This is a genomic window from Streptomyces iakyrus, from assembly GCF_000717055.1.
GTDB classification, from domain to species: Bacteria; Actinomycetota; Actinomycetes; order Streptomycetales; family Streptomycetaceae; genus Streptomyces; species Streptomyces iakyrus.
Genome location: NZ_JNXI01000008.1, coordinates 172,219 through 228,048, shown reverse-complemented (window position 1 = coordinate 228,048; position 55,830 = coordinate 172,219). Strand labels below are relative to the sequence as shown.

Genomic DNA, 55,830 nt, shown 5'->3' with positions numbered 1-55,830 from the left:
CGGATCAGACCGCCGGGGCCGGGTACGTCGGGTACTCCACGCCGGACACGTGCTGCACGACACGGATGACCTGGCACGAGTAGCCGAACTCGTTGTCGTACCACAGGTAGAGGATCGCGTTGTCGCCGTCGACCTTGGTCGCGCCGGCGTCGACGATCGAGGCGTGGCGCGAGCCGATGAAGTCGCTGGAGACCGCGTCGGGAGCCGTGGTGAAGTCGATCTGGCGCTTGAGCGGCGAGGTCAGGGAGACGTCGCGGAGGTGGTCGAGGACCTCCTCGCGGGTGGTCTCCCGGCCCAGCCGCAGGCTGAGGATCGCGATCGAGACGTCCGGCACCGGGACGCGGATCGAGCTGCCGGTGATGGGCGCCTTGAGGTCGGGCAACGCCTTCGCGACGGCGGAGGCGGCACCGGTCTCGGTGATGACCATGTTGAGCGGCGCGGACCGGCCGCGACGGTCGGCCTTGTGGTAGTTGTCCAGCAGGTTCTGGTCGTTGGTGAACGAGTGAACCGTCTCGACGTGGCCGCGCAGGACCCCGTACTCGTCGTCCATCGCCTTCAGCGGCGGCACGATCGCGTTCGTGGTGCAGGACGCGCAGGACAGGATCTGCTCGTCCGGCTTGATCGTGTCGTGGTTGACGCCGTGCACGATGTTCGGAACGTCGCCCTTGCCGGGCGCGGTCAGCACGACCTTGTCGACACCGGGGCGCAGGTGCCCGGACAGGCCCTCGCGGTCGCGCCACTTGCCGGTGTTGTCGATGAGGATGGCGTCCTTGATGCCGTACGCCGTGTAGTCGACCTCGGACGGGTCGTTGGCGTAGATCACCTTGATGGTGTTGCCGTTGGCGACGATCGTGCTGTTCGCCTCGTCGACGGTGATCGTGCCCTGGAACTGGCCGTGGATCGAGTCGCGGCGCAGCAGCGAGGCACGCTTGACGATGTCCTGCTCGCCACCGCCGCGCACGACGATGGCCCGCAGCCGCAGACCGTTGCCCGAGCCGGACTTCTCGATGAGCAGCCGGGCGACGAGCCGGCCGATGCGGCCGAAGCCGTAGAGGACAACGTCCCGGCCCTCACGGCGCTCGATCTTGTCGGCGCCCGTGGCACCGGCGACGGCCTCGGCGGTGAACTCCGCGATCGACAGGCCCCGGTCGTCGGCCTGGTAGGCCTCGGCGAGCAGGCCGATGTCGATCTGCGACGGGCCGAGGTCGAGCGTGGTGAGGGTCTGCAAGAACGGCAGGGTGTCGGTCACCGACAGCTCCACGCCGGCGATCTGCCGGGCGAAACGGTGGGTCTTGAGGATGCTGACCACCGACTTGTTCACCAGGGAGCGGCTGTGCAGCAGGACCGTCACGTCCCGCTCCCGGTGCAGCTTCCCGATGATCGGGATCATCGACTCCGCGATCTCCTCGCGGTTCTTCCAGTTGGTGAACGAGTCGTCGTTGAGAGTCACGAGTCCATCTTTCGAGCTAGGCGGCGCTCATATGTTAAACCGTCGATTTCCGGATCATGAACGGGGGCCTCAGATGCGTTCGGCGGCCGCTGCGCGCGCCCCTCGGAGCAGGTCCTGAGATGATCGAAAGCGGGTCTTCCGTATGAAAAGCGAGCTTTCCATGCGAAAGGGGTGCACATGGACTACGATTCCGTGGCCGACGAGCTGTACGCCCTGCGCCCGGAGGAGTTCACCGCCGCCCGCGCCTCCGCCGTGGCCTCCGCCCGCACCGCCGGCGACCGGGAACTCGCCGGACGGATCGGGGCGTTGCGCAAGCCCAGCCTCGCCGCCTGGGTCAGCAACCTGCTGGTCCGCAGCAGCCCCGGGGAGGTCGAGCCCCTGCTGCGCCTGGGGGAGGGGCTGCGGCAGGCCCACCAGGACCTGGACGGCGCGCAGCTGCGTGAGCTGAGCCGCCGGCAGCACGCGCTCATCAGGGCCCTGTCCCTACAGGCCCGGCAGCTCGCGAAAGAGGCCGGCCATGCGATCGGCGAGGGCGTGCAGCGCGAGGTCGAGAACACCTTGCACGCCGTCCTGGCCGACCCCGAGGCCGCGCGGGCCTGGGCGGGCGGCCGCCTGACCAAGCCGCTGGACGCGGCCGTCGGCTTCCCCGTCGTGGCCGAGGGTGCCCGGCCGCAGCGCCCCGCACCTGCCCCCTCCCGCCCGGACAAGAAGACGAGTGAGCAGCAGCGGCGCCGGCTGGACCGGGCCCGTGAGGAGGCCGAAGCCGCCGAGCGGGAGCTGCGGGAGCTGCGGGACGAGGCCGCGGCGGCAGGTGAGGCGGCGGAGGAGGCGAAGCGGCAGGTGGAGGCCCTCCAGCGGCACGTGGAGGAGCTCACCGGCGAGCTGGAGCGGGTCAGGAGCGAACACCAGCAGGCCCGCTTCGCCGAACGGACGGCCCGGGAACGGGCGCGCACGGCCGACCGCCGGGTCCGTGAGGCCGGCCGCACGGCCGCGACGGCCGCTGCTCAGCTCGAACGCCTCACCTAGTCGGACGCCTGATCGACAAACCGGCACGGCGGTGCGCGCCGCCTGACGCCTGCCGGGGCGCGATCATGTCACTGTGACTCAACTCACACCCCTCAAGTAAGCCGTCCCACACGGCTCCACGCGCACGACACCAAAATTGAACCGTTCGTTTTCTTGAACCAGTCGTGTTTGTGTGGCTAGGTTGTCCGCATGACCGCATCCGGGAACCCGACCACCGCCGAGGAGCTGCGCGGTGCCGGCCTGAGGGTGACGGCCGCCCGCGTCGCGCTGCTCGAAGCCGTACGGGACGGTGATCACCTCGGCGCCGAGGCCATCGCCTCCGAGGTGCGCGGCCGCGTGGGCCACATCTCGGTCCAAGCCGTCTACGAGGGGCTGCACGCCCTCACCGCGGCGGGACTGATACGTCGCCTCGACCCACCCGGCAGCCCGGCCCTCTACGAGGGGCGGGTCGGCGACAACCACCACCACCTCGTGTGCCGGTCGTGCGGAGCCGTCGCCGACGTCGACTGCGCGGTCGGCCACGCCCCCTGTCTGACCGCGTCCGACGACCGCGGCTTCGCCGTCGACGAGGCCGAGGTCATCTACTGGGGCCTGTGCCCCGCCTGCTCCACCGCTCGCAGTTCCTGAGCACGTGATCCACCCGAGCACTGTGATCCCCCCGAGCACCGTGATCCACCCCGTCCGGAAGGATTTCCATGACTGAGAACCACGACGCGATCGTCACCGACTCCAAGTCGGAGGAGACGGGAGGCGGTTGCCCCGTGGCGCACGGCCGCGCCCTGCACCCCACCCAGGGAGGCGGCAACCGCCAGTGGTGGCCCGAGCGGCTCAACCTGAAGATCCTCGCCAAGAACCCCGAGGTGGCCAACCCCCTCGGTGAGGACTTCGACTACGCCGAGGCGTTCCAGGCCCTCGACCTGGCCGCCGTCAAACGCGACATCGCCGAGGTGCTCACCAGCTCGCAGGACTGGTGGCCCGCCGACTTCGGCAACTACGGCCCCCTGATGGTCCGTATGGCCTGGCACAGCGCGGGCACCTACCGCATCAGCGACGGCCGCGGCGGCGCCGGCGCCGGCCAGCAGCGGTTCGCCCCGCTCAACAGCTGGCCGGACAACGGCAACCTCGACAAGGCCCGCCGCCTGCTGTGGCCCGTGAAGAAGAAGTACGGCCAGTCCATCTCCTGGGCCGACCTCATGATCCTCACCGGCAACGTCGCGCTGGAGCAGATGGGCTTCGAGACCTTCGGCTTCGCCGGCGGCCGCGAGGACGTCTGGGAGCCCGAGGAGGACGTGTACTGGGGCCCCGAGACCACCTGGCTCGACGACAAGCGCTACTCGGGCGACCGCGAGCTGGAGAACCCGCTCGGCGCCGTCCAGATGGGCCTCATCTACGTCAACCCCGAGGGCCCGAACGGCAACCCGGACCCGCTCGCCGCGGCCCGCGACATCCGTGAGACGTTCCGCCGCATGGCGATGAACGACGAGGAGACCGTCGCTCTGATCGCCGGCGGTCACACCTTCGGCAAGACCCACGGCGCCGGCCCCGCCGACAACGTCGGCGCCGACCCCGAGGCCGCCTCTATGGAGGAGCAGGGCCTGGGCTGGCGCAGCACCTACGGCACCGGCAAGGGCGGCGACGCCATCACCTCCGGCCTGGAGGTCACCTGGACGAGCACGCCCACCCAGTGGAGCAACGGCTTCTTCAAGAACCTCTTCGAGTTCGAGTACGAGCTGGAGCAGAGCCCGGCCGGCGCCAACCAGTGGGTCGCCAAGGACGCTCCGGAGATCGTCCCGGACGCGCACGACTCCTCCAAGAAGCACCGTCCGAAGATGCTCACCACGGACCTGGCGCTGCGCTTCGACCCGATCTACGAGCCCATCTCCCGCCGGTTCTACGAGAACCCGCAGGACTTCGCGGACGCCTTCGCCCGCGCCTGGTTCAAGCTGACCCACCGTGACATGGGCCCGAAGTCCCTGTACCTCGGCCCGGAGGTCCCGCAGGAGACCCTGATCTGGCAGGACCCGCTGCCGGAGGCCGAGGGCGAGACCATCGACGCCGGTGACGTCGAGACTCTGAAGACCAAGCTCCTGGAGTCGGGCCTGTCCGTCTCACAGCTGGTGTCCACGGCGTGGGCCTCGGCGTCCACCTTCCGCGGCAGCGACAAGCGCGGCGGTGCCAACGGCGCCCGTATCCGCCTGGAGCCGCAGCGCGGCTGGGAGGTCAACGAGCCCGACGAGCTGGCCCAGGTCCTGCGGGTCCTGGAGGGCATCCAGCAGGAGTTCAACTCCGGCGCCAAGAAGGTCTCCCTGGCCGACCTGATCGTCCTCGGCGGCACCGCCGCCGTCGAGAAGGCCGCCAAGGAAGCCGGTTTCCAGGTGCAGGTCCCCTTCGCCGCGGGCCGTGTGGACGCCACGGAGGAGCACACCGACGCCGAGTCGTTCGAGGCGCTGGAGCCGACCGCCGACGGGTTCCGCAACTACCACGGCAAGGGCAACCGCCTGCCGGCCGAGTTCCTGCTGCTGGACCGGGCGAACCTGCTCACCCTGAGTGCCCCCGAGATGACCGTCCTGGTCGGCGGCCTGCGGGTGCTGGGCGCCAACTACCAGCAGTCCCAGCTCGGCGCCTTCACCAAGACGCCCGGCTCGCTGACCAACGACTTCTTCGTCAACCTGCTCGACCTGGGCATCGAGTGGAAGTCGACGACCGAGGACCAGACCACGTTCGAGGGCCGCGACGCCGCCACCGGCGAGGTCAAGTGGGCCGGCTCCCGCGCCGACCTGGTCTTCGGCTCGAACTCCGAGCTGCGCGCCCTGGCCGAGGTCTACGCGAGCGACGACGCGAAGGAGAAGTTCGTCAACGACTTCGTCGCGGCGTGGGTCAAGGTCATGAACCTGGACCGGTTCGACCTGGTCTGATCACCTCCGCAGGACAGGACGCCCCGGGCCCTCGGCCCGGGGCGTCCCGCGTTGTCCCGGCGGCGTTGCCTGAGGGATCGTCAAAAACCGTTCAAGGTAAGAACATCACTTACCCAACTCTCACCATGAAAGGGCAAGGAACGCGACCGCGCCCGGAGCCGGGCATACGTTCGGGCCGTGAACACAGATTCCGCTGCCCACAGAGGCGCCGGCCGTGCACCGCACCCCTTTGCCGCCGCACGCCCCACCACCGGCGGTACCGTCCGCCGCACCCTGCTGCGCACCGCCCTGACCGGGGCCGCGGCGCTCGGCACGGGCCTCGGCGCCGCCCGGCCGGCCACCGCCGTCACCCCCACCCGGGACACCGGCCCGAGGCCCGGCACACCCGCCGAAGCCCTGCGGGAACTGGCCGCAGGCAACCGCCGCTGGCGCGCCTTCCGGGAACGCCACCCGCACGAGGACCCCGCCCTGCGCCGGACGCTGGCCACCGGCCAGCACCCCTTCGCGGTCGTCCTCGGCTGCATCGACTCGCGCGTGCCCCCGGAGCTCGTCTTCGACCAGGGCCTCGGCGACCTGATGACCGTGCGCACCGCCGGTGAGGTGCTCGACGAGGCCGTCCTCGGCAGCGTCGCCTACGGCGTCCTGGAACTCGCCATCCCCCTGGTCGTCGTCCTCGGGCACCAGTCGTGCGGAGCGGTCCGGGCCGCCGTCGAGGCGGAGGAGTCCGGGACGAAACTCCCCGCCCACATGCAGTACCTCGTCGACCAGATAGGCCCGGCCATCGACCACGGCAAGGAAGGGGACGCCCAGATCGATGCGACCGTGAGCGCCAACGTCCGGCTCGTCCGCTCCCGGCTGGCCGCCGAACCCGAACTGGCCGCCAGGATCGGCACCGGCAAGCTGGCGATCGTCGGTGCTCGCTACGAACTCACCACCCAGGCGGTCCACCGCCTGGCCTGACCACCCGCCCGGTCCGCTGCACGAGGCAGCGGACCGGGCCGCTCCCTCACGCCCGCAGCGGGTTGTACCGCGCCGCCGCCATCACGTACCAGGCCGTCGCCCCCGTGTGCCGGTACGGGTAGTAACCGAAGCCGAATCCGGTGTCCAGCGGGCTGCTCGCGGACACCACCCCGCAGCGCTCGGGCAGCGCCTTCCCGCCGACGGTCTGACCGCCGCCCAGCAGCTCCTGGGCCTGCTCGGTGGACGCGAGCAGCCGCCGGGCGCGCCCCTCGTCACCCCGCGCCCCCCTCTCGCGCAGGGCGAGCGCGAGGTGGGCCGTCCCCTCGAACCACACGCCGTTGCGGTCGGGTCTGGGCTGACCGGCCGCGATCGGCGCGTCCTCGTTCGCGAGGAGACTCGCCGAACTGAAGGTGACACCCTCGTAGGACTGCCCCGCGGGCACCGTGCTGTTGACGCGCCCGGAGTGGTCCGTGACGGCCAGCTCGGCCGCGGCCCAGTCCACCGAACGGGAGTAGCGGCGCGAGCCGAGCGCCAGGTGCGTCCAGGTCTGGGTGTCCTCGGGGACCGGGGACCTGTTGACCGTGACCCCGTCGTTGGTGCCGGTGTAGAAGAAGCCGCCGGACGGCTCCCACATCCGCCGCACGAACGCCTCGGCCCGCCCCCGCCGTTCCAGCCACACCCGGTCGCCGGTGAGCCGGGCGAGCCGCCCGAACAGGCAGACCAGGTCGGTGTTGTGCTCGGTCGAGGTGAACGGCAGCTTCTGATTCGCCCCGTCGACCCCGAACTTGAAGCCGCCGAGGGGCTCGTCGGTCCGGCCGTTCCGCTCGATCCACTCGCCGATCCGCACGGCACCGTCCAGGAAGCGGCGCGCCCCGGTACGCCGGGCGAGGGCGCTCAGCGCGATGCCCGCCCAGGCCATGTCGCCCACGGCGGTGCCGGTGAAGCCGAACTGCGTCCCGACGTTGACGGTGCCGTCCGCCCGCACGAAGCCGTCGGGCTGGGGAGAGCCGTCGTAGAAGGTGTACGGCCCGACGTTGTAGGCCTGCCGGAGCCTGCCGTCGTCGTACGCCGGGTCGTGGCCCTGGGCGTGGAGCAGTGCGTCGCCCAGCGCCTTGGCCCTGGTGAGGGCGGCCGAGGTCCGGGCCGCGAGGTGGGCGAGGATCGCGAGGGCGTTGTCATAGGTGAACGCGGTGCTGAACAGGCCGGCCTGATCGGTGTAGCTCTGGGCCAGACGCATGGCGCCGTGGTCGGGGTAGGCGTCCATGGCGGCGGCGAGGAAGGCCAGTCCCCGGGCCGGGGCCGATGCGGGGCGGGCACCGGCGGCACCGGCCGCGACGGCCTGTCCCGAACCGGCTGCGGTGAGCCCCGCGGCGCTGATGCCGAGTCCGGCACCGATGAGCGAACGCCGGCTGAGCGCCGGGCCTTGTCTGCCAGTCATGGATCTCCTTTGAGAGCGCTCTCAAACCGTGGCGCGCTCATTGTGCTGGCGCTCGGCTACCGGGTCAACGCTCCGTCCGGGAGGGAGGGTTGTGAAGGAAGACGATCACAAGGGGGGGATCACTCGCAGACGATCTCGTCACGGGGCGTGTAGTGCGTGCGGTACGGCTCCCGCTTCACTTCCCGCCCGTCGTTGTAGAAGACCCGTTCCACGGTGACGTCGAACCCTTCGAGCGGGGTCTGCGGGACGCACTCCTTGTCGTCGCTCACCTTCTTCTCCGGCTTCTTCACCTCGGTGCGCGGGCCCGTGACGGACTTGATCTCGTCGTACTTGCGGCTGCCGAGGAAGGAGACGGTGACGGAAGTGTCCGTGGACTCGGCCTGGATGTAGACGGCGTTGCCGGAGTCGTTGGCGAACCGCAGGTCCAGGCTGCCCCAGGCGACCGTCGCCTCCCGGCCCTCCGGGTAGCGCTCGATGTAGAACGAGTGCGCTCCGTGCTCCACGGGCTTGAGCCCGGCGAAGAACAGCGCGTTGTACACGGTCGTCGCCACGGACGAGACACCGCCGCCGGACGCCTTCGTGAACTTGTCGTCCAGGATGATGATGCCGTCCATGAAGCCGTTGGCCTCGGTGCGTTCACCGACGGTCCGGTTGAAGCTCCAGGTCTCGTCCGGCATGACGAGGGAGCCGTTGATGAGGTCCACCGCCCGGCCTATGTTCTTCGTGCGGTACTCGGCCGGTTCGAAATGGACGGTGAAGGAGGACATCTTCTCCGTCAGCCCCAGTCCGGCGGCGTTCTCGCGGGTCACCTCCGGCCGGGTCTCGCGGACCTCCACCTCGCCGCTGCGGGCGGCGCCCGACCCGGTGAGCAGCGGCAGCACGGCCTTGCCCAGTGCCTTGTCGGTGACCGACCGGCCCACCGTGGCATCCTCGGCGATCACGGCCCTGTCACCCTCCGGCTTCAGCTTCGCGTTCTTTGCGGTCGTGGTGATGCCGTCCAGGGGAGCCGCCACGGACGGCTCGGCGCGCAGCCCCTTCACGTCCAGCTTCGGTCTCAGCTCGCCGTTGCCGTCCGGCCGCATGGTCAGATGCTCGCCCAGCACGTCCTGACCGACCGTGAACCGCCGGCCGGCTGCGGTGAGTGTGACGGGGCCCGACATCGCCGGCTCCGCGAAGCTGCGTACCGCCCGCTCCACCTCTTCGGCGGTGACCTCCGGGCGGGTCTCGCGGGTGGGCAGGGGAGTGGCCGTACCGGTGTCACCGCGCAGGAAGGAGTCGCGCAGGGGCCGGACCGCGGCGTTCACGTCCAGCGCGTATCCCGTCCGCGGCCTGACCGCCTTCACCCGGCCGTCGTCGAACGCGACGCCGCCGTCCCTGACCTTCTGGTCGAGGCCCTTCGCGAGCTCTCCGAGGGCCGTCCGGGCCTGGTCCTCGTCGAGGTCGACAACCGGTTCGATGTCGCCGCCGGAGCGGAAGAACCCGCCGAACACGCTGACCGGATCGGCACCGGTGCGCGCCGCCCGGTCGACGGTCTCCTCGACGTCGTACGACAGACCCGCGCGCTCCGGATCAACCCGGCCCGTGCGGTCCCCGACCTTGACGGGCAGCTCCCGGGCGCCGGCCGCGCCCAGCTCTCGTTCCAGCTTCCGCACCGCCTCCGCGCGGCTCAGCCCCCCGATGTCCACCCCGCGCACGGTCGTGCCGGAGTCGATCTGGCCGCCCGTGAGGAGCAGCCCGGCGAGGTACAGACCACCGACCCCCACGGCCAGCGCGCCGCCGGCCAGGGCGACGGGCGGGAGGGAAGTGATGCGCGGGACAAGGCTGGTACGGGGGCGCATGGGTCTCCAGAAGATCGGTACGAGGGTGCACCCGATGACGCGACGATGCGCGGGCAAACACATCAAGCTATCCACACATCGGGGGCGAACCGGTATGGCCCAGACCACTTATGTCCGAGATCATTCCGGAATCGGCCGGACCGGCCCCGCCGCCGGGAACGGGCACAGAGTGGTAACGACGAACAACGGTCGGGTCGTTGACACGGTCTAGGCCACCATGAAGATCTCTTTCCTGATTCACAACGCCTACGGAATCGGAGGCACGATCACCACCACGTTCAACCTGGCCGGGGCCCTGGCCGAACGGCACGACGTGGAGATCGTCTCCGCGTTACGCCACCGGGAAGACCCCAACCTCGTCCCCGATCCGCGGGTGCGGCTGCGGGCGCTGGTGGACCTGCGCAAGGAGGCGGACCACCCGCTGCACCAGAGACCGGCCAAGGTGTTCCCGGCCGCCGAGTACCGCCACCACCAGTACAGCGAGCTGACCGACCAGCGCATCGGCGAGTGCCTTGCGGCGCTCGACGCCGACGTCGTCATCGGCACCCGCCCGGGCCTCAACGTGCACATCGCCCGCCAGGCCCCGCAGCACGTCCTGCGCGTCGGTCAGGAGCACCTTACGCTCGACAACCACTCGCCGCGGCTGCGTACCGCCCTGCGCCGCGCCTACCGCCGCCTCGATGTGATCACGACCGTCACGGAAGCGGATGCCGCCGCCTACCGGCGCAAGATGTGGCTGCCCGGCGTCCATGTGGAGGCCCTGCCGAACAGCGTCCCCGACTCCGCCCTGCCTCCCGCCGACAGCACCGCCAAGGTGGTGATCGCCGCGGGCCGCCTGGTCCCGGTCAAGCGCTACGACCTCCTCATCGAGGCGTTCGCCCGGGTCGCCGCCGTGCACCCGGACTGGCAGCTGCGCATCTACGGCAAGGGCGAGGAGCAGCCCAGGCTGCGGGAGCTCATCGAGCGGCTCGGACTGTGGAACAACGTGTTCCTGATGGGCGCCGCCACCCCCATGGAGGCCGAGTGGGCCAAGGGCTCGATCGGCGCGGCAGCGTCCAACTTCGAGCCGTTCGGCATGACCATTGTCGAGGCGATGCGCTGCGGACTGCCCGTCGTCAGCACCGACTGCCCCTACGGCCCCGGCGAGATCATCGCGGACGGCACCGACGGCAGGCTGGTGCCGGTCGGGGACCGTGACGCGCTCGCCGCGGCCCTGCTGGACCTCGTCGGCGACGACGAGCGCCGCCGCCGCATGAGCCGGGCCGCCCTGGACAACGCACGCCGCTTCGCCCCCGGCCCCGTCGTCGCCCAGGCCGAACGCCTCCTGGAGGCCGCCGCCGCGGCCCGGAGCACCGGCCGGACGACCACCCCGCAGCACCACCGCACCCAGAGCGCCCTGACCGGCCGCGGCCACGCCGCCCGCGACGCCGCCCACGCCGCCGCCTCCGGCGTACTGCGCTCGATACGGAAGGGACGCCGATGAGCACCCCGCAGACCACCACGGCGAGCCCGCAGCACGGCTCCCCCCTGCGCGCCGACTGCGTGATCGACAGCGACGGTCGGATCACCTTCACTCTGCCGCCGGTTCCCGGCGCGCACCCCCGGCTGCTCCTGCGGCTGCGGCCCAAGAAGGGGCGCTCGGAGACGACCCGTCACCTCCTCGACCTCGAGTCCGCCCGCTCCGACGGCCACCGGCACGCCGTGCTGGAAGCGCAGCCCGTTCTCGACGAGGGCCGCTGGGACGTGTACCTGCTGCCGGAACCGGATGCCGAGCGCCGGCGGCTGCGCCCGGGCCTGCGGGATCTGCGCAGCCTCGTCGACGGCCACCTGCGCGACCGCCCCGCGCCGGTGGCGGTCAGGATCCCGTACGCCACGAAGGACGGCTTCCTCGCCCTCAGGGCATGGCGGCGCACCGCCCACGCGGAGGCCGGCGCCATCGACGTCACGGACCGGGCCCTGACGGTCACGGCCCGTCTGCACGGCGCCGAGCTCCACCCGGACGCCACCGTGCGTCTGCGCCTGCGCGGCACCGACACCGTCCGGACCCTGCGCCCCCGGACCGACGACGGCGCCAGGGGCTTCTCCTTCACCGTCGCTCCCGGCGACCTGGCGGACGGCGGTGGGGGAGCGGCCCGCGTCTGGGACGCCTTCGTCCGCCCCACGGACGGAGCACCGCCGATCAGGGTCGGCCGGCTGCTCGACGACGTGGCCGACCGCAAGCACGTGTACGTGTACCCGGCGGTCGAGACGGACGGTTCCGCTCTCCGCCCTTACTACACCGTCGACAACGACCTCGCGATAGAGGTGACGTAAGGCCGATTCGCCGAAATGCCCGAAATGAAAATCCCTGGAGTTTCGGATGGTCGTTTCGGTGATGCGCCGCGACAGCGATGTGTGGATTTTGTGCAAAGCGGCGGCAAAAGGGGTCGAGGGCTTGTTCTCAACAGCCGCAAATCGGGAGGGGACTTGCGGCTATAACCAAACTCAAGTACCTAGATGAATCATGAACCTGTTCAACCGCGTTGTGCCGTCCCGCCGGCAGGCACAGCTCCCCCCACAGCGCCCCGTCGGCGCACCGGCATCCTCCACTGCCGTGCTGCCGGACCCCAACCTGGCCGATCTGTCCGGTGAATGGGTCGTCGACCCCGCGCACAGCAGGATCGGCTTCTCCGTCCGGCACGCCATGGTGACCACCGTGCGCGGTTGTTTCCTGGAGTACGAAAGCCGGCTCTACTTCGACGCGTACGACCCCACACGGTCACGGGCCGACATCACTCTGTTCACCGCCAGTGTGGATACCGGGGTGGAACAACGCGACGCGCACTTGGTCGGCCGTGACTTCCTCGACGCCGCGACCTATCCGCGGATGCGCTTCACCAGCACGGGGGTGCAGCAGACGGGAGCCGACCTGTTCAGCATGTCGGGAGAACTGACCATCAAGGGGGTCTCCCGGCCCGTCGTACTCGACATGACGTATATCGGGAATGTCACCGACCCCTTCGGCTACGACCGGGTCGGTTTCGACGGCACCACCACCATCAACCGCTCGGACTGGGGGCTGACCTACAACAGCAGGCTGGCCGAGGGCGGCGCGATGGTGAGCGAGAAGGTGCGCCTGCAGCTCGACATCGCCGCCATCCGCACGCCACCCGCGGGCGGCTGACCGCGCCGGGGCGCTTCACGACGGGGTGTCGGCCCCGGCCACGACCCGGAACGTGGCCGGGCCGAGCGTGAGCACCCCGTCGCTCAGGGGGCTGCACCGCACGCCGCCCCGGCCGCGCAGGGCACGCTGCGCCCCGGGGCCGATGGTCACGTCCATCCACGCGCACGGCCGGGCAGGGCGCTTCACGGCGAACACCACCGGCCCGGTGCCGCAGTCGAGCGAGATCGTGGCTCCGACGTACGCGTCGATGTCGACGCCCCTGAGCAGGATGTTCCGGCGCGTGTGCCGCAGATCGGCGTCGGCCGGGAGGTTTTCCGCCGCCATGATCGTCACCGCCGCGTTGCGGTGGGCGGGCCGGGCGTAGTAGCGGTCGCCGACCAGTCCCAGCTCGCTGCGCACCTCCACCCGGGTGACCCGCTCGTCGGACGGGCCGGGGGACACCCCGTCGGACGGCCGTCCGGACATCCGGTGCGCCGACGACACCAGGAGCTGCACAACCTCCACCTCGGTCATGACGCCCACCCTACGTTTCGGTGACCCACCGCCGAGGGGCCCGGAGCCTCAGCCCGTCACTCCCGCCGCCCGGGCCCGCGGTCCTCCAGCGGAGCCCGGCCGTCCGCCGCCTCGCCCGCGGTCAGGTGCTCCAGGACCTCGACCAGTTCCTGACAGGCGCGCTCCACGGAGCGCCGTGTGTAGATCTGCTCGGTGATCACTGCGGACAGGAGCAGGGCGGTGAGTGCCATCGCGCCGTTGAAGGCCTGGAGCTTCATCATCACCTCGATCCGGCTGAGCCGTTCGAACGGCCCCACCCGGTCGGTCGCGGCCACCGTGGTCATGACCGAGGCGAACAGGGCGCACAGCAGGCTGCCGGCCAGCTGGAACCGCAGAGCCGCCCAGATCAGCAGGGGATAGACGAGGAACAGCAGACTGACGGAACTGTGCGCGGCCAGGGGCACGAGGCAGCAGGCGATGACCGCGAGTCCCAAGGCCTCCTTCCAGCGCGACAGGGGCAGCGGCAGGCGGACGCGGGACAGCAGGAGCAGGACCGGCGTGACGATGAGGACGCCCATGGCGTCACCGACCCACCAGGCCAGCCAGACCGCCCAGAAGCCGGACTGTTCGATCCTGTCCGTGACGAGCAGGGTGCCGGCGCCGGTGGTCGCGCCGATCAGCATCGCGGTGAACGCGCCGAGGAAGACCAGGGCCAGGCCGTCCCGCAACCGGGCGAGATCGGTGCGGAAACCGGCCCGTCGCAGCAGCAGGTATCCGGCGACGGGGGCGGCCGTGTTGCCCGCCAGGACGCAGAGGGCCGACGGCGACACGGAGGTGAGGGAGAGGATGACGAAGAAGGCACCCAGGGCGATACCGGGCCAGCAGCGCAGCCCGAGGAGGAGCAGGCAGGCCACCGAGACGCCGGTGGGCGGCCAGATGGGGGTGACGACCGCGCCTTCGACGACGAGTTCCCGCAACAGCCCCAGCTGCGCCGACGCGTAGTAGCAGGCGGCGACGGCCAGCGTCTGCAGAGTGACGACGACCGGCGTACGCAGATCCTTGCTACCCACCACAGCAGCCATCAGACACCGGGGCCGCCGCCTCAGCGAGGTGGGAGCCGGTGTCGTGCGGCCCTATGGCTGAGCGTCCGGCCCGTCGAGGCCGACCACCAGGACGGCGGCGTCGTCGTCGTGCCCCACACGCTCGGCCCCCTTGATCACGGCGGCCGCGAGCGCGTCCACGTCCATGCCCGCCACCGCCGCGATGCCCGCGAGCCGCGTCACCTGGTCCAGGCCCTCCTCCAGCCGCATCGACGGGCCCTCCACGACACCGTCCGTGAGCAGGACGAACACACCGCCCGTGGTGAGCTCGTACCGCGTCACCGGGTACGGCATCCCCGCCTGCACCCCGAGGGGTGGTCCGCCCTCGTCCTCGGTGACGCCGGACTTCCCGTCCGCCGTGGCCCAGATACAGGGCAGATGGCCGGCCCGCGCGCTCTCCAGCACGCCGGCACACGGGTCGAGCCGCATGAACGTGCAGGTGGCGAACAGGTCGGAGCCCAGGGACAGCAGCAGATCGTTGGTCCTGGCCAGCACTTCGCCCGGTTCACTGGTGACGGAGGCCAGCGCCCGCAGCCCGGCCCGCACCTGGCCCATGAAGGCCGCGGCCTCGATGTTGTGGCCCTGGACGTCACCGATGGCCAGGCCGATCCGGCCGTCGCCCAGGGTGAACGCGTCGTACCAGTCGCCGCCCACGTTCAGGCCCTGGCACGCGGGTGTGTAGCGCACGGCCAGATGCAGCCGGCGGGCGACGGGCAGGTCCCTCGGCAGCATCCCGCGCTGCAACGCGATCGCCAGCTCGACCCGGGACCGCTGCATCTCGGCCTGCGCACGGGCCTGAGCCGTCAGGGCCCCGAGCCTGGTCAGCAGCTCGTCGCCGTCGTCCGTCGTGCCGGTGCGGGACATTGATCACTCCGGCGAGGATGGCCACGGTAGGTGATGACTCGAAAGGCAAATCACCCGATTTACGTCCATAGGATGATAGGCAGGCGAACGCTGCCGCGACGACTCCACGCTCTTCGGAAGCCCTTACGGAGCCCCCCGATCCGCTTCGGGATCCGTCCGCCGCCCCACCGCCGCCAGCACGAACGTCACGCTGATGAGGGAGCGCCCAGGCCCCGAACTTCTCCACCCCCAGCGGCTCCCAGCCGTGCCGCTGATACGGACAGCGCCATGCGCCGACCAGGGTTGCCAGATTCTCCGCCACCCACAGGAAGAACCCGATCAGCCCGAACGCCAACGCCAGCGGCATCCGCCGGCGCACTCCCCGCACGGTGAAACAGACCGACGTCCCCAGCGTGACGGCCACGAGCAGTCCAGCCGGCACCCAGCGCGCGTCGGGCAGCCAGTGGCGGCTGAAGGAGTTTGACGTACATGGCCGCGGCGACCACGGCCGTCGCCCGCGGCCGATACCGCACGAGCCCCAGATCGAACAGATGCCAGGCCCGGCAGACACAGCTGCCCACCGCCGCGTACAGAAAGCCGCCGTACAACGGGACGCCGGCGAACTTCAGCACGGCCGGCTCCGGGTGGCTCCAGGAGCCGAGCGCCACCTTCACCAGCTCGAAGGCCCTACCGACGCCATGACAGGCGGCGATGACGGCGATGTCCCGCCCGCTCTCCCAGCCCCGGGCCCAGAACAGCAGCGTGAGCAGCACACCGTAGACGACCAGCACGTCGTAGCGCGCCACGGGCAGTTCGGGCAGCAGCGCGGACACTGCCACGCCGGACAGCAGGGCGAAGGCGAACGCGCAGGCCCGCGTCTGTGTCCAGGTGAACGCGAGCAGCCGGCGAACCGGAGCGGCCAGGGGGCCGACGATGCTTGCAGGGATCATGGCGCCCTGAAGGAGGGGGCCGGAGCGCCTACCGGTTGCAGTGAACCTCCCTGCTCGCAGCCGGCCCGCCCGTGTACTCCCGCGCCTGGGTCACGGCCTGCCGCAGCAGCCGGGACAACAGCCGGTCGGCCTCCGGCGCGGCGCACAGCACCCGGAGCGCCCGCTCCAGGTGCCGGCGTCCCGGCCCGCGCCACCACAGCAGATCGGCGATCCGGGCCGGCGGACCACCGGCGGGCGCATCGGCGAGTCGCGCCGCCCGCTGCCGGCACGCACGGCCGTTCCGCGCCAGACGCCGCGACGAGGGACGCACCCGGCGTGCCGTGTCAACGACCGTACCGACGAGCAGCGGCGGGTAGGCACGCCCCGCGGGGCGTGCGTCGGCGAGGTCGGCGGCCAGCGGCCACAGCGCGTGCCGGGCGTCGTCGCCGACGTTGTCGTTGACCACCCGGGCCAGGGCCGCGAGAGCGGGGTGCGTGCCGGCCGGGCTGTCGGTGAAGTGCCCGGTGCCCAGCAGCGCGGCGGCCTCCATCAGACAGGCACCGTCGTCCGGGTGCAGATGGGCGAAACGCCCCGGCACCGGAAGGCCGGACGGGGCCCCGGCAGGCGACTCGACGGACGCCCGGCGGCCGGGAAGAGCGATCATGGGCGGCCTCCGCTGTGCTCACACAGGGGTGACGGCGTGCAGGAAGAGGTAGAGCGCCGCGGCCGGAATCCCCGCGCCGGGGAACGTGAGGAGCCAGGCCGTGCCGATCGAACGGGCCACCTGCCAGCGTACGGCGGAGGCGCGCCGGGTGGCACCGGAACCCAGGATGGCGGCGGTGATGGTCTGCGTGGTGGAGATCGGCGCCTTCACCAGGAACGCGGTGGTGTAGAGGACGGCCGCGGCAGCGGTCTCGGCGGCGAAACCGCGCGGCGGATCGAGGTGCACGATGCGCCGCCCCAGAGTGGTGATGATGCGACGCCCGCCGCTGTACGTACCGGCTGCCATGGCGGCCGCCACGGCGGCGATCACCCACACCGGCACCGAGAAGTCGTCCTGCCAGCCGGCCGTGACCAGTGCCAGCACGATGACCCCCATGGTCTTCTGGGCGTCCTGCAGACCGTGCCCCAGCCCCATGGCGGCGGCGGAAACGGTCTGTGCCATACGGAACCGCCTCATGGTGCGCCGCGGTGTCGAACGCCGGAACACCCACAGGATGCCGGTGTGCAGCAGGTACCCGAGCGCCACGCCGACCAGCGGGGACAGCAGCATCGGCAGGATGACCTTGTCCAGGATGCCCGACCAGTGCACCGTGGCCGACGCGGCGAGCGCGGCTCCGACCAGCCCGCCGATCAGGGCGTGCGAGGACGAGGTGGGCAGCCCCCGCCACCAGGTGAAGACGTTCCACCCGATGGCGCCGATGAGCGCGCACAGGACGAGCAGCAGCCCTGACGTCGCCTCGGGAGCCCCGATGATGCCGCTGCCGACGGTCTGGGCGACCCCGGTGCCGAGGAAGGCGCCGAAGAAGTTCATCACCGCGGCCATGGCCAGGGCCACACGGGGCGTCAGGGCCCGGGTGGAGATGGAGGTGGCGATCGCGTTCGCGGCGTCGTGGAAACCGTTGGTGAAGTCGAACGTCAGTCCCACAATGATGATCAGCACCACGAGTGTCAGCTCCATGCCCGATCACCTCCCGACGCCCGGCCGCACGCTTCCATCGTGCGCTCCCGGGGCGGAGAGGGGCTGTGCGACTACGCCACGCGGGGCGAGCCGCCCGACGTGACCCGGGGACACGAATGACCCGCTTTACGGTGTCCTGATGCGATCTGTTCCTGCGTGGACTCTGGTGTCGTCGGGGTGTGCGCCGCTCTTCCTGATCACGGGCTGGGTGGTGGCGGCGTCGCTGCAGGGTCCCCCTTACGACCCCGCCGCCCAGACCATCAGCGTCCTGGCGGCGCCCGGGAACTCGGGGTCCTGGGTGATGACGGCGGCGTTCATCGCACTGGGGTTCTGCCACCTGCTGACGGCCTGGGGCCTGCGCCCGGCCGCGACCGCCGGGCGGGCGGCCCTGGCGGCCGGAGGGGTATCCGCGCTGGCGGTGGCCATGTTCCCGGCGCCGAGCAGCGGCGGGTCGCTGAGCCATGGTTCCGTGGCCGCCGTCGGCTTCACCCTCCTGGCGGCCTGGCCCGTCCTGGCGGCCCGGGCCGGTGCCGCCGTGCCGTGGGCCCTGCGCCCCTTCCCCTCGCTGGGGGCGACCGCGGTCATGGCGGCCGGCGCGGCCTGGTTCCTGATCGAGCTGCACCTCCACGGCGTGGCCGGCGTGGCGGAGCGCGCGGTGACGACCCTTCAGTCGGTCTGGCCCTTCGTGGTCGTCCTCTCCTGCCTGCGCGGATCCCTGCGCGGTGCCCCGGGGGAGCCGAGGCCGCTCGGGCGCCCGCGCTGACCGGACGGTCCGAAGCATTGACAGGTCCGGACCAAGAGGTGAATCTGAGAGCGCTCTCAAAGTTTCGAATCGGCCAACTTTCGAACGGAGGCAGCGCGTGTTGCGAACTCTCAGGCGCCGGGCCAGGGCCGCGGGGCTGTCCCTCGCCACGATCCTCGCCGGCTCACTGCTGGCGACCGCAACGGGCACTCCGGCCCACGCCGCCGTCCCGGCGACGATCCCACTGAAGATCACCAACAATTCGGCCCGAGGCGAGCAGCTGTACATCTACAACCTCGGCACGGAACTCTCGACCGGTCGGCAGGGCTGGGCCGACGCGGGCGGCACCTTCCACCCCTGGCCGGCGGGCGGCAACCCGCCGACCCCCGCCCCCGACGCCTCGATCCCCGGCCCGGCCGCGGGCCAGTCGGCCACGATCCGCATGCCGAAGTTCTCGGGCCGCGTGTACTTCTCCTACGGCCAGAAACTGGTCTTCAAGCTCACCACCGGAGGCCTGGTCCAGCCGGCCGTGCAGAACCCGTCCGACCCCAACCGGAACATCCTCTTCAACTGGTCGGAGTACACGCTCAACGACTCCGGCCTGTGGATCAACAGCACCCAGGTCGACATGTTCTCCGCCCCCTACGCGGTGGGAGTGCAGCGAGCCGACGGCAGCACCGCGAGCACCGGCCGGCTCAAGCCCGGCGGATACAACGGCTTCTTCAACGCCCTCAGGGGGCAGCCCGGCGGCTGGGCCAACCTGATCCAGACCCGCTCCGACGGTACCGTACTGCGCGCGCTGTCACCTCTGTACGGGCTGGAGACCGGCGCCCTGCCGGCCGGCGTCATGGACGACTACATCAACCGTGTCTGGCAGAAGTACGCCACCTCGACCCTGACGGTCACCCCGTTCGCCGACCGGCCCGGCACGAAGTACTACGGCCGGGTCTCCGGAGGCGTCATGAACTTCACCGACGGCGCAGGTGCCGTCGTCACCAGCTTCCAGAAGCCGGACGCCTCCTCCGTCTTCGGCTGTCACCGGAGGCTCGACGCCCCGAACGACCAGGTGCGCGGGCCGATATCGCGCACCCTGTGCGCCGGCTTCAACCGCTCCACGCTGCTGGTCAACTCCAACCAGCCCGACGCCGGTGCCGCCGACTTCTACAAGGACAACGTCACGAACCACTACGCGCGCAAGATCCACGCCCAGATGGCGGACGGCAAGGCGTACGCCTTCGCGTTCGACGACGTGGGCCACCACGAGTCGCTCGTCCACGACGGCAACCCGCGCCAGGCCTACCTCACGCTGGATCCCCTCAACTGAACGGCGAGACATTGCCGCCGGCACCGCGAACTCAACGCGGTGGCGGCGGCTTTGCCAGCTGTAGTTGACTGTGCATCAGTTTTGAAAATCAAATACAACTTTGCCATCCCTTGGTGTAGCTCGGCAGTCGAGTACGTGAGCCTCATTGGCATCCCCCGGTGACCACAACCCCTCCCAGAACAAGGGCAATTGAGGTCACCTTCCCCCCACGCCCCGGTGAGAGGCACCGACGATGACGACGAACCACGCCCTGCGGTACGGCAGCCGCACGCTCGCGTTGACGGCGACCGTACTCGGGGTGATCGCGGCGGCGGTCCCGGCCGCAGCCGAGGAACAGCCCACTGCGGAGCAGATCCTGGCCGATTGTGCTTCCGGAGAAGGCAAGTGCAGCTTCAACTCACCGCAGCTCGGCAAGGCCTACCTCGGTGAGCCCCGTCAGGTCTCCGAACTGCTCTACAACTGCACCGACTCGCCCGCCTCCCAGTCGATGTCATGGGCCGACACCGTGGGCTCGTCCCACTCGGTGGGAGGCTCGGTCACCGTGGGCGGCGGTATCGAGGGCATCATCACGGCCAGTGTGACCGCGACGTACAACTACACCTGGCAGAGCTCGCACACGGAGACGAGTTCCTTCACCGTCACCGTGAAGCCGGGAGAAGTGGGGTGGATCTCCCGCGCCCAGGTCATGCAGCAGATATCCGGCACGTGGCAGACCCACTACGACGACCCCAAGTGGGGCCACTACTACTGGTTCGTGCCCGACACGGTCACCGGCCCGGCCCCGAACGGCACGGACGGCAAGCACAGCGCGGTCGTGGTCAAGTCCCGCAAGATGACGGCCGACGAGAGGAAGCTGTGCGCCGGCGGCTCAACCCGGGACAAGGTCTTCACCCGCAGCCGCTGATCCAGCCCGCCTCGGCGGTCAGGGGTGGGACACGTGCTCACGACCGGCCCCGTCAGACGGTCCTCGTCCGACGGGGTGCCCCGCAACGGTGTCAACTGCTCGCGGCGGCGGTCACCGTGGCCGGATCCACCCCGGTCAGTTCGACGATGCGGTGCGGCGCCACACCGGCGGCCAGTGCTCGTCCGATCAGGCCGTCCCGTCCGTCCGCGCAGTCGCGGTAGGCGAGCAGTTCTTCCTCGACCCGGGCCAGCGGCTCCGGCGCCATCTGGTGGCGGAGGCGGTTCAGCTCCTCCTCGCTCAGCGGGACGGGCAACCGTTCCGCTCCCTCGGGCACGGCCGCCCTCTCCTCCGGCGGCAGCAGACGCAGGTGCGGCGAGGTCGGCGTGCTTCCCTGAGCGTCCAGCCAGGCGCGCACTGCGGGAGTCTCCATGCACGCGAGTTCACCGACGGCCGCCGGAACCACGCCGAGCTGCGCGGACGCGTCGTCAAGCAGGAACAGGTAGGCGTCGTCGGTCATCCTCGGCTCCTTCTCTCCAGGGTGCTGATCGACATCCCATTACCCCGCCGCGCCCGGAATACCGCCCGGTCATCACTATGAGGGAACACCACTCGGATGACGGGGCTCATGCGGGGGCGGCGGCCCGGCGGCGGGCCTCGGCGAGGTGGGTGTCGATGTACGAGGCGAGGACGAGCGGGTCCCCGGGTTCGTCGGCGCGAAAGGCGATGCGGCGCAGCAGGCTGACGCCGTCCAGGGCGAGGCTCATCACCGGATCGGAGAACGCCACATCCGGCCGACGCGGCACACACCGGGCCGGCCCGAGTGAGCGCACCACCTGCTCAGCGGACGCGGCGTCGAAGGGGTGGCGGGCGGGGTCCACTTCGGCCCCATTCCAGGAACCCGGGTGCCGGCAGAGGTCTCACCGCGCAAGCCTGCCACGCCGGCCCCGCGCCCGATCAAGCGATTTTCCGCCGGGGCATCGCGATCTCCGTCGGCATGCGGGGACATGGGCCGCGTATCTCAGGACCCGGCACCGGCTGTCTCGCACCCGGCCGCCCCGAGGTCCGGGGCCGCGTCCCAGGGCCGGGGACCGGTGCCGTCCGTCCATGCCTCCAGCGTCTCCCGGTCCACGCACACGATCCCGCACTGCTCGGCGTACTCCAGCGCCGGCGCCGTGAAGTCACTCGTGCTGACCAGCACGGCGACGTCGGCCTCGTGCACGGTGAAGCAGGTGCCGCCGAAACGCTGCAGATCCTGCGAACCCACCCGGTGGGTCTCGCCGTACTGCTTGCACTGGATGACGACGCGGCGCCCGTCGGGCGTCGCAGCCACGACGTCGGCGCCCAAGTCCCCGGCGCCTCCGACGACTTCGACACCCGAGCAGCCCTCCCGTTCGCAGAGCGCCGCGATCGCCTCCTCGAACTCCTCCGGCGTCAGGGCGTCGTAGTCGACGACGACCTCGGCCGCCGCCCCCCGCCGGCGGGGAACCGGTGGAGCCTCCAGCTCCTCGGCCGCCTCCCGGGCCGCCTCGTCGAGTGCCGCGGCCGCCCGGCGTGCCACTCCCGTCACGCGTATCCGGCGCCGTAGTCCCAGCCAGCCCGCGACGCCTGTCACGACCAGGACGAACACCCAGGCAGGACGCCGCTCGACGGTGTCCGCCGCCACGCGGGCGGCGAGGCCCAGGACGATCAGGACCACCGCGAGAAACACGAAGAACAGGGTGGTCGACCGAAGATCGAACCCATAGCGGCGGCGCTTGATGAGCCGAGTGCACTGCGGAGGCACTGTCACGACATCCCCCCTGGGACAACTTTTGGGATCAACAGGCAAGATCACTCGAACCGTCTTCCCAAGATCACCGGCTTCACCGCTCCAGCCGCCGGGTGCGACGCCTGCCCGGGGGTGCCGGTCGCCCGGTGTCATCGTTCCCGGAGGCGCCACCACCACCAGCGCCCCGCGGTCCACTCGCTCACCCACCCCGGATTCGGAAGCGTGCGGCGCTCGAACTCCGCGTCGATCCGCTCCACCAGGCGGCCCAGATCCGCCCGGGCTCCGGTGGGCAGGTGCCGCAGGACCTCTTCCAGGTCGTCTCGACCGTCCTCGATCTCGATGCCGGGGCTCTCGTAAGGGCCTTCCAGGTAACGCCCCGGCTGACGGAAGGCCCTCTCGAAGCGGCTGAGGGCTACAGCGACGGCGTCGGGCCACAGGCGTTCGGCCTCAACGCGCCGGACAGCTGCCCGAGTTCGGGCCGACACGGCCGGAATCCGGCGAACCGGCGTGTGCTTGGGGGGCCGCCACCGCTCGGTGCGGAGGGCCTTCGGGCGCCTACGCGGCATTGCCCTTTCGGATCAGAACCATGCCGGCATCCTGCCACAGCCGACCGCGCCTGATCGCCGCTGATACCGCCTCGGTGCGGCCGGCCCGCATCGGCCGGCCGCACCCGCCTGTCTGACCCCTGCCCGCGCTGAAACCCCGGGCTACGACTTCTTGCCTCACCCCAGGGCCCGGACCACCGACCACAGCAGGCGCTCGTTCTCGGCGGCAGCGCCGCCCGGATAGGCGTAGCGGCGGCGGGTGTACGCGTACGCGTAGCCCTGGCGGGGGTCGGCGAACGCGAGGGAACCCGCGGCGCCGCTGTGGCCGAAGGCGCCGGCGCCGACGGAGTCGAAGTGGCAACCGATGGTGTTGAAGCCCAGGCCGAAGGCCTTCTGCGAGCCGCTCACCAGGTCATTGCCCTCGGAGTGGACCCGCGCGAACTCCGCCGCGGTGTCCGGCTTCAGGAGCGGGCCGTCCCCGTTCAGGCCGAACGCGGCCGCCGCGTACATGCCGGCCAAGCCGCGCGCGGAGCCGATACCGCCCGCCGACGCTTGGCCCTTCGCACGGACGAGGCGCGAGTTCGCGAAGTCCTCCAGCGCGACGCCGTCCGGCGCATGCTCGTTGAACGCGATGCCGCCCAGGCTGTACGGGCTGTACGGGGAGGCGTCGATCTCGGCCTGCTGCTCGGGCGTCGGCAGCATCGGCAGCGTGCTGAGGAACCGCGGCTCCTCGGACTCCGGCAGGCCCAGCCACAGGTCCAGGCCGTACGGGGCGCGGATCCGCTCCTCGTACCACTCCTGCAGGGTGCGCCCGGTGGCCCGGAACACCACTTCGCCGACCAGCGCACCGATCGTGTACCCGTGGTAGCCGAAGAACTGCCCCGGCTGCCAGAACGGGCGCTGCCCGGCCAGCAGGGCCGCGATCGTCCGGTCGTCGGCCAGCTCCTGCGGGGTGAACCCGGCGTCCAGTCCGATCACCCCGGCCCGGTGTGCCAGCAGCTCACGCAGGGTGATCCCGCCCTTGCCCTCGGCGGCGAAGTCCGGCCAGTACGAGGCCACGGTGCGGTCCAGATCGAGGACGCCGTCCTGGACCAGGAGCGCCGTCACCAGGTACGCCGCACCTTTGGTGGACGAGAAGACGCCGAGCAGCGTCTCCCCGGTGACCCCGTCCGACCACAGGTCCACGACCCGCTCGCCGCGCTGGTGTACCACCAGCTGTGCGCCGGGCGCGTGTTCCGCACCCGCGAGGAAGGCGGCGAATTCCTCTCGCACTCCCTCGAAACCGGCCGCCACCGTGCCATGGACTGCCATGAACCCCTCCCAGACTCCCTGTGGATCTTGTGCCTTCGGCAACGGGACGGCCCTGGCCGCTATTCCCTTGGTCCGCACGTACGCGCGCAGCGGGATAGGGTCCCGCCCATGGGAAACGCGCGTTCGACAGGACCGATGGGCTTCCGGTAGCCCGTCAGGACATACCTGGCGGTGGCTGCGATCGGAGTCCCGTGACACGCACCGCTCATCACCTTCCCCCTGCGCACAGCCGGAGTGCGCACCCCGGCTCGTCAGGGAATCCCTGGCGCTCCGTGGTCCTCTACGACCTCAGGTACAGCGCACGCACCTTCGCCGATGCCGCACGGCAGTCCAGGCGGCCCCAACCCCGCACGGTGCGCCGGACGGTTGCGATCCACTCGTTCGCCCGACATCAGCGGGACCGCTCCGTGGCCGAGTGGTCCGCGACGGAGGAACGCCGGGCGCGGCAGCGGCTGCGAGCCCAAACAGGTGCTCTCCTGCGGCTGTTGCATTCCACCGCCGACGAGATCGCGCTCGATGCCGTGGACACGATCGACATCGTGCCGGCGCGTCATCGGCGTGGCTCCCTCTGGCTCGCATAGTGGCCGGCACGCATCCGAGGTGTGGCGACCCGGTCAGTCGATCAGGACACCCGGGTTGAGGATGCCCTGCGGGTCCAGGGCGTCCTTGGCTGCGCGCAGCGCCAGCGCGAAGGGGGCCGGGCGCTGGAGGTCGTAGCCGGGACGGTGGTCGCGGCCGACGGCATGGTGGTGGGTGATGGTGGCGCGGTAGCGGTGGAGAACTTCGCTCGCGGCAGCCTTGATGTCGTCCCAGATCCGCACTTCGTCGCCCGGGCGGCCGGCGACGGCCACGGTGAAGTAGGGCGCGGCGCCGTCCGGATAGACGTGCGTCAGGCGGCAGTTGACGGTCGCCGGGTGCCCTGTCGCCTTCGTCGCGGCGGAGCCCACCTCGGTGCGGACGGCGTCGATCAGGGCCGGAACCCGGTCCCAGGTGGCGGCGGTCTCGAAGGTCTCGACCACCGCGCCCATGCGGGCCAGACCGTCCCGCAGGTAGGGCATGCGCAGGAATGCCGCACGCCATGCGCTCACCGCCGTGTCGGCCCGGGCGTCACCGTCTGCCGCCGGTGTCCCGTCATGGCCACCTCGCCCACCCCCGTCTCCACGGCCGCGGCTGCCGCCGTGGCCGCCATGGGCGAGGGCCAGGTCGACGGCGCTCGCGAGCCGGCCGTCGACGGGCGAGGCGGCGGACTCGAAGCCCAGGACCAGGACGGCGGAGCCGTCGTGGGAGGTGCCGGACAGCAGCGCCTCGCCGGGATCCAGCAGGCGGCAGTTGGCGGGGGAGAGGTCGGACCGGGCGATGGCACGGACCGCTTCCAGCCCCTGCTGGAAGTCCGCGAACGCCACCGACGCCGAAGCCTTGTGGCGCGGCCGCTCCTGGAGGCGCATCCACGCCTCGGTGATGATCCCGAGCGCCCCCTCGGAGCCGAGGAACAGGCGGTCGGGTGAGGGTCCGGCACCGGAGGCGGGCAGCCGCCAGGACGTGCCCGTTCCGGCGGGCGTGACCACGCTCAGGGATTGCACGAAGTCGTCGATGTGCGTGCGTCCGGTGGCGTAGTGGCCTCCGGCCCGGGTGGCCAGCCAGCCGCCGAGGGTGGAGAACTCGAAGCTCTGCGGGAAGTGCCGCAGGGTGAGGCCGTGGGGCCGCAACTGCGCCTCCAGCACGGGACCGAGCGCCCCTGACTGGATGCGTGCCGAGCGGCTGACGGTGTCGACCTCCAGGACCCGGTCCATCGACGTCAGGTCGAGTGACAGCACGGCCCGCTGGGCGTCACCGCGGTACTCCACGCCGCCGACCACGGAGGAGCCGCCGCCGAAGGGGATGACGGCCACGCCCCGCCCGCCGGCCCAGTCCAGCAGGTCGGCCACCTCCCGGTCGTCGGTCGGGCGGGCGACCAGGTCGGGGATCCGGCCCGGCCGGCCGCGCAAGGCCCGGATGATGTCGCGGTAGGCCTTGCCCATGGCGTGGGCGGCGCGCACGCCGGGATCGCTCGTGACGAGGTGCGCCAGCGCTGCCGGAGGTGTCACGCCAGGGCGGCCGACCGACAGGTCGGCGACCCGGGGCACCGGCAGCGGGCGGGCCAGGGTGCCCGGCAACAGGGCCCCCAGCGCCACGCATGCGGCGTCGTCGGGGTGGGCGTCCGCGTACCCCCAGCCCCACCAGGAGCGGGTGCAGGAGGTGCCGGAGCCGGAGAGTGAGGCAGGCACGCGCGCTCCCAGCGGGTGAAGTGACCCAACGGAAAATTACCGTAGGGTAATATGCGCCTCATGACAATGCCTCCCTCCAAGGCCGGCACCAAGGGGGTCCCCAGGGCCGCCCGCGAACGACAGGTCCTGGACGCGGCGACCGAGGAGTTCGGGCGCCGCGGCTACGAAGCCACCACCGTGGCTGCCATCGCCGCCCGGGTCGGCGTCACCAAGCCCCTGCTGCACCACTACTTCGGCAGCAAGCAGGACCTCTATCTCGCGTGTCTGAACCCCGTGGGCGACCGGCTGCTGCACGCAGTCCGCACCGCCATGACCGGACCCGCATCCGCCGCGCAGCCCACCGCCCTGCGCGTGCTGCACGCCCTGTTCACGGCCCTGGACGGGCAGCGCGAGGCATGGTTCGTCCTCTACGACACCACGCTGCCGCCCGACAGCGACGCCGCCCGCCGCGCCGCGTACTACCGCCGCGCCATCGACGACCTCGCCGCGACCGGCACCGCCGACCTCCTGCGGACGACCGGTTCCGGCGACCCGCTCGACGCCGACGCCCTCGCCTACGCCTGGCGCGGCCTGTGCACCGCACTGGTCCGCTGGTGGGTCAGCCACCCCGAGCAGTCGCCCGAAGCCATGACGCAGCGCTGCGCACGACTCTTCACGGCCGGCCGCACCCTCCTCACGGGGGCTTCTGAGTGACGTGAGGCCCGTGCGGTCACGGAAACGGCCGCGCCCCGGCCGAGGGTGTGTCCCCGGGCCGGGGCGCGGCCGGTGCGGCTGGTGCCTGGGGCGTCAGCCGGAGAAGGGGACGGCGTCGGCGGGGTCGGCGTGCCAGTTGGTGGCGGTGGGCCGGTCGACCGTGGCGGTCTCGGGAAGCGCGAGGGTGACGGCGTTGGTCTCGTCGCCCGCGACGGCGAGGTGGAGGAAGCCGAACTCCCTGCCGTGGTCGTTGTTCGTGGTCTTGGGGTTGATGCCGGCGTAGGCGGCGGTGGAGCCCGACAGGGTGACCCTGTCGCTGACGGCGTGCTCGGCCGGCGACACCTCGGTGTCGGCGGAGGAGCCGAAGGAGGCGGAGGGGAAGACGCCCTCCAGGTAACAGGTCACGCCGGACTTGGCCTTGGCGGTGACGAGGAAGTAGCCGCCCGCCTGCGTCTTCAGACTGACCTTGTAGGTGAGGTCCTTGGTCACGCAGGCCCGCACGGCGGTGCTCCGGCTGTCGGCGGTGGCCGCGGCCGTGGCGGTCGCGGTGGCGGTGACGGCCATCGCCGCGACGGCGGCCAGAGCGAGGCGGGCGGACGGGGCGGAAAAGCGCGAGCGCATTCGAAATCTCCATGGTGCGAAGTGGGTTGTCCGGCAAGCCGCTCGGACGACCTCAGCCTGTTCCGCGACGCGTCCCAGCCGCCACAGAAGACGGCCACTTCGGGACGCCGGAACGCTGGAACGGGCACTGACCAGCACAGACGTCGGCAGCCTGGAACGGCATGCCGGGACGGGGGAGGGGGCGACCGGTCTCCTACGCGCCCGCGTACCGGGCGGCCATCGCGGCGGCGCGGTCGCGCAGGGCGGTGCGCAACGCCTCCGGAGCCAGGGCTTCCGCGTCCGTGCCGAGCTGCCACAGTGCCCACTCGGCGTGTCGCAGGTCCTGGAACGTCACCTCCAGCCGCAGCCGGCCGTCGGCGTCTGCTTCCGCGGTGCGGACGGCTACCGCGCTGCTCAGCAGTTCTTCCCGCCGCTTCGGGTCGACCCGCACCAGCACGGCGATGTGGTCATCGGACAGGAACCGGCGACAGCGTTCCCGCCAGACCCGGTCCAGGTCGACCCGGTCCGGTCGCTGCGCGGCTTCGGGGAGTTCCTCGGCGGTCAGCACCCGCGACAGCCGGTAGGTGCGGTCCGCGCCGGATCTCGTGGCCAGCAGGTATCCCCGGTCGCGCACGGTGACCAGGCCGATCGGGTCCACCGTGCGCCACTGCGGCGACTGGCCCGTGGCCGCGTAGTGGATGCGCAGCTTGTGTCCGGCGAGCACCGCGCGTCGGATCTCGGACATGGTCACGTCGGAGACCTCATCGGTGACCGCCCGGCGCGAGAGCAGGTCGGTCTCCGGCTCGACGAGGAAGCGCCGGGCCGCGTCGCTCGCGGTGGCCTGATGTCCTTCGGGCAGCGCGTCGACCACCTTGCGCATGGCCGAAGCGAGCGCCGAGCCGAGGCCGAACACCTGCTCGCCGCGCCCCGATCCGGCGGTCAGCAGCGCCAGAGCCTCGTCGTGGTTCAGGCCGGTGAGCTCGGTCCGGAAGCCGGGCAGCAGCGCGAACCCGCCGTGCCGGCCGCGCTCGGCGTAGACCGGGACTCCGGCTGCCGACAGCGCCTCGATGTCGCGCAGCACCGTGCGGGTGGACACCTCCAGCTCGCGGGCCAGCGTGTCCGCGGTCAGCCGACCGCGCTGACGCAGCAGCAGCACCAGCGAGACCAGCCGATCGGCGCGCATACGAGGACCCTAACGAATACATGACCAAGGGTGTCGTGATTCGTTGAAAGGCTCTTCACCGGCGACGTCGACGACGGTGGCGGCCGCGCCGATGGACGTAATACTCCCCATGACTTGAATGGAGCGGATGTGGCAGTGGAACGAACGGCAATCAACCCGGTGACGTGGTCGGCCGAGCTGGGGTTCAATCAGGGTGAGGTCGTCTCCGGGCACACCCGGACCCTGTACTGCTCCGGACAGACCGCGATGGACGGCGAGGGCAAGCCACGGCACGACGGTGACATGGCCGCACAGCTGGCACTGAGCCTCGACAACCTGGAGGCCGTGCTCGGCGAGGCCGGCATGTCCCTCGCGAACCTCGTCCGGCTCAACGTCTACACCACCGACGTCGATCTGCTGTTCCCGCACTACGGAGTGCTGGCGTCGCGGCTGGGCGCCGCCGGGGTGGCACCGGCCACCACGATGCTCGGGGTGACACGGCTGGCCGTCCCCGGTCAGATGGTGGAACTCGAGGGAACCGCCGTCGCATGACGCGACCTCGCCGCTCGTGCTGCTCGTGCCGCCCGCACCGGCACGAGCGGCGGGCAGATGGGTGATGACGATGCTCAGAATGGTGACGATCGGCGTCTACGGCTTCGACCGCGACTCCTTCCTGCGCCGACTGCGGCGCGCGGACGTCCGCCGCCTGCTCGACGTACGTCAGCGCCGTGGCGTCCGCGGACCCGAGTACGCCTGGGCGAACTCACGGCGGCTGCAAGCCGCCCTCGCCCACGCCGGGATCGCCTACGAGCACCACCCCGAGCTCGCACCGACCACGGAACTGCGCCACCTCCAGTACGCCGAGGACGCCCGCCAAGGAGTCGGCAAACGCTCGCGCCGCGAACTCGCCGTCGAGTACATCCGCCGCTACACCGTCGAGATCCTCGACCACGCCGACCTCACATCGATCGTGTCGGCGCTGCCGGACAGCGGTACCGCGGCGCTCTTCTGCGTCGAGCGTGACCCGGAAGCATGCCACCGCTCGTTGATCGCGGGGCGGCTGGCCGAGCGGCACCACGTCAGGATCGAGCACCTGCGCCCGCGGTGAGGGCGGGCCGGATGCCCGTGTGGAGCGGTCTCAGGCCCATGGGTCGGTGATCTGCCTGAGCAGGGTGAGCGCTTCCCGCAGCTGCTGCATCCGCCGCTTGCCCAGGTGCTCCTCCCACTCCCTCTCCACCTCGGCCACCACCGCGTAGGCGACCTTCTTGGCCGCCCAGGCCTTCTTCGCGCCGCGGACGAGGCGGGCCCGCTTGTCGGTCGGGTCGGGAACCCGGGTGACGTAGCCCGCCTTCTCCAGCTGGTCGACCAGGAAGCCCGCGGTCTGCTTGGTGATCTGGGCCTGTTCGGCGAGCTCGGTGAGGCGCGTGCCCTGTGGGCCGATGCGTTGCATGACCCGGGCCTGGGCGGGCGTGAAGTCGTCGAAACCGGCCTCGGCGAGCGCGGCGAAGACGCGGTTCTCCAGAGCGCGGTACGGCAGGAACAGGAGCACCCCCGTGTCCAGGTCGCTCTCCGGCGCCGACGTCGGCTCGCTTCCCGTACCCATGGCCGGTGGACACCCCCTCCTCCGCGTGGGGCGCCGGTCGCGGACCACCGGCCCGGGGTGAGCGCTCTCACCGCGTCACCGCGTCACCGCGTCACCGCGTCACCGCGTCACCGCGTCGCCGTGCCGGTGGGCCACCCTCCACTCGCCCTCTTCGCGCCGGTACACCTGAGTGACCCGCAAGGTGTAGGTGCGCGGCTCCCCGTCCACGGAGGCGGTGGTGTGCTCAAGGCCGGCCGTGTAGGCCATGTCGCCCGAAACGCCGTACGCCTGAAGTTCGAACACGTACGAGGTGCAGTCGGAGAAGCTCCTCCCCAGGTCGGTGAAGAGCCCGTCCAGCTCCTGTCGCCCGTAGGCGTTCCGCCACGCGCCCAGGACACTCACGGGCTCGTTGCGCGACCAGAGCGCCCGGCGGGGAGAGGCGTCTCCGTTGTGCAGCGCGAGCTCCGCCTCGTAGAGGGCGGTCCTGACCCACGCCAGGAAGTCGTCACGGTCGGTCATGCCTTCATGATGAGCCCGGGCCCGTGCGCCGGCCCCGATTTCGAGCGGGTGTCAGCCGACGGCCAGAGTGCGTCCGAGGAGGTGGAGCAACTGGTCCCAGTGGCGTCGCAACGCGGTCGGGTCGAAGGCGTCGGTGTCGGACATCGTGAAGCCGTGGACGGACCGCGGCGGTGCGCATCGCCAGGGGGTCGCCGATGCAGTAGCCGGCCACGGCGACCGGCCCGGCCCCGACCTCGGGCCGGGTGGTGAGGAACCGGAGGTAGGTGTCGGCGTCACTCAGGACGCGTTGGGTGCTGTGCGCCTCGATCATGGGCATCAGCCGGGCGAAGATCGCGGGCCGTGCCTCTACTCCGATGTGCTCGAAGAGTTCGATCAGCGGAGCCGGACCGAAAGCGACCAGTTCGTATGGCTGCTCACTCGCTCGCTGGACCACCACACCCGGGGCTCCTGAGCCGTGTGCCAGGATGCTCGGCATGGCGGATCGTGCGCTGAGCTTCGGAGGGGTCGCGGAAGCCTACGAGCGGTACCGGCCCGGGTACCCCGGGGAGCTGTTCGAGATGGTGACGGCGTACGCGGGCCGCCCGCTTAGGACCGCCCTCGAGATCGGTGCCGGTACGGGTAAGGCAACCCGGCTGTTCGCCCGACGGGGGATCGCGGTCACCGCGACCGAGCCCGACGGGTCCATGCTCGCCGAGCTGCGCAAGCACGTGCCGGCGAACGTCACAGCGATGCGGGCCGCGTTCGAGGACCTGCGGCCGGGGGAGCGCTACGGGCTCGTCTTCGCGGCGGCAGCGCTGCACTGGACCGACCCGCAGGGCCGGTGGCCACGCATCGCCGCGCTCCTCGAACCGGGTGGCGTGTTCGCCTCGTTCGGCGGGCCGTTCCGGCCGGCCGACCCGGCCGTGCGGGAAGCCGTCCACGCGGCGAGGGCACCGTTCCTGGAGAGCGACGAGATTCCGTCCCCCGACGGGACCCCTCCCGATCGCGAGATGCAGTGGCCGGGGAGCGAGCTGCAACGGTCCGAGTGGTTCACCGACGTCCAACAGGCCGTGATAGAACGGCAGATGACGATGACCGCCCGCGACTACGTCGGGCAGCTCTCGACCGTCTCGGCCTATCTCGTCCTGCCGACCTCGGTGCGGGATCAGGTGTTCCACAGGATCCGGCAGGTCCTCCCGGAGACGGTCGAGATGACCTCCGACATCACCCTCCATCTCGCGCGTCGGCGCCCCGAGAACTGAACGCGGCACCTCTCCGGTCTGCACGCCCGCCCAACGGCCCGGGTCTCTCGCAGGACACCTGATAGCCTGCGCTCTTCGCCGGTCACCCGGTCGGAGTCCCCTCGCAGGTCGCCATGTCCCGCCACCAACAGCAGCTCGCGACAGCGCTCGACGCCCTGGACCGTGCCTTCGCCTCGGAGAAACCCTTCCCCGTCATCGGTTGCACGTACTGCTACGGCGACGAGGACCTGGCCGCACTCTCCGGACCGCTCGACCTGATATCCGACGACCTGCTGTGCGCCGTCGCAGCGAAAGTCCCCAGCCACTGGGACGACTTCCCCCGTCTCTACCGCCGCCTCACCCCGCGCATCATCCGCTCCGCCGTCACCGGGCGGCTCCATGTCGACGAGAACCTCATCGCCTCACGCCTGGTCGCCGCGGAATGGACCACCTGGGACGCGCCCCTGGCGGGCGCACTTCACGACGTCTGGGCCGCCTGGTGGCGAGCCACCCTGCACAGCCGTCCCGGTCCCGTCTCCGTCCGGCAGACCCTCAGCCTCATCACCGTCGCCACCGGTGCCCTGCGCCCCTGGCTGGACATCTGGACCGCCACCCGCACCCACGCCGCCGACGCACAACTGGCCCACTTCATCGACGACGTGCTGGTCGAGTACGAGATCACCGAGCTGCACATGGGCTTCTACGACGAGTACGACGCCTCCGCCGAGCTGCTGAGCTGGCTGCTGACCGAGATGCGCACCCGCGCCGACGACCCCCGCCTCGACGAGCCGTACCTCCTCTCACACCTCCGTCCGGGCACGGACGCGATACCGGAAATCGGCGAGGGCTGATAGGCGGCGCGGATCGGGGTACCTGCGTCGGCATGGCTACCGAAAACGATCACGCTGAATCCGTACGCGCCCTGCGGCAGCTGCGCAGGATGCGCACGTTCTACGCCGGAGGCGCCGTCCTGTGGGCGGTTTCGGCCGTGTCGGCGGGGTGGGACGCCCCCGGCAGCAGGCAGATGTGGGTTTCGGTGGCGTTCCTGGTGGTCTTCGCCGCGCTGCTCGGCATGACGTCCGTCTGGCTGAGGCGCCGACAGGCCGACCACCCGGACGAGCCCGCGCACCACGCCGCTCCGCGCAGGCCGGCCTGGCGCCGCCACGCCAACGCCTAGGAGGGGCGGAAGTCGCCCGGGCGGTCACTGCGGAGTTCCTCGTAGCGCTGGACGTAGGCATCGAGTGCCTGGTGGATCGTGCAGCCGAACGTCTCGCGGATCGTTGCGATCGCGGCGATGCTGCGGTGCGCCAGGATGTCGTGGTCCACGCTCGCGGGCAATTGGTCCATGAGCGTGAGGCTACCGGGCGGTCAGTGGAGGGTGGGTCGGTACACCGGCTCTTGGATATGTCCGTCGAGCGTCCGGTTCTCGACCAGCTCCAGAAGCATCTGTGTGAAGGCCCGGTACCGTAGCCGTCGAGGCTGGAGAAGACGTCGAAGGTCTAGGTGGCGGTCATACGGCTCTCCTCGCGTACGGTCGGTCGGGGGGAGTTACAGACGGCCGATCCTCGTGGGATTCGGATGCGTTCCGGTGACCGTCGCACCTTGGACCCGACGCGCTTGCGCAACTCATCGCTCCGGCCACCGCACGTTGCCGCGGATCGCCCTAATGGTGGAGACATACGGACCTGATCGCGGCATGATTCCCACCGTGCAGGGAGACAGGGGGCAGAGCGGTCAGTGGCGGTACGCCCTGAGGGAGTCGGAGCGCGGCCACGTCTGGGGAGTCTGTGCCGAGGTGGAGGGACTCTTCAGGGAGCCCGGGCGCGCGACCTACGAACTCTTCGACTGGGTGTCGGACGGTGCCGAGGTGCGCGGCTGGGTCGGAAGCCGGGTGTGGCTGGTACCGGAGGACGAAGCGCTCGAACCATGGCTGCTGGAGGACGCGGAGAGCGTCGGACGGCGACGGCGCACGGATGCTCTCGTGCTGACGGGCCTGGACGACTGCATGGGCCCGCCGGAAGGGCACCGGGCTCCGGTCCGCCTGCACGACGGGTACCGATGGCTGGGCTCGTGCCGGGAGTTCACACGCATCCTGCCGGACGAGCAGGCCGCCCCCTCGCTCGTCCTGCGGGGCCTCTCGCCGGGTGACCGGCTGCGGCAGGCCTTGGCGACGGGCACCCGGCGCGCCCTGGACCTGGACCAGGCCTGGCTGGAGATCCGGGACGACAGCGGCGAGCCGCTCGCCGACCGGCTGCTGCGGCCCAAGGTCCGTGCGTGGCGCCCGTCCTCCCACGGGCCGGATCTCATCGACCTGGAACTCGACGCAGAGCTCGACAGACCCGTCCCCGGGTACGCCCGCCCCCTCTGGGGCCGCTGGCTCACCGGCCCGCCGGAAGCCCCCGGCGCCTGGGCCGGCCTGGACACCCGGGAGCGCGAGGCCTGGCTCGAACTCGTCCGCGACCGGGGCTGCCGGCTCAAGCACCAGGACCGCCCGGCCGGACAGTCGTACGAGCTGGACGGCCGCCACATCACCGACGAGCCGAGCCTCTACCTGGCACTCGGCGAGGCCTTCAACGGGCCGGGAGGCTACTTCGGCGGCTGCGTGGCCGCCCTCGCGGACTGCCTCCGAGGCAACTTCGGGTACACCGCCCCCGCAACCCTCCTCTGGCGGGACATCGCCCCCGCACGAAAGCATCTCTCCCACGTCCTGACCGCGGAGGGCGAACCGTGCGACCTGGTCGCCCTGGTCCTCGACGTCCTGGCCGACGGCGGGGTACGCGTCACCTTCGCGTGAACGTGAAGGTGGCGGGGGCAGTTGTCCCATTCCTGACCACACGCTGGTCGGCGGCCGGCGGCCTCGCGCGTGCACCGCATGCCGCAGGTGCCGATCACGCTCGCGCGGGTAGGCGGCGTTGTATGTCCGAAGTGATGCAAGCAGGTGGCTGGGGGTTGCTGGCGGGGAGCGCCCTGCTGCTCGGAGCGGTGTTCGGCTACGGAATGCGGGTGTCGCAGAAAGGCATCGCGCTGGTGATGGCCTTCGGCGCCGGTGTGCTGCTCTCGGCCGTCTCCTTCGAGTTGGTCGGTGAAGCGTACGAGCAAGGCGGGCTGGGCCCGGCGGCGATCGGGACACTTGCCGGTGCGGCGGCGTACACGGCGGGCAATCTGTGGCTGGCCGGCCGGGGCGCACGCCATCGCAAGAGGTCGGGCCACCACGCGGAGCAGACCCAGCCCTCCGAGGAGCAGGACAGCGGCTCGGGCCTGGCGCTGGCGCTGGGCGCGCTGCTGGACGGAGTGCCCGAGTCGGCGGTGATCGGCGTCAGTCTGCTCGACGGTGGGGCGGTGAGCCTCGTGACGGTCGTGGCGGTGTTCATCAGCAACATTCCGGAGGGCCTGTCCAGTTCGGCGGGGATGAAGAAGTCCGGGCGCGGCAAGGCGTACGTCTTCGGCGTGTGGGGCGCCATCGCGGTCGCGAGCACCGTCTCGGCGATCCTGGGCTACGCCGTCCTCGGGGGGTTCTCGCCCACCGTGATCGCGGGGGTGACGGCCGTGGCCGCCGGCGCGATCCTGGCCATGATCGCCGACACGATGATCCCCGAGGCGTTCCAGGAAGCCCACCTGGCGATCGGGCTGGTCACGGTCAGCGGCTTCCTGGTGTCCTTCGCGCTGTCCCATGCCTGACAGCACATCGTCCTCGCCGGGGGCGGGGGTTTCGCCTCGATAGCCTGCACAGCATGACCGACTCACCTGCGAGCGACACCGATGTCGCGACAGCCGGGGCGCGGGCCGGCGCGGCGGTGGTGCGCGACCTGTACGCCCGGCAGCTCAGCCGCATCGACAAGGGCGCCGGAGACTTCGCCACCGCCGCCGACGTGGAGGCCGAGAAGGCGATCCTCGCCGTCATCCGCGCCGCACGGCCCGATGACGCGGTGCTCGGCGAGGAAAGCGGGCAGCAGGGCGCCGCCGGCGCACGGCGTCAGTGGCTGGTGGATCCCCTGTGCGGCACGCTCAACTACGCCGTCGGCACCATGCTGGTGGCCGTCAACGTGGCGCTGCGCGACGGGGCGGCGGCGGTGGTCGACCCGTTCAGCGGCGAGCTCTTCTTCACCGACGGGGAGACCGCCCGGGTACGGCAGGACGGGGTCGATGACGCGCTGCTGAGGCCGACTTCGGCCACCCGCCTGGTGGACGTCAACCTGGATCCTCCGTTCCCGAACGCGCCCGGATTCCGGGCCGTCGACCTGCTGGCCCACCCTGAGTTCGTCGCACATTTCCGGCCGCGTGTCGTGTCCACCACGCTGGCCCTGGCCTGGGTCGCCGCCGGCAAGCGCGCCGCCTATGTCACCGACGGCGGCGGCTTCTCCGACAGTGTGCATTTCGCGGCAGGGATCGCTCTGTGCCGGGCGGCCGGCTGCGTTGTCACCGGGGTCGACGGTGCCCCGCTGGAGGAATCGCGTGGTGGGCTCGTGGTGGCTGCCGACGAGGAGACCCACGCGCTGCTGATGTCGATGACAGGTGGCCGAGGCCAGTGAGTGTGACGGCATGCGCTTCGCCACGTGGCTGCCGGACCCGCCGAGTCGCGTGCCGTGTTCAGCAGAAGACGAGCGGGATGTCCTTGTCCACGCAGTACTTCATGACGGCGATCAGCCGGCGGGTGTCATCGATGCGCCGTCGGAGAACGGGATCGTCGGTTGCGTGCGGCCGCTCCGCGACGATTGCCTCCAAGCGGGGCAGCATGGCCGCGCAGTGGGCGGGTGCGAGGTCGCCCTCGTCGTCCCGATGGTCGAGCAGCGGTGCCAGAGTGGTGGTCAGGCTGCTCCACGGCCTCTTGCCCCCGAAGCAGGCCAGCTCAGAGAGGGCGAATCCCTCGGTCTCGGCCAGCCACTCCCTGAACAGGCTGAACCCGTAGTACGACCACGAGACGTCCGGGCTCGTCACATCGTCGTCCCCAGGGCAGAGCATGAGCCCCATCCGGTCGGCCTCCTTGCGCGCCTGGCGCTCATGAGCGGCTGTCGTTTCCACCGAGCCTAGGCGGACGTGCCGGCGATTCCCTGCGCCGTGACGGGTGTTCCGTCGGTCCGAGCCTCCAGGGCGCGCAGGACGGCCGCCATGTCCTCGCCGCCGTAACCCTGTTGCACGGTCTCGGTGTAGAGGGCGTGGCACACGTCCAGGAGCGGGGACGCCAGGTCCGCCTTGCGGGCGGCCTCGGCGATGAGACGGTTGTTCTTGAGGACGTCCGCGGCGGCTGCCTGGACCGAGAAGTCGCGCTCCAGCAGCTTCGAGGCCTTGACCCGGGAGACGGCACTGGCCATCGGACCCGCGTCCAGGACGTCCCGGAAGAGACGCTGATCGAGCCCGTGCCGCTCGGCGAAGTGGAATGCCTCGGCAAGGCCCGTGACCACGGTGATCAGGAACAGGTTCACCGAGAACTTCAGCTGCAGCGCACCCGGGACGGCCCCGCACACGAACGTCTCCCGGCACATCGGACCGAGCAGCGGCCGCACGGTCGTCACGGCGTCGTCGTCGCCCGCGAGCATCCCCACCAGTTCGCCCCGTTCGGCGGGGACACGACTGCCGGAGACCGGGGCCTCGGCATAACGGCCGCCCGCGGCCTGGATGTCCTCCTGGAGGGAGCGGGAGTACTCGGCCGAGGTCGTGCCCATGTGGACGACGGTCCGGCCGGCGACGCGCCGGGCGAAGCCCGGGGTGCCGCGGCCCAGCACCGCGTCCACGGCCGGCTCGTCGGCCAGCATGAGGAAAACGGTGGCCGCCCGGTCGAAGACCTCGGCGCTGCTCGTCGCGACCTCGGCGCCGGCGGCCCGCAGCGGTTCGCATCGCCCGGGGGTGCGGTTCCAGACGACGAGCCGTGTCCCGGCACGGGCGAGGTTCAGTGCCATGGGCTGCCCCATGACCCCCAGACCGATGAAACCGACGTCCATGACGCACCGCCTCCTCCGGCTCGGGCCGAGGCCGAGCCGCCACCGCCGTCCTCGACTATGACAGCGGTCATAGTAGCCGTGACTATGACGGCGGTCATAGATTGGAGCCCGGGAAAGACGCGTGAGAGAGGCGACGGAGGTCGACGATGGCGAAGGCCGAGCGGGGGCCGCGGGAACGGATGATCTTCAGCGCGGCCCAGCTCATCCGACGCGACGGAGTCGTCTCCACCGGCATGCGTGACGTCGCCGTCGACGCCGCCGCGCCACGCGGTTCGCTCCAGCACTACTTTCCCGGCGGGAAGGCGGAGTTGGTCGACGAGGCAGTGGGCTGGGCGGGTGACTACGCGGCAGGCCGTGTCGCCCGTTTCCTGGCCGCGCTGCCCGAGCCGACGCCGAGCGGGCTGTTCGCCTCGATGGTGCGTCAGTGGACCGACGAGTACAAGGCTGAGGGCTTCGCGGGCGGCTGCCCGGTGGCGGCCGCCCTGGTGGACTGCGCGGAGTCGGTCCCCTCCACGCGGAAGGCCGCATCGGCGGCGTTCGCCACCTGGACCGGCGCGGTCGCCCAGGCCCTGACCGGGATGGGCGTTCCCGCCGAGCGGGCCGGTGCGCTCGCCACGCTCATGATCAGCAGCCTGGAGGGCGCGATCCTGCTCGCCCGGGCCGAGCGTGACGTCCGAGCCCTGACGACCGTGGCCCGGGAACTCGGCCCGCTCCTCGACGCGGCCGTGAGCACGCCGGGCGGCTGAGCGCACGCCGGGCGGCTGAGCGCACGCCGGGCGGCCGAGCACGCGCCGGAGCTACCCCTCGTACTGCGTGAGGTCGATGCCGTACACCGTGAGGTCATGCCCGTGGACCGGGTGCTGAGCTGTGCCTTCCGGGTCCATGCCGAGTTTGCCGAGTACGTTCGCGGAGGCCCTGTCGTCCGTGCGGCACACGGCTACCACCCGGTCGAGGCCGCGGTCCTGCAGGGCGAACTCCAGGGTGGCGTGCGCCGCTTCGGACGCGTATCCCTGCCCCCAGAACACCCGCCCGAGCCGCCAGCTGATCGCCACCTGGCCGGCGATCTCGGCCGGAGCGTCGGCCACGGACAGGCCGACGGCGCCCACCAGCTCGCCGGAGCCGAGGAGTTCGACGGCGAACATCCCGAACCCTTCCTCGTCCCACTCCTCTTCCCAGGTCTCGATGTCCTGGGCGGTCTGCTCCATGGAACGCGGCGCGCCGTCGCCGATGCGCTGCATCACCGCCGGGTCGGCGTGGATCTCGGAGAGGGGGACGAGGTCGTCGTCCAGCCACCGGCGCAGGAGGAGACGGGGTGTGCGGATGTCGGTCATGATCCCATCTTGCCGACCAGGCGATGGGATCGCGAACCACGGCATCGAGCGCCGGGGGAACGTCACGTCGAGATGCAGAACTGGCGCGGTGGTCGCCCGGTACCGTCGGGCGGAAGGCGTGGGTGCCGCGCTGGTCGCGACCGCGGCTCGTGAAGCCCGTGCTTCGAAGTGCGCCTGGCTCCACGTCGACTTCGAGGAGCACCTGCGTCCGTTCTGTTTCGATGCCCGCGGCTTCAAGGAGACGACAGCAGGTCTGATCGCCCTGTGACACACCACAACCGCCCGAGCCTCATGGGCCGTCCCCGGGGACCTGTTCCCTCCCGCCCGGCCGCACGGCCAGACCCGCCGCCGCGAGGAGCAGTACGGTCGCCGCGATGACGAGCAGCGCTCGCCCCGTGCCCAGTGGCACCAGCACAAGCGTGCCGAGCACCCCGCCGCCGAAGATCCCGCCCACGGTCGCCGTCCACCTGGTCCGGGCCAGCCGCTGTTTCGCCGTCATGCCGTGCAGCGCTGCCCGGGGGCGTCTCAGCACGTCGTTGAGGAGCTCGGCGATGGCGGTCTGGCTCAGCAGGGTCGGCATCCCCGGCACATGGACGCGCAGCGCGGTGGAGGCCCGTACTCCCATGGCCAGCGCGACGAGTGCGACGACCCCGCGGTCGTCCTGCGCGGCAACGGGCCCGGTGCCGTGTCTCGCCAGGGCCAGCACACCCGCGCACACCAGCAGTACCGCCTCGCAGACGAGCCCGGCCGGGAACCACCGGCGTCCACGGTCCGCCAGCCGCTTCAGAACGACGTCCGCGACGGCCGCTCCGGCCATGAACGCGCCGATCGCGACGGCGGGCCGCGCCACCGGGACGTCACCCTCCCCGGCGAGCGCGAACGACAGGAAGAGCACGTTGCCGGTCGCCAGCGCGCAGAAGACTTTTCCCATGGTCAGAAAGCTCACGGCGTCGACCGCACCCGCGAGCACGGTGAGCACGGTCATGACGGCCACCCGCCGGGCATCGGTCGCGAGGACCGGGGACGCATCGGACATGCGGCCAGTGTGAGCAGCAGCGAGAGCCCGGCACCGGACCGCGCCCCGGACACGCGGCCGGTGGCTACGGCCGGGCTAGCACGGCCGACGCCCGGGCAGGCGGCCGCCGCGCGGCCCGGTCCTGAACCGCCGCCCGTCCCATCACGGCCGGAGGCGGGCCGCCAAGCCCTCGAAGTAGCTGCGGTGGAGGCCGACGAGGTCCACCTGCTCGGGGTCGAGCAGCCACAACAGGTGCGCCCCTTCGATGAACGCGGCCGTCTCCGCCGCCAGGATCACCGGGTCGAGGGCGGGCCGGGCCGAGCCGTCGGCCACGGCGCGCGTGAACAGGTCGGACAGATGGGTCCGCAACGCCCGGCCGCGGTCCCGGAACCAGGTGTGCAGCACGGAGCCGGGTTGCAGGTTCTCCGCGGTGAGGGTGGTGTGCAGCGCGGCCAACTCGCCTTCCGTTGCGGCCGTGTGCCCGGCGTCCCGGATGAACCAGTCGAACGCCTGGTCCAGGGTGGGTTCGGCCCCGGCCGGAATGGACAGCCGCTCCAGGGCACGCCGGTCGGCTTCCTCCAGGACGGCCCGCACGAGGCCGTCCTTGCTGCCGAAGTGGTGGATGAGGGCCGAGGGCGTCGCACCGGCGCGCTCGGCGATCGCGGCGACTCCGGTGCCCCGCACCCCCTGACGGGCGAACAGCTCGATCGCGGCGTCGACCATGGCGCGTCGCCGCTCCACGCCTCGCTTCTGCACCTGCCCCTTGACTCCGGCCATGCGCTCAGGTTGCCCGGACGGGGCCCGTGGCGTCCAACCCGGATCTGACGGGAAATCCGGTGCGCGTCGCGCCCGGAACCATTATCTTGAATGACCATGCAGGAAAATGAACTCGAGAACGAGTACCTGACGGGCAGCGAGCAGATCGTCCGGGCGAATGGCGTGGAGCTGTGGGCGGAAGCCTTCGGCGATCCCGGCCATCCCACGGTGCTGCTGGTGATGGGCGCACAGGCACAAGGCGTCCAGTGGAACGACGGCATCGTCCGCCGGCTGGTCGACGGGGGGCTTCGGGTGGTCCGGTACGACCACCGTGACACCGGCCGCTCCTCCATCGTCGACTTCACCACCCACCCCTACACCGTCGCCGACATGGCCTCCGACGCGCTCGCCGTCCTGGACGCGTTCGGAGCCGCACGGGCGCACCTGGTGGGCGCATCCCTCGGCGGTCTCATCGCCCAGCGGCTGGCCGTCACCGACGCTCCCCGGGTCCTGACCCTGACGAGCCTGTCGTCGCAGCCGCTCGGTACGGACACGGTGGCGGCGGTGCAGCGCGCCCTGGAGGGCAGGTCTCCGCTCCCCGGGGAACTGCCCCCGCCCCGTCCCGAACTGCTGGCCGCGCTCACCACGGCCTTCCCCCGGCCGGACGCGGACCTGGAGGAGTACCTCGCCGTCCGCATGGCGCTCTGGCGCGTCCTGCACGGAGGGGTGCTGCCGTACGACGAGGGTGAGTACCGCGCGATGGAACGGCGGGTGTACGAGCGGGCGCGGGATCTCGTGGCCGGGCTCAACCACACGCTCGCCGGGGCCGCCGGCTCGGGTTCCACGGCCGGCCTCGCCTCGGTCACCGCCCCGACGCTGGTCCTGCACGGCACGGAGGACCCGATGTTCCCGCCCGTGCACGCCGAGGCCACCGCCGCCGCCATTCCCGGCGCACGTCTGGTCATGATCGACGGCATGGGGCACACCCTGCCCAGCGCCCTGGACGACCGACTGGCCGCCGAGATCCTGAGCCACACGTCGCGAGCCCGGGTGTAAACGGCGTGCGGTGCGGGGGCTGCCGACGTTAGGGTCGGCACGCAGCGAGTGACCCACGAGGAGCTGAGGCATGGTCGGTTTCCCGAGCGCGCGTTGACGTCGTCGGCCGTGACCGGCCGGTCATCGCGTGCTGCCCTCGACGTTGCGGCACAGCGAGCCTTCCCCTGCCTGAACCACCGACGCGCCCTCCTGCGCCCGGTGGCGGGTCTCGTTGTCGCTACCGCAAGGGATCCCCGTGCCGCCCGCTTCCTCCTCCGCTGCCTCCGATTCGTCCCGGCCTGCGCCATCCGGTCTGTGGCGGGACGCCGACTTCCGCCGGCTCTGGCTGGGGCAGACGGCCTCCCAACTCGGTGAACACACAAGCCTGGTGGTTCTGCCGCTCCTGGCGGTCCTGACACTCGACGCCACCGCCGGCCAGCTGGGCGTGCTCCGCGCGGTGGGGCAGGCGCCGGTCCTGTTGCTCGCGCTCCTCGCCGGTGCCTGGGTCGACAGGTGGCGCACCCGTACGACGATGGTGCTCACAGACGCCGGCCGGGCCCTGGCTCTCGGCGCCGTGGCCCTGGCCTGCCTCTCCGGCCGGCTCGGCATGCCCGGTCTGTTGGTGCTCGCCTTCGCCGTCGGGGCCCTGTCCGTCTTCTTCGACGTGGCATACCAGGCGTCCCTCGTACGTCTGGTGGGACGCGACCAACTCCTGCGAGGCAACAGCGCGCTGGAGGGCAGCCGGTCCGCGGCGCAGATCGGCGGCCCCGCTCTCGGCGGTGCGCTGGTGTCCCTGCTGTCGGCATCGGCCGCCGTCGCCTCCGGCGCGCTGTTCTTCGCGCTGTCGTTCCTGTCGATCCGGCGGATCCGCCGGGCCGAGGCGGTCCCGAGGCGCCCGGAACACCCGCCGCCGGTCCGGCACCGGATCCATGAAGGCCTGCGCTTCGTCGTCCGCGACCCCGTCCTCCGTGCCGTGTGCCTGGCCTCGGCCGCGTTCCAGTTCTCCTTCGCGGCCGTGATGACCGTCTATCTGCTGTTCCTGCCGCGGGAACTGCACCTGTCGGGCACCGTCGTGGGCCTTGCGCTCGCGGCGGCGGGGCCGGGCGCGCTGCTCGGGTCGGTGCTGGCGGCCCGGCTGCCGGGCCGGTTCGGCCACGGCCCGGTGCTCGTGTGCGCGGCCGCGCTCGGGGACGGCGTGTTTCTGTGGGTGCCCGCTTTGCAAGGCTCTTCGGCGGTGGCGGTTGCCGCGCTGCTCGTGGCCGGCTTCGTGTTCGGGTTCGGCGGCCAGTTGGTGAACGTCACGATCATGGCCGTCCGCCAGGCCGTCACGCCGGCCGGGATGCAGGGCCGCGCGGCCGCCACGATCACGTTCGCCGGCATGGGGCTGACCCCGCTCGGCTCCCTGTTCGGCGGATTCCTCGCGGGGGAGTGGGGGCTGCGCACCGGTCTGCTCGTGGCGGCCGCAGGCATGATGCTGTCCCCGGTGGTGATGGCATCCTCCCCGCTCGTACGCCTGGGGCGTGAGCTTCCGGCCCCGCGCGGCGGGCCGACCGGACGCTGATCTCCTCGGCCGGAGCCGGCAGGTGTGGAAGGGTGGAAGGGTAAGGAACGACCCAGCCGACCGGGCACGCGTGATCTTCGTACTGGTCGCCCCGGGGCCGTGAGGTTCCACGGCGCCCGGTGCCCGCCCGGCGCGTCCCCTGGCCGTTCGCAGGTCGCGTAGCGCATCGTGAACGGGTTGCTGACCTGCTGGGAGACCGCCGTGGACGTCTGCTGGGCGGGTGCGCCGGTGAGGTCGACAGGCCTAAGGGGCGAATGTGATGAGCCGAGCGAAGCAGCCTCCGGAGTGGGCGGCTGATCCGGAGTGGGCGGCGACGGACCCGAGCGGGCTGCTGGACCTCCTGGGCGTCGCCGCGGTGCTCGTGGAGGCCGACGGCCGGATCGACATGTGGAGCCCCCAGGCCGAGGAACTGTTCGGCTACACCGGCGACGAAGCGGTCGGGCAGTACGCGGCCACCCTGCTTCTCCACCCGGGAGACCGCGAGGCGGGGATGGGACTGTTCGCCGAGGTGATGGCGACCGGCCGGCCCTGGGCGGGGCCCTTCCCCATCCGGATGAAGGACGGCAGCACCCGGACCATCGAATTCCGCAACATGCGGCTGACGGACAACCTCGGCGATCACTACGCGCTGGGACTGGCCACCGACAGGGCCACGGTGCGGCGGGTGGAGCGCGAGGTGGCCCTGTCCAGCCAGCTGGTCACCCAGGCGCCGATCGGCCTGTCCGTCCTGGACACCCAGTTGCGGTACGTGGCCGTCAACGGGGCCCTCGCGGCGATGCACGGCGTCCCCGAAGCCGGCCACGTGGGCCGCCACTTCCGGGAGATCCTGCCCGGCGCGCCTTTCACCACCGCGGAGAACCAGATGCGGGAGGTCCTGGCGACCGGCCGGCCCATGGTGGACGAGCAGGTGGTGGGCCGTACCCGTGCCGACCCGGACAACGACCACGCCTGGGCCGTGTCGCTCTACCGGCTGGAGGACCACGGCGGACACGTGCTCGGGATCGCCAACGTCGTGGTGGACGTCACCGACCGGTACGAAGCAGCCAGGCAGGCCGACCGCGCCCAGCAGCGTCTGCGCCTGATGGCCGACGGGTCGGCCCGCATCGGGACCACCCTGGAGGTGGAGCGGACCGCCCAGGAACTGGCGGACGTCCTGGTACCGGACCTGGCCGACATGATCGCGGTGGACATCCTGGACTCCGTCCTGCGGACGGGCCGCCCGGACCGCGGCGAGGGCCCGGCACTGTTCCGCGCCCTGGCGGTGAAGACCGCCTACCCCACCGGTGCCTCCGAGGCGATCATCGCGCCCGGCCACCTCATCACCTACCACGCGGACCACCCGGCGGCCCATTGCCTCCGCACCCGCAAGCCGCTGCTGATCACCCACCTCGACAGCGGCGATCTCAGCCGCATCGCGGCCGACGACGCTGCCGCCGGCCTGCTCGCCGAAGCAGGTGTCCACACCGACATGGCCGTCCCCCTCATCGCGCGCGGAGAGATCATCGGCGTGATGGGCCTGGCCCGCGCCCGCAACCCGCAGCCCTTCGACGAGGACGATCTCACCCTCGCCTGCGAACTGGCCTCCTCCGCCGCGCTCAGCATCGACAACGCCATCCTGCACCAGCACATCCGCAGCGCCGCCGAAACCCTCCAGCGCAGCCTGCTGCCCCAGCCCTCGCCCCGCCGCCCGGGCCTGGAGATCGCTGCCCGCTACCGGCCCGCCCAGGCCTTCAGCGAAGTCGGCGGTGACTGGTACGACGTCCTGCCCCTCAGCGGCGGCCGGACCGCCCTGGCGGTGGGCGACGTCATGGGCAGCGGCATCCCGGCCGCCACCGCCATGGGCCGGCTGCGCACCGCCACCTCGACCCTCGCCGACCTCGACCTGGCCCCGAGCCGGATCCTCACCCACCTCGACAAGATCACCCAGGGCCTGGACCCCTACATCGCCACGTGTGTGTACGCCGTCTACGACCCGCACCGCTCCCGCCTGGACGTAGCCTGCGCCGGGCACCTGCCCCCGGTCCTGGTGCGCGCCGGCAGGCCGCCCGAACTGCTCGACCTGCCCACCGGCACCCCGCTGGGAGTCGGCAGCGGCCCCTTCGAGACCGCCGCCCTCACGATGAACCCCGGCGATCAGCTCGTCCTGTACACCGACGGCCTGGTGGAGACCCGCGACGACCCCATCGACCAGCGTCTGGACGACCTCCTGCGCCTGCTGTCCCCGCCCCGCCGCTCGGCGGAGGAGACCTGCGACCTGCTGCTCCGGCAACTGCGCGGTCCCGCCGACCACGACGACGTCGCGCTGCTCATCGCCCAGGCCCGGCCCCTCGCCGGGCCCTGACGGCGGCGTCCGCCCCCCCCGGACGGCCGGCGTTCCCGCGCTTCGCCGGTCTGTGCGAAGCCGCCCGCGGTGTTATTCAATGAGGTGTGTGGTCAGGGAGCTCGGGGCCCCGACCGCACGGGTCCGGACACGGCCCCGGCATCGCGCCGGGGATTGCTGAGAGAGCCGCATGGACTCCACACCCTCGCCCTCGTCCTCCTCGGCGTTCGACCTGGTCAGCCGCGCCCTCGGGCGTTACATCCCGCAAGGCGGAGCGGCAGCGGCCGAACCGCGGGGTGACCGCACCGCGCGTCGGCAGGTGCCCGACAATCCCGCGGCCGGCGGTCAGGAGCAGATCCTCGGCGCGGTCAACCTGGACCGGGACCTGATCATCACCCGCTGCAATCTGGAAGCCCCCGTCTTCGCGGGTCTGGAGGTGGGGGCGGGGCGGCCGTTCGTCGATCTCCTGCCCCGCGGGGACGTCCCGACGGTGACACGGCGGTTGCGGCAGGTCGTGGAGAGCGGTGAGGCGCATGTCGCCCGCATCCAGCGCCTGCGGCGCGGCGACGGGTCCGAGCTCGTGGTCTCGATGAGCATCCTGCCTTCCGCTGCGCCGGAGGGCGGCCTGACGGTCTCCCTGATCGCCATGGCCAGGAGACTGCACCTCTACGCCGCCGAGACCGCGATCGGCACCTCGCTGGACATCGGCGAGACCGCGCAGTCGCTGGCGGAGTCGCTGCTGGCCTGGGGAGACGTGGCCGCCGTGGACCTCGACTTCGCCGTGTGGACGGGGGAGGGGGTCTCCGGCAGGGCGCACGGGCGCATCCGTCTGCGGCGCGCGGCCCTGGTACCGGACCGGGTGTGGCCCGAGGGCTACACGACCCCGGGCGACGATCTCCCCGGCGACGCGAGTCGCCTGCTCGCCCAGGCGGTGCTGCGGGACGACGCCCCGCAGACCATCGTCATCCCCGACGGCGAGGCGGTCGAGCGGGTCTTCGGCAGCCCCCGCGTGGCGCGTGCCCTGGTGCCCGCGGACCTCTCGGCGGGTGTGGTGTGCATACCCCTGGTCCTCGACAGTGCGCCACCCGTCGTGCTGGGCGTGGCGGAGGTGTGGCGGCGGGCGGACTGCCCCTTCCGCGACAGCGAGCTGTTCGACCTGCAGGAGCTGGTGGCCAGGACCGCCCACCATGTCGACCTCGCCCGTCAGCATCAGCGCGAGCACACACAAGTGCTGGCGTTGCAGCGCCGGCTCCTGCCCCGGGCCGGTGGCGACACCATCGAGATCGCCAGCGTCTACCAGCCCGCCAACCCCGACAGTGCGGGCGTCGGCGGCGACTGGGTGAACAGCTTCCCGCTGCCCGACGGGCGTACCGCGCTGGTGGTGGGTGACGTGGTGGGGCACGGCCTGGGTGCCGCGGCGACCATGGGCCAGCTGAGCATGGAGGCCCGCGCGCTGCTCTCCGCGGGGCTCGCACCCGACCAGGTGCTGGAACACCTGGACGAGACGGTGACGGTACTGGACGACGCCGAGTCCGGGCTGGCGGCCGGCTACAGCGCCCTCGGCTCGACCTGCTGCATCGCCCTCTACGACCCGGTCGGCCACCACGTGACGCTGTCCAGTGCCGGCCACCTCCCCCCGATTCTCGTCTCACCGGACGGGCGGGCGGGCCCCCTCGCGATCCGCCCTCACCCCGGCCTGGGAGCCGAGTTCGCGCTACGGGAGCCGTTCGACGTGTACACCATCGGCGTGCCGCCCGGCTCCGTGCTCGCGCTCTACACCGACGGCCTGGTGGAGGACCCGGCCCTGTCGATCGACGAGGGCATGGGCAGGCTGGCGGACGCGGTGGCCGCGGTGCACCCCTGGGACACCCTGCAGCGGGCCGCCCGGCACGTCGTCTCCACACTGGCGCCCGCGCCTCAGCGGGACGACGTGACGCTGCTGCTCGCGCGTATGATCGGCTACCGCAAGGGGGACACGGCGACCTGGCGGCTGGCCGCCCGCGACGACGCCCCGGCCCGGGCCCGCGAGCAGGTGTCCGCGCTGCTGAGGCAGTGGCGGACCAGGGACGACACCCGGCACAACGCGACGCTGCTGGTCAGCGAGCTGGTCACGAACGCGGTGCGCTATGCCACCGGCCCCATCACGGTGCGGCTGATCAGGTCCGGACACGGCCTGCTGTGCGAGGTGGGAGACACCGGCAACGGCAGGCCACGGCTGAGGCGCACCGATCTGCTCGACGACGGCGGTCGCGGCCTGAGCATCGTGCACCGGCTCACCACCCGGTGGGGGGTGCGGTGGACGGACACGGGCAAGGTCGTCTGGGCGGAAGTGGCGCGGTGACGCGGCACGCACCGGCCCTTCGGCGCTCTACAGCCACTGCCCCTCGAGGGCCGTCGCGGTGAGCCCCGGTGCCGCCGCGTACAGCACCGCGCGGTTTCCGGGCTTCTGCAGCCCCGCGTCGTGCGCCCGCCGCAGGATGTCGAAGACGGCGGCGCCTCCGCGGTTGCCGCTGGTGTAGCTGTCCCGGCTGTAGTCGAGGAGCCCGGGCGGCCAGGTGTCGGGCATCGTCTGCTCCATGTACTCCAGCACCCGGGTGCCGCCGGGGTGCGCGAGCAGCACGTCGGGATGCCAGGCGTCGGGATCGTCCTGGTAGCGGGCGTGCAGCCACTCCCACATCGCGGTGACCGTCTCCTGCACGGCGCGCGGACCGCGCCGGTCCATCACGAAGTGGGTGCCGTCCGCCCGCGTCTCCAGGCGGTGCAGGTCCTGGGTGCCGGGCAGGGTGTGATGCCAGGCGGCGTCCAGCCGCAGCACCGCCTCGGGCCGCGGGCGGCCCGTGACCACCGCGGCCACGGCGGTGTCGGCGAACAGCAGCCGGACGATCAGGGACTCCAGGGTGTCGTCCGCGGGCTGGTAGGTCGTGCTCAGCGCCTCCGATATGACGACCAGGACCACCCGGTCGGGGTCGGCGGCCACGAGGTCCGCCGCCAGGGCCAGTGAGCGGGTCCCCGCGATGCAGGCCCACTGCGTGGCCGGCAGCAGCATCACGTCGCTGCGGAGCTGAAGCCGGTTGGCCAGGGTCATGTCCAGACCCGGCAGCGCCGGCGTGGTGGAGTGACTGGTGATCAGGCAGTCGACGTCCGAGGCGTCCAGCCCGGCTGTCTGCAGGGCCCCGCGCGCCGCGCGCTCCCCGTAGGCCTGCACGGCCTCCCAGGCCGGCGCGGTGCGCTCCTGGACGGTCTGCGGTGCGGGTATGGATGCGAGGGCGGCCACCACGCGGTCCACGTCCTGCTGGGAGAACCCGTCGCGGATCAGGGCCTGTTGGGCGGGCTCCCTGCCGAGAGCCCGCAGGCCGTTGCCCTCGCCGGGCGCGACGGCGGTCTCCAGCGGCAGCATCCAGCCACGGGTCTCGATGCCGGTGCTCGCCGCGATGCCGTCGATCCGCGGCTCCCACGGCGCATGGGGGTGCCGGTCCCGCACCTCCGCCACGATCTCACTGGTCTTCACGGCATGCTCGCCGTGGATCACGGCAGGCGGGCAGAGGTAAGCGGCCATGATGGGGCACCTTCCAGAGGGGGACAGGGGGAATGTCACGAGTGCTGTGTCATGGGTCACTTTGGAACTTAGCGCCCAAGAGGATGCCGGTGAACGCCCTTTCGGGAGCCGGTGTCCGTTTCGAGCATGGCGGCCAAAGGGACATTTCCGCTGTGATGCAGACAACTTAGGCGCACTTTGGTCGATGTGACACGGCTCACCCCTGAACCGGCTCCAGCTTGCTGCGGAAGTGGCGGAGCAGCGGGGGCTGTTCGACCAGGCGGTAACCCGGGATCCGTTCCTTGTTCTTGACCGTGGCGGCCAGGACCTCGCCGACACGGTTCAGGTGGCTCAGGCCGTACGTACGGCGGGGGAGTGCGAGCCGGACGAGCTCGTAGGGCGCCGCGGTCACCGGTGCGCCGTTCTCGTCCTCGCCGCCGAGGTAGAGGGAACCCAGCTCCACCGAGCGGATGCCGCCTTCGAGGTAGAGCTGACAGGCGAGCGCGTGGCCGGGGAAGCGGTGCGCGGGGATGTGCGGGAGCAGGCGGCCCGCGTTGAGGTAGAGGGCGTGCAGACCCGGTGGTTCGACGATGGCGATGCCCGCCTCGCGGGTGAGCCGGGCGAGGTGCCGGGCGGCGTCGGCGCGGGACTGGAGGTAGCAGGGTTCGGTGACCTCGGTCAGCCCCAGGGCGATCATGTCCAGGTCCCGGCCGGCCAGGCCGCCGTAGGTGGGGAAGCCCTCCGTGGCGATGAGCAGCAGTTCGCACCGCTCGGCCAGGGCGCGGTCCCGCAGGCCGAGGAAGCCGCCGATGTGGACGATGCCGTCCTTCTTCGCGCTCATCAGGCAGCCGTCGGCCAGTCGGAACGCCTGCTCGGCGACCTGACGCGGGCTCATGTCGCGAAAGGCGGCCTCGTGCTGTCTGATCGAAACCGAGCCGGGCGCTCTGGACCTGCACCGTTTCACCGCCCTGGTCCGCCAGGGCCGTACGGCTCTCGAAGAAGGCGCGGCGGCACGCGCGGCGCCGCTGCTGGGCGAGGCCCTGAGTCTGTGGCGAGGGGATCCGCTGTCCGACCTGCCCGCGCACCTCCTACAAGGCGTGGTGGCGGCGCTGAACGAACGGCGTCTGGACGCACTCGAATTGCGGATCGACGCGGACCTGGCCCTCGGCAGGGCGGCCGACGTCCTGCCGGAACTGCGGGGGCTCATCGAGGAGTACCCGCTGCGCGAGCACTTCTGGGCTCAGCGGATGCTGGCGCTGTTCCACTGCGGACGGCAGGGGGAGGCACTGGAGAGCTACCGCGAGGTCACGGCGTTGCTCGCCGACGAGCTGGGCGTCTCACCGGGGGCCGGGCTGCGGCAGATCCACCACCGGCTCCTGGCGTCCGCCCCGGACCTGAACGACGTACGGGACACGGGGGCGACCCCACCTCAACGGGACGGCGATCTGCCGGTGGAGATGACGACGTTCATCGGCCGCGGAACGCAACTGGCCGAAGTGCGGCGCCTGTTGGGTACCGCCCGGATCGTCACCCTCACCGGGGTCGGCGGCGTCGGCAAGACGCGGCTCGCCCTGCGGGTGGCCGCCGACGCCGCTCCCTCCTTCGCCGACGGGGTCCGGCTCGCCGACCTCGCTCCCCTGAGCGACGCGGACCTCCTCGACCGGGCCGTGTCGGAGGCGCTCGGCCTGCGCGACCAGTCCGCGCGCCCTGTCGCGGACGCCATCGTCAGCCACCTGCGCGACAGCCGCCTGCTGCTGGTCCTGGACAACTGCGAGCATGTGGTGGAGCACGTCGCCGCGCTCGTCCTGAGGCTGGCACGCGCGGCACCCGGACTGCGCGTCCTGGCCACGAGCCGCCAGCGGCTGGGGACACCCGGTGAGCACGTACTGACGGTGCCGTCGCTCACCCTGCCCACCGCGGACGGACATAGTGGCCGCACCACCGCCGCCGTGGCCGGGGACGGTCCCGCAGCCGATGACCCGCTGCTGCGCTCCGAAGCCGTGCGACTCCTGCTGGACCGGGCCGCCGGCTCGGCCCCCGCCTTCCGGCTCACCGCCCGCAATCGCGAGGCGGTCGCCCAGCTGTGCCTGCGGCTCGACGGCATTCCGCTCGCCATCGAACTCGCGGCGGTACGCCTGAGAGCGATGACGGCCGAGGAGATCGTGGAGCGCCTCGACGACCGGTTCCGGCTGCTGTCCATGCCGCAACCCCGCACGTCGGCGCGCTACCACCACACCCTGCGCGGCATCGTCGACTGGAGCTACGACCTGTGCACCGAAGGCGAACGGCTGCTCTGGAACCGGCTGTCCGTGTTCTCGGGCGGCTTCGACCTGGAGGCGGCCGAAGCGGTCTGCGCGGGCGAGGGCGTGGCCCGGGAGGACGTGCTCGACCTGCTGGCCGGGCTCGTCGACAAGTCGATCGTCGCGGTCAACAGTTCCGGCGACCGGGCCAGATACAGCCTGCTGGAGACCATCCGCCAGTACGGGCAGCAACGGCTTCAGGAGGAAGCCGGCACGGCCCGGCTGCGGGTGCGGCACAGCGAGTTCTACCGGCTGACCGCCGTACGGGCCGGTCAGACCTGGTGCGGGCCGCGTGAAGTGGACTGGCTGATCCGGCTGCGCACCGAACTGCCCAACCTCCGTACCGCCCTCGACCACTGCGCGAGCAGGGAAAACCTCGTGGTGGCCGGCGTGGAGATCGCCGTCAACCTGGCCCGCACGGGGTGCTGGTTCTTCAGCAGCACGCTGGGGGAGGGCCGGCACTGGCTGGAACGGCTTCTCGCCGCCGGACCGGGGGCACGGGACGCACCGGCCGGGGCCGCCTCGGGCACGTCGGCACTGATCGCCGGCGCGCTGGCGATGAAGGCGTGGATCGCGCTCTGCCAGGGGGACAACCCCGCGGCGGGGACGTTCCTGGCCGAATGCCGTGCCGTGGCCCGGGAGCTGCCGGACGGCCCGTCGGCGGCGTCCGTGACGTACATCGAGGGGGCGCACGCCATGCTCGTCGGAGGCGACCCGGCCAGCAGTTCGCTGCTGGCCGAGGCGCGCGAGCGGTTCCGCGCATCGGGGCAGGCCGGCGACGCGCACATGGCGACGATGCTGTGGGCGATGGCGGAGGCGTTCTTCGGCACCCGCACCTCGGCCTCTGCGGCTCGCGACGTGTACGTCGCCGAGGCCGAGGCGAGCGGAGCCGAATGGGCCCGCACCTGGGCCCAGTGGTGCACGGGCCTCGTCGAGGTGCGACACGGCGAAGCGGAGAGGGCCCTGCCTCCGCTGCGGCAGGCCCTGGCGCGACAACAGGCGATCGGGGACAGCTGGGGACCGGTGTGGGGTCTGGAGACCCTGGCCTGGGCGGTGGCGGCCACCGGTGACTGCACCCGGGCCGCGTGGCTCCTGGGCGCCGCTCACCGTATGCGCCAGGACACGGGGGTGGCACTGATCGGCCTGCGTCCCTTCCACGAGGCGCACCTCACCGCGGAGCAACGGGTGCGGGCAGCCCTGGACGCCGCGCAGTACACGGCGGCCTGGTCCCGGGGCGCCTCGGCCGAGGACGCTCTGCGACAGGCGTATGAGGAGGGGGCGTTGCGAGGGGAGCCGACACGCACCCGAACGGGTGGTTCGCCCACTCCGACGGCGTAGGACGACGCCTCACGCGGGGCGGCGGCAGCGGCCCGCGCCGGAAGCTCCATGGAGCCGCTCGGCCGAATCCGGACTGCCCCTTCACCCCTGACCTCTCCACGGCCCGGGAGCCCATCATGTCCCGTAGGAACCCTCCCCGCGTGAGCGTGATCATCCCCGCGTACAACGCGATGCCGGAACTGACGAAGTGCGTCACGTCCGTCATGGAGCAGACGCTCGGGCCGGACAAGATCGAGATCATCGCGGTCGACGACGGCTCCACCGACGGCACCGGAAGCGAACTGGACCGCCTCGCACGGACCTGCTCCAACCTCCGCGTCGTCCACCGGCCCAACAGCGGAGGAGCCGGAATCCCCCGCAACACCGGCCTGGACCTGGCCGGCGGTGACTATGTCTTCTTCCTCGACTCCGACGACTACCTCGGCCCGGACGCCCTGCGCCGCATGGTCGCGATGGCGGACGAGAACCGTACCGACGTGGTTCTCGGCAAGATGGTTTCGGTCGGCGGACGTGCCGTACCGACGGCCGTCTTCTCCCACAACCAGCCCCGTACGGACGTCTTCTCCTCCCACGCCTACCGCACCCTCGGCTGCTGGAAGCTGTTCCGGCGCTCGCTGATCGAACGTCTTGAGCTGAGGTTTCCGCCGTACCGCAACTGCGAGGACAAGCCGTTCACCGCCGCCGCCTACCTCAACGCCGACGGCATCTCCGTGGTGGCCGACTACGACTGCTACTACTCCCGCAACCGCCAGAACGGCAACAACCTCACCCTCACCGCCGCCGACCTCGTCCACCGTATGGACGGCACCCGCCTGTGCTTCGAGACGGTCGCCCGCTATCTGGACCCCGGCCCCCGCCAGGACCGGATCATGCGCCGCCACGTGGAGTGGGAGCTGTGCGGGCCGCTGCGCGCCCTGCTGCCCCGGGAGAGCGAACAGCGGGCACGGGAGCACTTCTACCCGCAGTTCCGCCACTGGGCCCTGACCTACGTGACCGACGGCGTCTTCCAACTGATCGCCCCGCCGGACCGGCTGATCGTGCACCTCCTGCGCGCGGACCGATTCGAGGACCTCATGACGGTGGCCCGGCACGCCAAGGCGGACGCGGAGCGCGGCCACGTCGTCGACAAGGGCCGCGTCTACTGGGCGCACCCCTTCTTCCGCGACCCCGCGAAGGCGGTCCCGGACGTCTGCTTCGACACCACGGACCGCCTCCCGGTCCACCACGAACTGGCCGCAGCGGCCTGGACGGGCGACGGCGATGTCCTCCGACTCGGTGGCCACGCCCGCATCGAGTCCCTGGGCCCCCTCCAGCCCACCACCCAACTGATCCTGCGCCCGAGCGGCTTCCGCCACCCGGACATCCGTGTGCCCGCGACCGTCGGCACCGCCAAGCACCAGGGTGACGACGCGGCGGCCGCGTTCACCGTCGACGTCGACCTGAGCACCGTGGACGCGGGCGCCCCGCTCGGCGCCGGCCAGTGGGACCTCTACCTGGATGTTCGCGCCCAGGACGTCAGCCGAACCGTCAGGCTCCGGCAGACCCGGACGGACACGGACGGCCGCAGGGCCGCCCCGCCGGAGCGAGAGTTGGCCACCGGCTCCCGGCACGGGCCCATCACGGCACGGCCCTTCTTCACATCCCAGGGCACCTTCTCCCTCGACGTCCGGCAGACCGAGGCCGAGCCGGCCTGCGTCGTGACCGGAATCGCCTGGGACACCTTCGCCCCCGTCACGCTCGTCGTCAGCGGACGTCTGACCGGTGAAGCCGCACACCACCCCCACCCCGTGGCCCTGCGCGCCGAAGAGGACGCGGGCTCGGTCCGAGAGGTGCCCCTGCTGTACGCACCGCACGGCAGCCGCACCTTCACCGCCCGCATGCCGGTCAGGAACCTTCGCCCCGGGCGCTGGACACTGACCCTGCGCACGGACGACCCGAAGAGCCCGGTTCCTGTCCCGACCCCGAAGGCACTGCCCGGCAGGCGCTGGTATCGCGCCGCCCGGCTCGGCCGCCCCTACTACGCCAAGCCGCTCGCCGGCAGCCCGAAGCGACCGATGGCGCTGCGCGTGGCGCCGGTCAGGCCGGTCGCGGCCCTCCGTCGGCGGCTCGGCTGACCGGAATGCCCAGGCGGTGCGCGACGGTCCCGAGGGCTGTGCCCAGCGGGAGCGACACCCTCGTCAGGGCGTGCTGATCGCCCCGGGTCTGATCCCGGTTGACGATCAGCACCGGCTTCC

At 71.6% G+C, this 55,830-nt stretch carries 54 protein-coding genes and 3 pseudogenes (1 of these 57 only partly in view); 28 read left to right on the top strand and 29 right to left on the bottom strand.

Annotation, left to right across the window (positions count from 1 at the left end):
* Positions 1-4: 4 nt before the first annotated feature.
* Entirely contained in the window at positions 5-1,450 is a 1,446-nt protein-coding gene (locus OO68_RS15305; protein ID WP_033308888.1) for a glyceraldehyde-3-phosphate dehydrogenase, read from the bottom strand.
* A 177-nt stretch (positions 1,451-1,627) separates the two neighbouring features.
* Between OO68_RS15305 and OO68_RS15300 the strand changes: the two genes are divergently transcribed.
* From OO68_RS15300 to OO68_RS15285, 4 genes are all read left to right on the top strand, one after another.
* Positions 1,628-2,476 (top strand): hypothetical protein, encoded by an 849-nt coding sequence (locus tag OO68_RS15300; protein WP_033308887.1) that lies wholly within the window; start codon positions 1,628-1,630, stop codon positions 2,474-2,476.
* Between the two features lie 189 nt (positions 2,477-2,665).
* Positions 2,666-3,103, top strand: coding sequence for a Fur family transcriptional regulator (locus tag OO68_RS15295; RefSeq protein ID WP_033308886.1), 438 nt, complete (start codon positions 2,666-2,668; stop codon positions 3,101-3,103).
* 68 nt (positions 3,104-3,171) lie between these two features.
* A complete protein-coding gene (gene katG / locus OO68_RS15290; RefSeq protein ID WP_033308885.1) occupies positions 3,172-5,391 on the top strand; it encodes a catalase/peroxidase HPI in 2,220 nt (739 codons plus the stop codon).
* Positions 5,392-5,568: 177 nt separating this feature from the next.
* A complete protein-coding gene (locus tag OO68_RS15285) occupies positions 5,569-6,351 on the top strand; it encodes a carbonic anhydrase (RefSeq protein ID WP_033308884.1) in 783 nt (260 codons plus the stop codon).
* A 46-nt stretch (positions 6,352-6,397) separates the two neighbouring features.
* Here the strand turns inward: OO68_RS15285 and OO68_RS15280 are convergent, their stop codons facing one another.
* Positions 6,398-7,789, bottom strand: a complete 1,392-nt coding sequence (locus OO68_RS15280; RefSeq protein ID WP_033308883.1) for a Tat pathway signal sequence domain protein — start codon at positions 7,787-7,789, stop codon at positions 6,398-6,400.
* A gap of 119 nt (positions 7,790-7,908) precedes the next feature.
* Positions 7,909-9,627: a VanW family protein gene (locus OO68_RS15275; RefSeq protein ID WP_033308882.1), complete on the bottom strand. Its 1,719-nt coding sequence runs from the start codon at positions 9,625-9,627 to the stop codon at positions 7,909-7,911.
* Positions 9,628-9,844: 217 nt separating this feature from the next.
* Here OO68_RS15275 and OO68_RS15270 point away from each other — a divergent pair, with 217 nt between their 5' ends.
* The 3 genes from OO68_RS15270 (at position 9,845) to OO68_RS15260 (ending at position 12,790) form a co-directional block, all read left to right on the top strand.
* Positions 9,845-11,110, top strand: a complete 1,266-nt coding sequence (locus OO68_RS15270) for a glycosyltransferase family 4 protein (RefSeq protein ID WP_033308881.1) — start codon at positions 9,845-9,847, stop codon at positions 11,108-11,110.
* Entirely contained in the window at positions 11,107-11,940 is an 834-nt protein-coding gene (locus OO68_RS15265) for a hypothetical protein (RefSeq protein ID WP_033308880.1), read from the top strand. Before OO68_RS15270 ends, OO68_RS15265 begins: the two co-directional genes overlap by 4 nt.
* A 190-nt stretch (positions 11,941-12,130) precedes the next feature.
* Complete coding sequence (locus OO68_RS15260) at positions 12,131-12,790, top strand: YceI family protein (RefSeq protein WP_033308879.1); 660 nt, start codon at positions 12,131-12,133, stop codon at positions 12,788-12,790.
* Between the two features lie 15 nt (positions 12,791-12,805).
* On the opposite strand, the gene OO68_RS15255 is transcribed toward OO68_RS15260, so the two are convergent.
* The 6 genes and pseudogenes from OO68_RS15255 to OO68_RS15230 form a co-directional block, all read right to left on the bottom strand.
* Positions 12,806-13,303, bottom strand: coding sequence for a molybdenum cofactor biosysynthesis protein (locus OO68_RS15255; protein WP_033308878.1), 498 nt, complete (start codon positions 13,301-13,303; stop codon positions 12,806-12,808).
* A gap of 56 nt (positions 13,304-13,359) precedes the next feature.
* Positions 13,360-14,355: an MASE1 domain-containing protein gene (locus OO68_RS15250; protein WP_033308877.1), complete on the bottom strand. Its 996-nt coding sequence runs from the start codon at positions 14,353-14,355 to the stop codon at positions 13,360-13,362.
* 60 nt (positions 14,356-14,415) lie between these two features.
* Positions 14,416-15,246 (bottom strand): PP2C family protein-serine/threonine phosphatase, encoded by an 831-nt coding sequence (locus OO68_RS15245; RefSeq protein WP_033308876.1) that lies wholly within the window; start codon positions 15,244-15,246, stop codon positions 14,416-14,418.
* A gap of 123 nt (positions 15,247-15,369) precedes the next feature.
* Positions 15,370-16,175, bottom strand: a pseudogene (locus tag OO68_RS42275) (DUF817 domain-containing protein).
* Positions 16,176-16,203: 28 nt separating this feature from the next.
* Positions 16,204-16,818, bottom strand: a complete 615-nt coding sequence (locus OO68_RS15235) for a hypothetical protein (protein ID WP_051814647.1) — start codon at positions 16,816-16,818, stop codon at positions 16,204-16,206.
* Between the two features lie 18 nt (positions 16,819-16,836).
* Complete coding sequence (locus OO68_RS15230) at positions 16,837-17,835, bottom strand: inorganic phosphate transporter (protein WP_033308875.1); 999 nt, start codon at positions 17,833-17,835, stop codon at positions 16,837-16,839.
* 139 nt (positions 17,836-17,974) lie between these two features.
* Here OO68_RS15230 and OO68_RS15225 point away from each other — a divergent pair, with 139 nt between their 5' ends.
* The 3 genes from OO68_RS15225 (at position 17,975) to OO68_RS15215 (ending at position 20,805) form a co-directional block, all read left to right on the top strand.
* Positions 17,975-18,598, top strand: a complete 624-nt coding sequence (locus tag OO68_RS15225; protein ID WP_033308874.1) for a DUF998 domain-containing protein — start codon at positions 17,975-17,977, stop codon at positions 18,596-18,598.
* Positions 18,599-18,695: 97 nt separating this feature from the next.
* Entirely contained in the window at positions 18,696-19,901 is a 1,206-nt protein-coding gene (locus OO68_RS15220; protein ID WP_033308873.1) for a glycoside hydrolase family 64 protein, read from the top strand.
* A 232-nt stretch (positions 19,902-20,133) separates the two neighbouring features.
* On the top strand, positions 20,134-20,805 hold the full coding sequence (locus tag OO68_RS15215) for a hypothetical protein (RefSeq protein ID WP_033308872.1): 672 nt from the start codon (positions 20,134-20,136) through the stop codon (positions 20,803-20,805).
* A gap of 91 nt (positions 20,806-20,896) precedes the next feature.
* On the opposite strand, the gene OO68_RS15210 is transcribed toward OO68_RS15215, so the two are convergent.
* The 5 genes from OO68_RS15210 to OO68_RS15190 all read right to left on the bottom strand — a co-directional run bounded on the left by OO68_RS15210 (position 20,897) and on the right by OO68_RS15190 (position 24,429).
* The gene (locus tag OO68_RS15210; protein WP_033308871.1) at positions 20,897-21,322 is read right to left on the bottom strand and encodes a DUF6003 family protein; all 426 of its coding nucleotides are present in this window, start codon (positions 21,320-21,322) and stop codon (positions 20,897-20,899) included.
* Positions 21,323-21,428: 106 nt separating this feature from the next.
* On the bottom strand, positions 21,429-21,683 hold the full coding sequence (locus OO68_RS15205; protein ID WP_033308870.1) for a hypothetical protein: 255 nt from the start codon (positions 21,681-21,683) through the stop codon (positions 21,429-21,431).
* Positions 21,684-21,823: 140 nt separating this feature from the next.
* Positions 21,824-22,594, bottom strand: coding sequence for a restriction endonuclease (locus OO68_RS15200; protein ID WP_245236983.1), 771 nt, complete (start codon positions 22,592-22,594; stop codon positions 21,824-21,826).
* A gap of 128 nt (positions 22,595-22,722) precedes the next feature.
* Entirely contained in the window at positions 22,723-23,058 is a 336-nt protein-coding gene (locus tag OO68_RS15195) for a hypothetical protein (protein WP_245236982.1), read from the bottom strand.
* Positions 23,059-23,295: 237 nt separating this feature from the next.
* The gene (locus tag OO68_RS15190) at positions 23,296-24,429 is read right to left on the bottom strand and encodes an EstA family serine hydrolase (protein ID WP_033308869.1); all 1,134 of its coding nucleotides are present in this window, start codon (positions 24,427-24,429) and stop codon (positions 23,296-23,298) included.
* A gap of 272 nt (positions 24,430-24,701) precedes the next feature.
* On the opposite strand from OO68_RS15190, the gene OO68_RS15185 reads away from it, so the two are divergent.
* Complete coding sequence (locus tag OO68_RS15185; protein WP_033308868.1) at positions 24,702-25,010, top strand: hypothetical protein; 309 nt, start codon at positions 24,702-24,704, stop codon at positions 25,008-25,010.
* Positions 25,011-25,043: 33 nt separating this feature from the next.
* On the opposite strand, the gene OO68_RS15180 is transcribed toward OO68_RS15185, so the two are convergent.
* Complete coding sequence (locus OO68_RS15180; RefSeq protein ID WP_033308867.1) at positions 25,044-26,693, bottom strand: FAD-binding oxidoreductase; 1,650 nt, start codon at positions 26,691-26,693, stop codon at positions 25,044-25,046.
* Positions 26,694-26,753: 60 nt separating this feature from the next.
* Between OO68_RS15180 and OO68_RS15175 the strand changes: the two genes are divergently transcribed.
* Complete coding sequence (locus tag OO68_RS15175) at positions 26,754-27,386, top strand: TetR/AcrR family transcriptional regulator (protein ID WP_033308936.1); 633 nt, start codon at positions 26,754-26,756, stop codon at positions 27,384-27,386.
* Between the two features lie 93 nt (positions 27,387-27,479).
* Here OO68_RS15175 and OO68_RS15170 read toward each other — a convergent pair whose 3' ends face one another.
* Positions 27,480-28,007 carry a DUF4232 domain-containing protein gene (locus OO68_RS15170; RefSeq protein WP_033308866.1) on the bottom strand — a complete coding sequence of 176 codons (528 nt, stop codon included), beginning with the start codon at positions 28,005-28,007 and terminating at the stop codon, positions 27,480-27,482.
* Positions 28,008-28,200: 193 nt separating this feature from the next.
* Entirely contained in the window at positions 28,201-29,169 is a 969-nt protein-coding gene (locus OO68_RS15165; RefSeq protein ID WP_033308865.1) for a helix-turn-helix transcriptional regulator, read from the bottom strand.
* Positions 29,170-29,304: 135 nt separating this feature from the next.
* Between OO68_RS15165 and OO68_RS15160 the strand changes: the two genes are divergently transcribed.
* Complete coding sequence (locus OO68_RS15160) at positions 29,305-29,700, top strand: RidA family protein (RefSeq protein WP_033308864.1); 396 nt, start codon at positions 29,305-29,307, stop codon at positions 29,698-29,700.
* A 64-nt stretch (positions 29,701-29,764) separates the two neighbouring features.
* The gene (locus OO68_RS15155; protein ID WP_245236981.1) at positions 29,765-30,256 is read left to right on the top strand and encodes a DUF488 domain-containing protein; all 492 of its coding nucleotides are present in this window, start codon (positions 29,765-29,767) and stop codon (positions 30,254-30,256) included.
* A gap of 30 nt (positions 30,257-30,286) precedes the next feature.
* On the opposite strand, the gene OO68_RS15150 is transcribed toward OO68_RS15155, so the two are convergent.
* The 3 genes and pseudogenes from OO68_RS15150 to OO68_RS44050 form a co-directional block, all read right to left on the bottom strand.
* On the bottom strand, positions 30,287-30,751 hold the full coding sequence (locus tag OO68_RS15150) for a MarR family winged helix-turn-helix transcriptional regulator (RefSeq protein WP_051814646.1): 465 nt from the start codon (positions 30,749-30,751) through the stop codon (positions 30,287-30,289).
* Positions 30,752-30,850: 99 nt separating this feature from the next.
* Positions 30,851-31,249, bottom strand: coding sequence for a nuclear transport factor 2 family protein (locus OO68_RS15145; protein WP_033308863.1), 399 nt, complete (start codon positions 31,247-31,249; stop codon positions 30,851-30,853).
* Between the two features lie 51 nt (positions 31,250-31,300).
* Positions 31,301-31,637 (bottom strand): annotated as a pseudogene (locus OO68_RS44050) (dienelactone hydrolase family protein); the annotation flags it as partial.
* An 85-nt stretch (positions 31,638-31,722) separates the two neighbouring features.
* Between OO68_RS44050 and OO68_RS15135 the strand changes: the two are divergent.
* The 3 genes from OO68_RS15135 to OO68_RS15125 all read left to right on the top strand — a co-directional run bounded on the left by OO68_RS15135 (position 31,723) and on the right by OO68_RS15125 (position 33,646).
* A complete protein-coding gene (locus tag OO68_RS15135; RefSeq protein WP_033308933.1) occupies positions 31,723-32,490 on the top strand; it encodes a class I SAM-dependent methyltransferase in 768 nt (255 codons plus the stop codon).
* A 113-nt stretch (positions 32,491-32,603) separates the two neighbouring features.
* On the top strand, positions 32,604-33,320 hold the full coding sequence (locus OO68_RS15130; protein ID WP_051814645.1) for a hypothetical protein: 717 nt from the start codon (positions 32,604-32,606) through the stop codon (positions 33,318-33,320).
* Between the two features lie 32 nt (positions 33,321-33,352).
* On the top strand, positions 33,353-33,646 hold the full coding sequence (locus OO68_RS15125; RefSeq protein ID WP_033308861.1) for a hypothetical protein: 294 nt from the start codon (positions 33,353-33,355) through the stop codon (positions 33,644-33,646).
* Here the strand turns inward: OO68_RS15125 and OO68_RS46810 are convergent.
* A complete protein-coding gene (locus tag OO68_RS46810) occupies positions 33,643-33,816 on the bottom strand; it encodes a hypothetical protein (RefSeq protein ID WP_167345894.1) in 174 nt (57 codons plus the stop codon). The genes OO68_RS15125 and OO68_RS46810 overlap by 4 nt on opposite strands.
* A gap of 349 nt (positions 33,817-34,165) precedes the next feature.
* On the opposite strand from OO68_RS46810, the gene OO68_RS15120 reads away from it, so the two are divergent.
* The 3 genes from OO68_RS15120 (at position 34,166) to OO68_RS15110 (ending at position 36,998) form a co-directional block, all read left to right on the top strand.
* Positions 34,166-35,263: a barstar family protein gene (locus tag OO68_RS15120; RefSeq protein WP_051814644.1), complete on the top strand. Its 1,098-nt coding sequence runs from the start codon at positions 34,166-34,168 to the stop codon at positions 35,261-35,263.
* Positions 35,264-35,385: 122 nt separating this feature from the next.
* Complete coding sequence (locus OO68_RS15115) at positions 35,386-36,147, top strand: ZIP family metal transporter (protein WP_033308860.1); 762 nt, start codon at positions 35,386-35,388, stop codon at positions 36,145-36,147.
* Positions 36,148-36,200: 53 nt separating this feature from the next.
* On the top strand, positions 36,201-36,998 hold the full coding sequence (locus tag OO68_RS15110; RefSeq protein WP_033308859.1) for an inositol monophosphatase family protein: 798 nt from the start codon (positions 36,201-36,203) through the stop codon (positions 36,996-36,998).
* A gap of 58 nt (positions 36,999-37,056) precedes the next feature.
* Here the strand turns inward: OO68_RS15110 and OO68_RS15105 are convergent, their stop codons facing one another.
* Together OO68_RS15105 and OO68_RS15100 are read right to left on the bottom strand one after the other, a co-directional pair.
* Entirely contained in the window at positions 37,057-37,488 is a 432-nt protein-coding gene (locus OO68_RS15105; RefSeq protein ID WP_329503694.1) for a hypothetical protein, read from the bottom strand.
* 5 nt (positions 37,489-37,493) lie between these two features.
* On the bottom strand, positions 37,494-38,405 hold the full coding sequence (locus tag OO68_RS15100; RefSeq protein WP_033308857.1) for an NAD(P)-dependent oxidoreductase: 912 nt from the start codon (positions 38,403-38,405) through the stop codon (positions 37,494-37,496).
* Between the two features lie 146 nt (positions 38,406-38,551).
* Here OO68_RS15100 and OO68_RS15095 point away from each other — a divergent pair, with 146 nt between their 5' ends.
* A complete protein-coding gene (locus OO68_RS15095; RefSeq protein WP_033308856.1) occupies positions 38,552-39,151 on the top strand; it encodes a TetR/AcrR family transcriptional regulator in 600 nt (199 codons plus the stop codon).
* A gap of 51 nt (positions 39,152-39,202) precedes the next feature.
* Here the strand turns inward: OO68_RS15095 and OO68_RS15090 are convergent, their stop codons facing one another.
* Positions 39,203-39,736, bottom strand: a complete 534-nt coding sequence (locus tag OO68_RS15090; protein WP_033308855.1) for a GNAT family N-acetyltransferase — start codon at positions 39,734-39,736, stop codon at positions 39,203-39,205.
* An 88-nt stretch (positions 39,737-39,824) separates the two neighbouring features.
* Between OO68_RS15090 and OO68_RS15085 the strand changes: the two are divergent.
* Positions 39,825-40,004, top strand: a pseudogene (locus tag OO68_RS15085) (GNAT family N-acetyltransferase); the annotation flags it as partial.
* Between the two features lie 21 nt (positions 40,005-40,025).
* Here OO68_RS15085 and OO68_RS15080 read toward each other — a convergent pair.
* Together OO68_RS15080 and OO68_RS15075 are read right to left on the bottom strand one after the other, a co-directional pair.
* Entirely contained in the window at positions 40,026-40,772 is a 747-nt protein-coding gene (locus OO68_RS15080) for a YoaK family protein (RefSeq protein ID WP_051814643.1), read from the bottom strand.
* Positions 40,773-40,913: 141 nt separating this feature from the next.
* On the bottom strand, positions 40,914-41,528 hold the full coding sequence (locus OO68_RS15075; protein ID WP_033308853.1) for a TetR/AcrR family transcriptional regulator: 615 nt from the start codon (positions 41,526-41,528) through the stop codon (positions 40,914-40,916).
* A 90-nt stretch (positions 41,529-41,618) separates the two neighbouring features.
* Between OO68_RS15075 and OO68_RS15070 the strand changes: the two genes are divergently transcribed.
* The 4 genes from OO68_RS15070 to OO68_RS15055 all read left to right on the top strand — a co-directional run bounded on the left by OO68_RS15070 (position 41,619) and on the right by OO68_RS15055 (position 48,764).
* Entirely contained in the window at positions 41,619-42,563 is a 945-nt protein-coding gene (locus OO68_RS15070; RefSeq protein ID WP_051814642.1) for an alpha/beta fold hydrolase, read from the top strand.
* Between the two features lie 292 nt (positions 42,564-42,855).
* Positions 42,856-44,103, top strand: a complete 1,248-nt coding sequence (locus tag OO68_RS15065; protein ID WP_033308928.1) for an MFS transporter — start codon at positions 42,856-42,858, stop codon at positions 44,101-44,103.
* A gap of 259 nt (positions 44,104-44,362) precedes the next feature.
* Complete coding sequence (locus tag OO68_RS15060) at positions 44,363-46,444, top strand: SpoIIE family protein phosphatase (protein WP_033308852.1); 2,082 nt, start codon at positions 44,363-44,365, stop codon at positions 46,442-46,444.
* 169 nt (positions 46,445-46,613) lie between these two features.
* Positions 46,614-48,764 (top strand): ATP-binding SpoIIE family protein phosphatase, encoded by a 2,151-nt coding sequence (locus tag OO68_RS15055; protein ID WP_033308851.1) that lies wholly within the window; start codon positions 46,614-46,616, stop codon positions 48,762-48,764.
* Between the two features lie 27 nt (positions 48,765-48,791).
* Here OO68_RS15055 and OO68_RS15050 read toward each other — a convergent pair whose 3' ends face one another.
* On the bottom strand, positions 48,792-49,979 hold the full coding sequence (locus OO68_RS15050) for a beta-ketoacyl-[acyl-carrier-protein] synthase family protein (RefSeq protein ID WP_051814641.1): 1,188 nt from the start codon (positions 49,977-49,979) through the stop codon (positions 48,792-48,794).
* Between the two features lie 196 nt (positions 49,980-50,175).
* Positions 50,176-50,853: a beta-eliminating lyase-related protein gene (locus OO68_RS15045; RefSeq protein ID WP_245236980.1), complete on the bottom strand. Its 678-nt coding sequence runs from the start codon at positions 50,851-50,853 to the stop codon at positions 50,176-50,178.
* Between OO68_RS15045 and OO68_RS15040 the strand changes: the two genes are divergently transcribed.
* Complete coding sequence (locus OO68_RS15040) at positions 50,852-53,596, top strand: ATP-binding protein (RefSeq protein ID WP_245236979.1); 2,745 nt, start codon at positions 50,852-50,854, stop codon at positions 53,594-53,596. The genes OO68_RS15045 and OO68_RS15040 overlap by 2 nt on opposite strands.
* 140 nt (positions 53,597-53,736) lie before the next feature.
* Positions 53,737-55,710, top strand: coding sequence for a glycosyltransferase family 2 protein (locus tag OO68_RS43085; protein ID WP_329503695.1), 1,974 nt, complete (start codon positions 53,737-53,739; stop codon positions 55,708-55,710).
* On the opposite strand, the gene OO68_RS15030 is transcribed toward OO68_RS43085, so the two are convergent.
* Positions 55,673-55,830: the 3' portion of an NAD-dependent protein deacetylase gene (locus tag OO68_RS15030; RefSeq protein WP_033308849.1), read on the bottom strand. It continues 757 nt past the right edge of the window; only the last 158 of its 915 coding nucleotides appear in the window; the start codon falls outside the window, past its right edge — the gene reads right to left on this strand; the stop codon is at positions 55,673-55,675. The genes OO68_RS43085 and OO68_RS15030 overlap by 38 nt on opposite strands.

Coding starts and splice junctions, on each gene's coding strand:
- OO68_RS15280 (WP_033308883.1), bottom strand. CDS start 7,789: ATGACTGGCAGACAAGGCCCGGCGCTCAGCCGGCGTTCGCTCATCGGT.
- OO68_RS15165 (WP_033308865.1), bottom strand. CDS start 29,169: ATGCGCGCCGATCGGCTGGTCTCGCTGGTGCTGCTGCTGCGTCAGCGC.
- OO68_RS15115 (WP_033308860.1), top strand. CDS start 35,386: ATGTCCGAAGTGATGCAAGCAGGTGGCTGGGGGTTGCTGGCGGGGAGC.
- OO68_RS15135 (WP_033308933.1), top strand. CDS start 31,723: ATGGCGGATCGTGCGCTGAGCTTCGGAGGGGTCGCGGAAGCCTACGAG.
- OO68_RS15055 (WP_033308851.1), top strand. CDS start 46,614: ATGGACTCCACACCCTCGCCCTCGTCCTCCTCGGCGTTCGACCTGGTC.
- OO68_RS15245 (WP_033308876.1), bottom strand. CDS start 15,246: ATGTCCCGCACCGGCACGACGGACGACGGCGACGAGCTGCTGACCAGG.
- OO68_RS15090 (WP_033308855.1), bottom strand. CDS start 39,736: ATGACCGACATCCGCACACCCCGTCTCCTCCTGCGCCGGTGGCTGGAC.
- OO68_RS15265 (WP_033308880.1), top strand. CDS start 11,107: ATGAGCACCCCGCAGACCACCACGGCGAGCCCGCAGCACGGCTCCCCC.
- OO68_RS15125 (WP_033308861.1), top strand. CDS start 33,353: ATGGCTACCGAAAACGATCACGCTGAATCCGTACGCGCCCTGCGGCAG.
- OO68_RS15120 (WP_051814644.1), top strand. CDS start 34,166: ATGATTCCCACCGTGCAGGGAGACAGGGGGCAGAGCGGTCAGTGGCGG.
- OO68_RS15275 (WP_033308882.1), bottom strand. CDS start 9,627: ATGCGCCCCCGTACCAGCCTTGTCCCGCGCATCACTTCCCTCCCGCCC.
- katG (WP_033308885.1), top strand. CDS start 3,172: ATGACTGAGAACCACGACGCGATCGTCACCGACTCCAAGTCGGAGGAG.
- OO68_RS15145 (WP_033308863.1), bottom strand. CDS start 31,249: ATGACCGACCGTGACGACTTCCTGGCGTGGGTCAGGACCGCCCTCTAC.
- OO68_RS15215 (WP_033308872.1), top strand. CDS start 20,134: ATGACGACGAACCACGCCCTGCGGTACGGCAGCCGCACGCTCGCGTTG.
- OO68_RS15060 (WP_033308852.1), top strand. CDS start 44,363: ATGAGCCGAGCGAAGCAGCCTCCGGAGTGGGCGGCTGATCCGGAGTGG.
- OO68_RS15130 (WP_051814645.1), top strand. CDS start 32,604: ATGTCCCGCCACCAACAGCAGCTCGCGACAGCGCTCGACGCCCTGGAC.
- OO68_RS15270 (WP_033308881.1), top strand. CDS start 9,845: ATGAAGATCTCTTTCCTGATTCACAACGCCTACGGAATCGGAGGCACG.
- OO68_RS15300 (WP_033308887.1), top strand. CDS start 1,628: ATGGACTACGATTCCGTGGCCGACGAGCTGTACGCCCTGCGCCCGGAG.
- OO68_RS15235 (WP_051814647.1), bottom strand. CDS start 16,818: ATGATCGCTCTTCCCGGCCGCCGGGCGTCCGTCGAGTCGCCTGCCGGG.
- OO68_RS15050 (WP_051814641.1), bottom strand. CDS start 49,979: ATGGCCGCTTACCTCTGCCCGCCTGCCGTGATCCACGGCGAGCATGCC.
- OO68_RS15170 (WP_033308866.1), bottom strand. CDS start 28,007: ATGCGCTCGCGCTTTTCCGCCCCGTCCGCCCGCCTCGCTCTGGCCGCC.
- OO68_RS15040 (WP_245236979.1), top strand. CDS start 50,852: ATGTCGCGAAAGGCGGCCTCGTGCTGTCTGATCGAAACCGAGCCGGGC.
- OO68_RS15190 (WP_033308869.1), bottom strand. CDS start 24,429: ATGGCAGTCCATGGCACGGTGGCGGCCGGTTTCGAGGGAGTGCGAGAG.
- OO68_RS15225 (WP_033308874.1), top strand. CDS start 17,975: ATGCGATCTGTTCCTGCGTGGACTCTGGTGTCGTCGGGGTGTGCGCCG.
- OO68_RS15070 (WP_051814642.1), top strand. CDS start 41,619: ATGACCATGCAGGAAAATGAACTCGAGAACGAGTACCTGACGGGCAGC.
- OO68_RS15155 (WP_245236981.1), top strand. CDS start 29,765: ATGACGATGCTCAGAATGGTGACGATCGGCGTCTACGGCTTCGACCGC.
- OO68_RS15100 (WP_033308857.1), bottom strand. CDS start 38,405: ATGGACGTCGGTTTCATCGGTCTGGGGGTCATGGGGCAGCCCATGGCA.
- OO68_RS15045 (WP_245236980.1), bottom strand. CDS start 50,853: ATGAGCCCGCGTCAGGTCGCCGAGCAGGCGTTCCGACTGGCCGACGGC.
- OO68_RS15255 (WP_033308878.1), bottom strand. CDS start 13,303: ATGACCGAGGTGGAGGTTGTGCAGCTCCTGGTGTCGTCGGCGCACCGG.
- OO68_RS15150 (WP_051814646.1), bottom strand. CDS start 30,751: ATGGGTACGGGAAGCGAGCCGACGTCGGCGCCGGAGAGCGACCTGGAC.
- OO68_RS15110 (WP_033308859.1), top strand. CDS start 36,201: ATGACCGACTCACCTGCGAGCGACACCGATGTCGCGACAGCCGGGGCG.
- OO68_RS15080 (WP_051814643.1), bottom strand. CDS start 40,772: ATGTCCGATGCGTCCCCGGTCCTCGCGACCGATGCCCGGCGGGTGGCC.
- OO68_RS15075 (WP_033308853.1), bottom strand. CDS start 41,528: ATGGCCGGAGTCAAGGGGCAGGTGCAGAAGCGAGGCGTGGAGCGGCGA.
- OO68_RS15260 (WP_033308879.1), top strand. CDS start 12,131: ATGAACCTGTTCAACCGCGTTGTGCCGTCCCGCCGGCAGGCACAGCTC.
- OO68_RS15230 (WP_033308875.1), bottom strand. CDS start 17,835: ATGGAGCTGACACTCGTGGTGCTGATCATCATTGTGGGACTGACGTTC.
- OO68_RS46810 (WP_167345894.1), bottom strand. CDS start 33,816: ATGGACCAATTGCCCGCGAGCGTGGACCACGACATCCTGGCGCACCGC.
- OO68_RS15295 (WP_033308886.1), top strand. CDS start 2,666: ATGACCGCATCCGGGAACCCGACCACCGCCGAGGAGCTGCGCGGTGCC.
- OO68_RS15095 (WP_033308856.1), top strand. CDS start 38,552: ATGGCGAAGGCCGAGCGGGGGCCGCGGGAACGGATGATCTTCAGCGCG.
- OO68_RS15175 (WP_033308936.1), top strand. CDS start 26,754: ATGACAATGCCTCCCTCCAAGGCCGGCACCAAGGGGGTCCCCAGGGCC.
- OO68_RS15210 (WP_033308871.1), bottom strand. CDS start 21,322: ATGACCGACGACGCCTACCTGTTCCTGCTTGACGACGCGTCCGCGCAG.